Origin of the sequence: Weissella confusa (genome assembly GCF_004766315.1) — a bacterium.
GTDB lineage: Bacteria > Bacillota > Bacilli > Lactobacillales > Lactobacillaceae > Weissella > Weissella confusa_A.
Window position 1 is genome coordinate 1 of the sequence record NZ_PVSN01000008.1, and the last position, 45,164, is coordinate 45,164.

Consider the following 45,164-nt stretch of genomic DNA (forward strand, 5'->3'; position numbering starts at 1 on the left):
TAACTTGAATGAGCATTTGCAATAACAATTCTACCTTAGCATAGCGTGGATTTTTGCGATTATCGTTGAATTCAACGTTATTAAAGAGCCTGGAAACTACAGGTGAATTCAGAAACATACTAAGCAGAACGTTGCCACCATCCGAGGTAATTGGTGCCCCATTGTCTGAAACTACAACTAAAGGGTTGCTATGTAATACTTTTTGAGTCATAATTTTAGACGCTCCAATTTTTGAGTATTTGGTTTGTTTTTCACTAACAAAATATCATAAAAAAGAGCTCCTATGGTTTTCACCCAACGGGTGAAAGCGCAAAACCCGCTGAAACGGTATTAACTTGCCGTTTCAGCGGGTTTTTGTTTGTCTTGATGAATAATCCGGGATTAAAGTACTAATAAAGTAATTAATGTCCGTTGTATGTACAAGTTGACGTATAATGTATATATAAACAAGAAGCGGTGATTATTATTCTAGATAAGGTCATGAATGTTCGAATGTCGGCCAATGATGTAACTACAATCGCAATCAAAGGAACGGACACGACGTATCTAGAAGCGAATATGTGCGGAACACGGTGGTGAATGTGTTGGCCACCTTGGACCAAATACGACTAATTCAGTTGAATGCTAAGACAATGATGCAGGACGGTGACGTTGAATTTGGATTTGTTGGTATGTTCATTGCTGAAAGAGACAAATTTAAGACGTTATCCCAGTATCAAAAGTGGGTAGATAAGCGACTATCCGAAGAGTTGATGTCACAGAATATTGACGTCAGCGATCAATCTTGGATTCAGCTGAACGTTACTGGTGACCAGTTGTTTAGCTTTTCTCAGGCGTTTGGGGATTACCTGGATTCGGTGAAGTAATAAAACAATACAACGCCAAGATGAAAAATAGCGCTGATGTCAAGATTATGGACAGGTTTTTTCGGCACCGAGAGGTGCCGGACTCCGAAAATTTTTCAAAACCTGGATTTCAGCTTAAAACGGCGTGATTTCAGGGTGTTTTGTGGTTCAAAGTCAAATGGTACTGATGACCGGTAAAATTTAATATTTTGAACCTTGCTTAGGCAGCTGACTTCACATTGTTGAAATCAGCTGCCTTTTGCTTATAGTTCATTGAGTAGAAACTATTCTTGAATGAGATAAGAATACGTAGACGGAAGTTTTTGAAACTACGGAAGCCGTATGCCGTGCGCTTAATTGCTTTGATTTTATTGTTTGAACCTTCAATTGGCACATTTGAGAATTCGTAGATAAAGCTGTTTATTATTTCGTCGAAGTGCTTGCGGATAGTGCGACGAGCCTTCTTCATTGCCTTTGGCAATGAGCGGTATTGGGCATCATTTTTTGTGGGGTATAGAACAGACTTGAGTTCAGTTTCATCACGAGTTTCGATGGCGTAAAGAATCCCTTGGTAGAAAGCGTATGCGTCACGCAGTTCATCAGAGAGCGCCAGTAGACGGTCGATAACTTCTTTATCAGTTAAATAGGATGGTTAAAATTGATTCGATTTTTGCGGGTCGTGTAATCAAGTGCAGTTTCGCGCTTCATAAGTAGTTTCCAGAACCGCTTTAGTTGGCGATACTCTTTTCTATCTGATCCGAATTGCTGCATAACGCTGATTCGAACCTTGTTGAGTTCACGGTATGCTTGAGTTACAACGTGAAATCTATCAGCCACGATGTTTGCGTTTGGAAACAAATCCTTAATCATGGCTCGGTAAGGAGTAAATAAGTCTACCGTTATGGTTTTAACAGCAGCTCGAGCTGCTGGGCTGTATTTATTGAAATAGGCGCGGAGCTGACCAGCACCGCGATCCTTCATGACATCTAGAATGCGGTGGTCAACCGAATCGATTAAAATCATGCTCAGGCGCTGATGTCAAGATTATTTGATGGGACCAGTGCATTCGGAACACCAAAACCCGAACGTCTATTACAACGCATTTTGACTATTGGTTCTAACGAATCAGACATAGTACTTGATTTCTTTATGGGATCTGCGACAACTCAAGCAGTCGCCATGAAGATGAACCGTCGCTTTATTGGGATTGAACAGATGGATTATATTAAAACGGTGTCTGTTGAACGCCTCAAAAAAGGTGATTGCGGGCGAACAAGGTGGGATTTCTAAAGATGTTAATTGGCAAGGTGGCGGATCATTTGTCTATGCTGAATTGATGGAAAAGAATCAAGGTTATCTCAAAGATGTCCAACAGGCCGAAACAACGAAGCAATTAGAAGATGTTGTTCATCGCATGATTGAAGGCGGCGCTGATTTTGATTTCCGAGTTGATGTTGAAAAAGTCCTGCAAGATCTTGAATACCAAGCCATGGCATTGGCTGATAAAAAGCAGCTGATAGTCAAGGTCATTGATAAGAATCAGTTGTATTATGCGTACAGTGATATGGACGATCATAATGTACAAGAGCTGATGTCTGATAGTGATATTGCGTTCAATAAGAGCTTTTATGGGGAGCGTGATCTGTAATGGCCAAAAAGAAAGCACGAGAACTTGTCTTACCAATTATTCATGAGATTAATGACTATACGAGTGACTTTTTGAAAAACGACGAACCCAGACACGCTTTTGTTTATCCAGACTACATTAAGCACAATCTCAAACACCAGTTACGTGATTATCAAAAGCAATCACTATACAACTTGAATTACACGCAAAAGGATGCCAATGTTGCCAGTCGCTTTAATCAGTTGTTATTCCATATGGCCACTGGTTCAGGAAAGACTGATGTGATGGCAGCTGATATGCTGTATTTTTACCATGAATTTGGCTATCAAAATTTTCTATTTGTCGTTAATACAAACGCGGTGATTGCTAAAACCCGTGAAAACATGCTGAATGTTCAGTCACCAAAGTACCTCTTTTCACAACTACTCAATATTGATGGTACTCCGATTGAATTGCGAGAAGTCACCCGCTTTCCAACAAACAGTGAACCAGGCGTGATTTACTTGCGGCTAACAACAATCCAAACTTTAGCAAATGAATTAAATACACCACGCGAAAATGGTTTAACTTATGGTGATTTAGAGAAACAGAAGTTGATTATTCTAGCTGATGAAGCGCATCATTTTTCTGCCGGCACAAAGAGCAAAGCAGATCAAAAAAATAAAGCGTGGGAATATGTCTTAGATCGTATTCGACAAGCTAATAAAGATAATCGACAGTTAGAATTCACGGCTACGATTGATTTAAATAATGAGTCTATTTACGAAAAATATCGGGATAAGGTCATTTTTCAATATGATTTAAAAGAGTTTCAAAATGCCGGGTATTAAAAGAAAATCGCTCGGTTGCAAGCCAATGCTGATGATAACGAGAAGATGCTGAATGCGGTGTTGTTATCACAATATCGTAAGCGCATGGCGATCCAGGTGGGTGTACGAGATTTTAAGCCAGTTATTTTATTTAAATCAAATAAAATTGACGTTTCAAAAGCGGCGCGTTATCAATTTTTGACGTTGCTGGATCAATTAACGACTGAAGATCTGGCGCAATTTATTGCAAAGCAACGCCAAACCACGCAATCATCTACTTTGCGCCAAGCCTATACTTATTATCAAACAATTGATATGGGTATCTTGGTCCGTGAATTGCAACGTGATTTTCAACCAATGAATACTATTAATGTTAATGATACGAGTAGCAATGGGATTTTAGGTGACTTAAATGATTTACGTAATTTAAATACTTTAGAGGAACCAAGTAATCCCTTTAGAGCTATTTTCGCCGTTGCTAAGCTTTCTGAAGGTTGGGATGTCTTAAATTTATATGATATTGTCCGAATTGGGGAGCAACCCATTACGTCAACACAAACCAATAGTGAGGCGCAATTAATTGGTCGTGGTGCGCGCTACAATCCCTTTGTCTATGAGGGGGCAACATCGTTTACGCGACGGTTTGACCATAGCACGCCAGAATTACAGATATTAGAGTCCTTACACTATCACACGATTAACGATAAAAAATATATTGATAATTTAACGAAATCATTTGAAGCAATGCAGCTTCAAGTTGAAGATGATAAAGACTTTGATATTTTAACCACGACAGTTAAAGCGTCATTTAAGCGGTCTGATGTCTATCAATATGGCAAGCTGTATTACAATGACGTCGAAGATGTCCCTGAGAGTGAATACAATGGGTTGGCAAAATACGGTGTTCCCGTTGCGGAACTGCTTACCGTCAATATTGAGACGGCAGCCCTAGAAGCAACTGCCTTTGATACACAAAATGTTGCTGGTATGAATGAGACACGACTGGTGAAGATTGATGATGCCCTCGTCAAAAAAGCAATGGCACGGAATCCTTTCTTCAGATTCAACACCATGAAAAAATATATGCCGACTCTAAATTCTATCTCGGAGTTTATGTATGAGGCACAGTGGTTGGGGCAAATAAAAGAAATCCAAGCAACGGTATCGATGGGTTCAGATGCAGTGCTTAGTCGAGAAACACAGCTATTAGTCGTTGAAAAATATCTAGCCTATATTCAGCGCATGTTAATCATGAACTATAAGCGCCAACGCGGAACCAATAAGTTTATTGGGTTGCCAATTAAAGATGCCGTTCAGGATTATCAGAAGCGTGTCCCCGTTAACTATTCTGATGCTGGGGGTTCATGAGTTAATTCAAATCTATGACTATAAAAAGGCACCTTGGTTTGTCTATAACGAGGCTATTGTTGATAAATTGGAACGCAGTTTAATCGAACTGGTTCAAGGATATGTTGAAGAGCTACAAAACAAGTACAAAGACGTTTATCTCATCCGGAGTGATGAGCGTAATACTAAGCTAAAATTGCATGAATTTGCTGGAGATGTCTCTCACTATGCTGGTTTCTTACCTGACTTTGTCTTGTATTTGGCCAATGAGTCGTACATTTATCAGATTTATATTGAACCCAAGGGTACCCAATTGCTGGCTCAAGACCAATGGAAAGAGGACTTGTTAACGAGTATTTCGCCTGAAAGTGTCGATGTGATTGGCGAAAATGATTAAGTTAAGTTGTATGGTGTTAAATTTTATGTTGCAGGTGATGAACGTCAAGTTCGAAAAGACATAGCGGGTATGCTTAGTGAATCAATATAAACGGAAGTCTATATAAATGTGACTACACGCTTTAGAAGTAGTTTGAATAAGTGGAAATAATCTTTTGAGTATACAAATCCAAATCGGCGATTAGTAATCAATATTAAAAATCCGTCAGAAAGGCATATGTTGCATCTGACCGACTTTTTGTATAGGCAACGAATTTCATCCCCATAACAAAACAAAAAGCCCCTGCTACAATGGGTATGTAGAGGGGCTGATAGAGTTGGCTGCTCGTATTAAATTTTACTTCCCCTTTTACTCCCCCAGTTTGATGCCAATTGGTGCCAATCGGTGCCAAGAAAAAGGGGGGAGTAAGTGGGGGAGTTGGTGCTAAAAACCCCATCACACAGGCGTTAAGCCTTGGTGTGACAGGGTTTCAGGTTTTCTATGACTGCTCTGGCTGGGATCGAACCAGCGACCTCCTCATTAACAGTGAGTTATTCTACCGCTGAACTACAGAGCATTTATTCCTTTTGCTAAGGTATGTTTATAATATACTGGATGGTTTATGAGAAGTCAACAAGTTAAATGAGAATAATTTAATATTCGTTTATGAACAATTTTGACACCTAAACAAAACGTTAAGCAAGGACAGTCATGTAGGCGGTTACATGGTTTTCCTGTTAGAATAGACATAAGAAACTACAACTAGGAGGCAGCAAAGATGGCTGACTTTGAATTACAAGGCATGCCCGTTTGGGTATACAGCAAGGATGCTGATTCAAAAGCATCTATTGCGCCATCTCGCTTGATTGAGGGGACGGTTGGGGAGCATTTCTCACTTGATCCAGCGGATGTTGCAGGATATCGCTTTGTTTCATCAGAAGGAACTCTAACGGGAACGTTTGATGAGAAGACGATGCACACGGTAACGTTCTATTACCGCCGTGATGCTATTGCAGAAACTGAAAAAATCCATGATAAGTACTTGCACATGCTAGATAGCGTGCAACCGGTTGATGAAATTGAATCAACGACGCCGCTTGGCCAAAAGCTTTGGGCGGATTCATACATGAAGGTCGTGGAACGTGTTGCGACACGCGATGGTAAGTTCTGGTATCAACTAGCCGATTCACGTTGGGTGGCTTATGACATGCAAACGATGAAGCTAACGGATACCGACGGTCGCGTGACGAAGCCGGTTTCTGAATGGAACCGACCAACAACGTGGGCACCTAAGCCATTTGTTGCCCGTGCGACGATTGATTACCTGCCAGGTGGGGATGTGGCAGTGTATGCACAACCATACGGACGTGAAATCGGTCGTGTGATTCACGGCGCTGTGGTGGATATCACAGAGCGCGTGGATGATCCATCTGGTGTCGTTTGGTACCACGTGGCACAACACGGTTGGTTGTCAGGTATTTACCTACACTTCAACAACTAAATAGATAGTTTCATGTACATTTCGGGGGAGATTTATTATGACTGAACCATTGATTTTGCAACCAGCATTGCACGAAAAGATGTGGGGTGGCACTGCGCTACGTGACGTTTTTGGCTTTGATATTCCATCAGAGACCACGGGTGAAGCTTGGTTAATTTCGGGACACAAGAATGGGAATGTGTTCTGTGAAAATGGTCGATTCGCTGGGAAGACGGTGGCTGAATTGTGGCGTGAGGAACCACAACTGTTCGGTAACACGAATCCTGACAAGCCGTTTCCACTGCTAGTGAAGTTGTTGGATGCGCACCAGGATTTGTCAGTACAGGTGCACCCAGATGATAGCTACGCTGGGGAGCATGCTGGCGAATTGGGGAAAACGGAATCTTGGTACATTGTGGCTGCGGAGCCGGGTGCTGAGATTTACTACGGACACAACGCGCAGACGAAGGCAGAATTTGATGCTGCCGTTGATGCGGGTGACTGGGATAACTTGTTGCGCAAGGTACCAGTAAAGGCGGGCGACTTCTTTTACGTGCCAGCTGGCACACTCCACGCTTTGGGGGCTGGTGTGCTAGCGCTTGAAACGCAACAATCATCAGACGTAACGTATCGTGTGTACGATTTTGACCGTGTTGATGCCAAGACGGGCGAATTGCGTGAGCTACATTTAGAAGACGCAAAGAATGTGACGACGGTACCGTTTGTACCTGAGCAGCCAGAACGCAAGTCAGCCCAATACGCTGGCTTGAATGTGACGACGTTGGTCGAAGCGCCATACTTCAATGTTTACAAGTGGACGTTGGACGGACGCGCAACGTTGGATGCACGTGATCCATATTTATTGGGAACGGTTATTGACGGTGAACTCGACATGACTGTTTTCGGGGTGACCTATCACCTTGAAAAGGGTAAGAGTTTCATCTTGCCAAACGACATTGAGGCTTGGACATTGCAAGGAAATGCGACTTTGATTACGTCTACGCCAGGACCGCTATCTAAATAAATTTTCGAGACCGGAATAATCCGGTCTTTTTTGTTATTTGCGTCACCTATTGAAACCAAGTCCAAAATTGCGTACTATTAAGTTTCGTTTGTTTACCTATTACCCTAACTTTTTATGCGGGACAATGGTAAACTGTAAGTTAGTTAATTTGACAGATAAACATCGTTTAACGATGCAGTAGGAGGACGACATGAGCTTTAAGAGTGCATTGGCAACTTTTGTTGGTAAAAGTTCATACGTGGTATTGCACGACATTTTGCGTCGTGGCGGTACATCATTGCCAGGAAAGTTGGCAACGAAGATTGATCCTGAAGTGATGACGACGTTGGCAGAACACTACGACGTTATTTTGATCACAGGAACTAACGGAAAGACGTTGACGACAACTTTGACGACCCGCGTTTTGCGTGAAAAGTACCCTGACGTTATCACGAACCCATCAGGTTCAAACATGATGCAAGGAATCACGGGAACGATGTTGACGGCCAAGGTGACCGATAAGTCACAACGCCCAATCGCACTTTTGGAAGTTGATGAAGCTAACGTGGAAGCCGTTGCACGTCAATTGAAGCCTAAGGCGTTTGTTTTGACAAACATCTTCCGTGACCAATTGGACCGATTCGGTGAAATTTACACGACCTACGACAAGATTTTGAAGGGAATCCGTTTGTTCCCTGAGGCAACGGTTATCGCCAACGCAGATTCACCAATCTTTATGCGTGGTAACTTGCCAAATCCAAAGGTTTACTTCGGTTTCAACCACTTGCCAGCTGATGGTGACATGAAGGCACCGCACAATACTGACGGTATTTTGTCACCAACTGACGATACGGTGCTACACTATCACTTTATGACGTTCGGAAACCAAGGTGACTACTTCTCAGTCACCGACGATTTCAAGCGTCCAGAGTTGGATTATGCTGTAACAAAGGTTAACGAGATGACGCCACGTTTCTCAAACTTTGATATCGATGGTGAGACGTACCAAATCGAAATTGGTGGAATGTACAACATCTACAACGCCTTGGCTGCTTATGCTGTTGGTCGTTACCTAGGTGTTTCTACGGAACAAATTCACCACGCCTTCGAATCAAATGCCCAAATCTTTGGTCGCCAAGAAGCGGTTAAGGTGAACGGCAAGGAAGTAACGATTGTCTTGATTAAGAACCCAGTCGGTGCGAACCAAGTTATCGACATGATGAAGACGGATGATCAACCATTCTCATTGATTGCTTTGTTGAACGCCAACTATGCTGACGGTATCGACACAAGCTGGATTTGGGACACTGATTTCGAGTCTTTGCAAGATTCTGGTATGCAAAAGATTGTCACTGGTGGTGAACGTTATAAGGACTTGTATGTCCGTTTGAAGATGGCTGGTTACGGTGATCTTCCGGTCTACCAAGACCTCAAGCAAATTGTTAAAGCAATCGACAGCATGCCTACTGAGCGTGTTTACATTGCGGCAACCTACACTGCGATGTTGCAATTGCGTGCTCAATTGGCACAAGAAGGTTTCATCAAGACTGGTATGGGAGAATAAGGAACATGGCAGCAGAATACGTTTTGCACACCGCACACTTGTACGGTGATTTGATGAACACTTACGGTGACTATGGAAACATCGTGGCGATGCGTTATTACGCTTCACAAATCGGTGTCGACGTAGATGTTCAATTGATTTCATTGGGCGATGAGTTTGATGATAAGAAGTACGACTTCGTTTTGTTCGGTGGTGGTCAAGACTACGAAGAGCAAATCGTTGCGGAAGACTTGAAGTTTAAGGCAGATGCCATCAAGCGTTACATCGAATCTGATGGACCTTTGTTGGGCGTTTGCGGTGGCTTCCAATTGTTGGGTCACTACTTCTTGATGGCTGATGGTACGCGTGTTGAGGGTATCTCAGTTATGGATCACTACACGTTGAACCAACAACACAGCCGTTTCATCGGTAACGTGTTGATCAAGGACGAAGTTAACGGTAACGAATACCGCGGTTTCGAAAACCACCAAGGACGTACGTTCCTAGGCGAAGGAGAGCGTCCTTTGGGTATGGTTCTTCAAGGTAAGGGAAACAACGGTGAAGACGGCGGTGAAGGTTTGGTTTACCGCAATGTTTACGGTACGTACTTCCACGGACCTATCTTCACGCGTAACGGAAACTTGGCTTTGCACGTTTTGCAAACGGCATTGGAGCGCAAGTACCCTGAAGTGAACTGGGCAGAAAAGATGGCCAACATTGAGCCTGAATCATTCTAAATATAAGAATTCTAAACACTCATCTTGTGATGGGTGTTTTTTCTTATGAGAATGTACTTGTTTATTTTTGGTGAATAAGGCCTTTTGTTAGTTTGGTTGTGGGCAACGCAAGCTCATGTAAACAGCGTACTGTAACGTTGACTTTTAATTGGTCTCTAAAAAATATGGACGTGCGATATAATTTTACTGTTTAGTAAAATAAGGAGTAGTGGGTTGTGTATCTGAAATGAAATACATAGCTTATATTTTGTTGAATGGATGTAGGGAAGGTGGAATGTATGCAGGTGGACACTTCAAATCCGCAGTTGCTTATTTTGGGAAATGGGTTTGACATGGCGGCGGGATTGGCTTCAGGATTTAAAGATTTTTTTGATTCTCGCCAGGGGATGATTAATGCGGGCGAGTATTCAAATACTGTTTGGGATGAGGTTTTTTCACATTGGCGCAGAAATCATACGTTTTCATCGGATGATGCGTCATGGCGAGACGTTGAAAATGTGATGTATGCTTTTCTGACGACACATGAGAAGATTGTAACTTCAATTATGATGTACATTCGTTTGCGTCAAATTGGGGTGGACAGATCGAGTGAGACAGCTTTGAATGCAGAGAAAATTTCTTCCGCATACAATTTAACTGAAAAAGAAGCTGAAGAAATATGGAGACTGTCTAGTCGTATTTATAATATTGTCGGTTCACGATATTCTAATGTGTTTTCTGACGCGTTTGAACGGGCGGGCTTTGATTTTTTCTTGTCGGGTACAAGCCGTATGCCTTTGAATGAATTTAAGCAGTACGATTTTGGACATGTGACCACAATTTATCTAGATGAGTTGCATTTGTTCGAAGCTGATTTCAAAAAGTACTTGGATGGCGCAGTTGAAGACAAACAAGAGACATATGTTAAAGCTGCTCAGGCACAGTTTAATGAATTGCTTGTGGATCTCTCACCACGTGCTGACAAGCAGTCGACGTACGTTATGAATTTTAACTACACAATGAAAGCGTGGAAAATTGGTTCGTATGATACGCCACGTAGTCATGCGCTCTCGGTGCACGGCAACTTAGATGCAGGGGACATTGTATTTGGTATTGATTCTTTCCATATTCACAAGGGTGAGACTGATGAAATGTTAGATACTAAATTATTGCCGTTTAGCAAGACTTATCGTACTTTGATGTTTGCTACACCAAACCGTGTGAAACTCGACGCTCAGAACTTTAAAGTGTTTAAATTCTACGGACAGTCATTAGGTGTTCAGGACTATTCATACTTCATGTCGCTTTTTGATGAGGCTAATCTGTACGGTGGCGATGTTACGTTGATTTTCTATTACTCACTTTATCCTGGCGTCACTAAGAAAGAGGTGCAGATGGAGACATTCAATCGAGTAAGTGTGTTAATTAACCGCTATGGGCAGACCTTGGATAATGAGGCGCATGGTCGAAATTTGTTACATAAGTTACAACTTGAAGGACGAATCATTGTTAGAGATATTGAATTTACGGATAATGCAGAAATTTCTAAGTGAGCTACTAGTTGAAAACTAGGCCTGCTTTTTTATTCCTCCTAGTGAATAAGTAGATTAATATAAATAACAAATGGTGAGCAAACGACGATGCACCAAAACAAAAGGAAAAACATGGCACAACGCGAAAAATATATTGCTCGCTTTATGGCGGAACTAGCATTACGAGAAAAAGAAAATAATGGCAAGCCAACGTACACGACTGCTCAGATTAAAGAGCGATTTGGCATTAAGCAGACTTATTAAAAGACAATTCTGCAAACTTTTTGTAAACTAATCGTATTAATCAAAAACAAAAAGTTGAAGGTGGGACTGTACGATGGAGTTCAAGAAATCAGCAATCGTTTTGGGAGCAATTGCAGCGGTTGCTGGCTTGGGGCTAATGACCTCACATGCGCATGCAGCTGGCACTGAGTTTGGGATTACGAATGCGCGTGCTGATAAGGACGTCGACACATATGTTCACAAGACGTTTGCCAATCAAGTGAAGACATACCACAAGATTGCGCCATCACTTTGGCCAAAGAATAAGAATGTTAATCAATATGCCATCGTTAATGGTGTGGACGATAAGAAGTTTTGGATGGTCACGCCGACTGGTAAGGTGTCAGACATGACTAAAAAGGAAGCGCTTAGCTATGACATTGACCCACAACCAATATCAGGTTGGTTCATGGCATTTAATGCACACGGTAAGTCAGGTGCGTTCATGGCCGTAACGAATGAGGAGTTGCACGACACGAAGCGTTTGGTACGTTACCCACACTTGGGAACGTACGATTTGTTTATCACATACGCGCACGAAATGTTCCACGCAACGGAGCAAGAAGGTTGGGCGTCACCAAAGAAGCACTACAATGCAGAGCAAAATGAATTCATGAAGCACACTGATGCGCGTCGTATTCGTTTGCAATTGCAAGAGCAATTGATGGCAGCTTATACGAATAAGTCTGAAAAGTCATTGGCGCAAGCATTGGCAACGTACCGTTACTACCAGGAAAACTATGAGAAGGACTACAAGGCAACCTTTGAGGACGATCGTATGGAAGGAACGGCGTACTACTACGAGATTCGTTCATCACTATTTGCTGGTTATCCAGATAAGGTGAAGACAATGAAGCAAAACGATGCCGCTGTGCGCATGCTGTTTAAGCAAAATCGTTTGGCTTACCTAGATAGTGGTGCATATGCCGAGACATACAATGTCGGAGCATTGGCGTCATTTGTGCTCGACTGGCAAGCCGACAAGCAAGGTGTGTCACGTGATACGTGGAAGAAGGCCATGGATTCTGCTAAGACGAACCCAATGGACTACCTTGATAAGCACGCCAAGATTTTCTACATCCCACCATACAAGGCCACGATGACGAACGATGAGTATAAGACGATGTACAAGAAGATTTTGAACTATAAGAATCTAGCTGACTAAAATTTCAAGAAGGGAACTGTTGCGAGTTCTCTTCTTTTTTTATAGGCGAAATTTCGTTATACTGTTAAATGAGTGTTAAACTAACTAATTTTAAATTTGGCAGAAGGAAGGTGGCAACACATGGCGCAACTGTTTTTTAGATATGGTGCAATGGCGAGTGGAAAAAGTATTGAGATTTTGAAGGTCGCTCACAACTATGAAACGCAACAACGTCACGTGTTGCTACTAACGAGTGCCTTAGACAACCGTTCAGGGGTTGGTGAAATTGCGTCACGTATCGGGATGCAACGTTCAGCGTTGGCGATTAGCGATGCAGATGACTTGTTCAAGTTGATTCAAGATCAACAAGACGATGTCGCAGCGGTCTTGATTGACGAGGCGCAATTTATGACTAAGGAGCAAGTACTTGAGTTGACGCAAGTTGTTGATGACTTGAACATTCCGGTGCTGGCGTTTGGTTTGAAGAACGATGCCTTCAATAACTTGTTCCCAGGTTCAGAAGCGCTATTGATTTATGCTGACAAGATCGAGGAAATGAAGACGCTTTGTTCATTCTGCGGTCGCAAGGCAACGATGAATTTGCGTATTTCTGATGGGCAACCGGTTTATGAAGGTGCTCAAGTCCAAATTGGTGGGGATGAAGCTTACATGCCTGTATGCCGTTACCACTATAACCACCCTGATATGGCTGCTATTGCACGTCGTATGGCAAAGAACTAATACATATTTAAGAAAAGGAATTTGAATCAACATGGATGAGATTTTTGAGAAGGTCCAAGCGGTTGTTGACCGTTATGATGAAATCAGCGAATTGATTTCTGACCCTGATGTCATTTCAGATACACAACGTTTCATGGCGCTTTCTAAGGAAGAAGGTAGCTTGCGTGAAACGGTTGAGACGTTCAAGCGTTACAAGGAAGTCGTAGAAGGCATCGAAGGTAACGAAGAGATGTTGAACGAAGGTCTTGGCGACGCTGAATTGGAAGAGATGGCCAAGGAAGAGTTGAAGGAGTTGAAGGGCGAGAAGGAAGAGATCGAAGAGAAGTTGAAGATCTTGCTTTTGCCTAAGGACCCTAACGACGACAAGAACATCATCATGGAAATCCACGGTGCTGCTGGTGGTGACGAAGCTGCTTTGTTCGCTGGTGACTTGTACGACATGTACTCACGCTACGCTGAAAAGCAAGGCTGGAACGTTGAAGTCATCGACGAGAACAAGACTGAAATCGGTGGTTACAAGGAAATCGTTTTGATGATTACTGGTGACAACGTTTACTCAAAGTTGAAGTTCGAAAACGGCGCGCACCGTGTGCAACGTGTGCCTGATACGGAATCAGCTGGTCGTGTTCACACGTCAACGGCGACAGTTGGTGTCATGCCTGAATACGAAGATGTCGACATTGAAATCGAAGACAAGGATTTGCGTGTCGATGTTTACCGTTCATCAGGTGCCGGTGGACAGCACGTTAACAAGACGTCATCAGCCGTTCGTATGACCCACTTGCCTACGGGTATCGTGGTTGCCATGCAAGACCAACGTTCACAACAACAAAACCGTGCGAAGGCCATGGAAATTTTGAAGGCCCGTGTCTACGACTACTACGCTTCACAAAACGAAGCTGAGTATGCTGAGCAACGTAAGACGGCCGTTGGTACTGGTGATCGTTCAGAGCGTATCCGTACGTACAACTACCCACAAAACCGTGTGACGGACCACCGTATTGGTTTGTCATTGAACAAGTTGGACCGTATCATGAACGGCGAATTGGGCGACATTATCGACGCCTTGATTATCGCTGATCAAACGGCCAAGTTGGAAGAATTGAAGCAAGGATAAGACACAATGTTTGATGAACAATGGACAATTCAAGCAGTTCGCGATTGGGGTGATTGGCAACTTGAGCCATACATTCACGATGAAGAAGAGCGACTAGCACAAATCGATTATCTACTAACTGGGATGATGGATTGGAATTATGCGCAATTGGCGAATAACTTGAATACCGTCTTGGAAGATGAGAAGCGCTTGCGTTTCATGGTGGCCGTGCGTGCCATCAAGGGTGGTCAACCGGTGCAATACGCATTGGGCCACGCTGCTTTCTATGGGCGCGAGTTCAACGTTGATCGACGTGTATTGATTCCCCGTCAAGAAACTGAAGAGTTGGTGGAATGGGTCCTCAATGATTACAAAGCCAGTGGTGAGCCTAAGCGCGTCCTTGATATTGGGACGGGTTCAGGTACCATTGCGGTAACCATCGGGGCTGAACGCCCAACTTGGGATGTGACGGGCGCTGATATTTCAGTTGACGCCCTTGAAGTTGCCAAGTCAAATGCTGAGCAATTTGCCAAGCAAGTGCAATTGATTGAGAGTGACTTGTTTAGTGCGGCTTCAGGCCAATACGACATCATCATTTCAAACCCGCCTTACATTAGTGAGCAAGAGCGCGACGTGATGGATGAATCAGTCATTATGTACGAACCAGATTTGGCGTTGTTTGCGGACGACGAAGGATTGGCGTTGTACAAGAAGATGGCTGCTGAACTACTAGATTATCTAAGTCCACAAGGAGCAGCGTACTTTGAAATCGGCTATCAACAAGGACCAGCTTTGCTGGCGGTCTTTGGTGAGTTGCCAGGTGTCTCAGTATCATTGCGCCAAGACATGAGTGGACATGATCGCATGATTAAAGTGTCACGGGAGGCATAACATGGCAGAGACAAAAATTTGGTCAGCTGATGAATTGCCCGCAGCGGTCCGCGCGATTAAGCGTGGGTCACTCGTTGCATTCCCAACTGAAACAGTGTATGGCTTGGGCGCGGATGCGTTTAACGATACGGCTGTTGGTAAGGTGTACGCTGCAAAGGGTCGTCCATCTGACAACCCGTTGATTGTGCACGTTTCTGACCCAGAACAAGTTGACCGCTTTGCTGAGGTGAACGACTGGGCGAAGAAGTTGATGGACGCCTTTTGGCCTGGTCCATTGACGATGATTTTGCCAGTTAAGCCAGGCACGGTGTCAACGACGGTGACGGGTGGTTTGGACACAGTGGCAGCGCGCATGCCAGATAACGATTTAACGCGTGCGTTGATTCGTGAGGCTGATGCGCCATTGGTTGGGCCATCTGCTAACACATCAGGTAAGCCATCACCAACCACGGCACAACACGTTTACCATGATTTGCATGGTAAGATTGCCGGCATCTTGGATGATGGGGCAACAAAGATTGGGGTTGAATCAACGGTCATTGACCTATCAACTGATCAACCAGCCGTTTTGCGTCCAGGTAAGATTACGCCTGGTCAAATTGAAGCCGTGTTGGGTGTGGCGGTTGATTCTGAGATTCGTCACGTGGATGCTGATGAAGCACCCAAGGCACCAGGTATGAAGTACCGCCACTACGCACCTGACAAGGATGTGTACATGGTGGCACCAGAAGACTGGACGCAAGCCATCATTTGGGCCCAAGGACAATTGGAACCGGTTGGCTTGATGTTGACGAATGATTTAATTATTCAACACCAGTTGGCTGGCATGGACTTTGTGTGGTCTCTCGGGGATAATGGAGATACCGCAGCAGCTAAATTGTTTGCCGGTTTGCGTTACTTTGATGATCGCAAGGATGTGCGGACGGTTTTGGTTGCTGCCATGCCATCGACACCAGAAAACAGTGCCTACAATAACCGTCTTGGAAAGTCTTCCGGCGGACATTGGGTAACGGAACTGTTAGCTGATTAATTTTGGGGATATCGTTTATATTTGGGGATTTAATAGGAGGTCATGTGAATGACAAATTATCGTGAGTTTGATCCAGAGTTGTGGGCTGCCGTTGACCGCGAGGCTGACCGTCAAGAGCACAACATCGAGTTGATTGCATCTGAAAACATTGCATCAGCAGGGGTGCGTGCTGCGCAAGGTAGCATTTTGACGAACAAGTACGCTGAAGGTTATCCTGGCAAGCGTTACTACGGTGGAACTGAGTTTATCGACCAAATCGAGCAATTGGCGATCGATCGTACCAAGGAATTGTTTGGTGCGGACTACGCCAACGTGCAACCACACTCAGGTTCACAAGCCAACGCAGCTGTTTATGCAGCTTTGCTTGAGCATGGTGACCACGTGTTGGGGATGGACCTCGACGCTGGTGGTCACTTGACGCACGGTTCTCCTGTTAATTTCTCAGGTAAGACGTACCAATTCCACGCCTATGGTTTGGATGAGAACGAGTTGATTGATTACGACCAAGTCCAAGCTTTGGCTGAAGAATTTAAGCCTAAGTTGATTGTGACGGGTGCATCAGCCTACTCACGTTTCATTGACTTTGACCGTTTCCGTCAAATCGCTGATTCTGTTGGCGCATACTTGATGGTTGATATGGCACACATCGCCGGCTTGATTGCTGCTGGGGTTCACCCATCACCAGTTGGTATCGCTGATGTGGTCACGACGACGACGCACAAGACATTGCGCGGACCTCGTGGTGGTATGATTTTGGCCAAGGAAGAGTTGGGCAAGAAGTTGAACTCAGCCATCTTCCCTGGTACGCAAGGTGGACCTTTGGAACACGTGATTGCTGGTAAGGCCGTTGCGTTCTACGAAGCGATGCAACCAAGCTTCAAGGAATACGGTAAGCAAATCGTTGCGAATGCTAAGGCTATGGCTGAAGTGTTTAGCCAATCAGATTTGGTTCGCGTCATTTCTGGCGGTACGGACAACCACTTGTTCAACCTTGATTTGACGGCCACTGGTTTGACGGGTAAGGAAGCCCAAAACTTGTTGGACAGCATTCACATTACGACCAACAAGGAAGCCATTCCAAATGAGCCTCGTAGCCCATTCATCACATCAGGTATCCGTATTGGAACGCCAGCAATTACGACGCGTGGATTCAAGGAGCATGAAGCACGCGAAGTCGCACACATGATTTTGCGTGCCTTTGAGAACCACGATAACCAAGAAGTTCTTGATATGATTGCCAAGGAAGTTATTGCGTTGACGGATAAGTTCCCATTGAGTGGAATTGAGCACGCTGAATAACATTTACCTGTATAATAGTAGAAAATGAATTGGAGTACATGACATGAGCAAGCTAACTGTTTTTGATCACCCACTAATCCAACACAAGTTGACGATTATCCGTGATAAGAATGTTGGAACGAAGGAATTCCGTGAGATCGTTGATGAAATTGCTTCATTGATGGCCTATGAAGTCACACGTGATTTGCCAGTTGAAGATGTTGAAATCGAGACACCAGTTGCCAAGACGACACAAAAGCAATTGGCTGGTAAGAAGTTGGCCATCGTGCCAATCTTGCGTGCTGGTTTGGGGATGGTCGACGGAATCATGAAGTTGATCCCAGCTGCACGTATCGGTCACATTGGTATGTACCGTGATGAAGAGTCATTGGAGCCAGTTGAATACTTCGTTAAGTTGCCAGAAGACATCGACCAACGTGAAGTTTTGGTTGTTGATCCAATGTTGGCTACTGGTGGTTCAGCTGTTATGGCCATTGACGCTTTGAAGAAGCGCGGTGCAACTAAGATTAAGTTGATCACGTTGGTTTCTGCACCAATCGGTGTTGAGACTGTACAAAAGGCCCACCCTGATGTTGATATCTACACGGCTGGTTTGGACGAAGGTTTGAACGAGCACGGATACATCATCCCAGGTTTGGGTGACGCGGGTGACCGTTTGTTCGGTACTCACTAATTAGTTAAAGAAAATTTGGAGACTGCAAGAATTAATTCATGCGGTCTCCATTTTTGTCTTTGATAATAGTAGTAAAGATGAAAATAGAAATTGAGGAGATACGCGATGAAGGTATTAGTAGTAGGCGCTAGTGGGCGCGTCGGCGAAGAGTTGGTTAAGAATCTTGTGGCGGATGGCCGTCAAGTGATTGCGGGAACGCGTCACACGGACCAAGACTTTGGTGAAGGTGTTGAAGTAAAGAACATTGATTTGCTGGCAGATGAAGCGACGTTGGTTGGCGAATTGCGTCCATTGGAATTGGATTCCATTTACTTCGTGGCCGGATCACGTGGTAAGAACTTGTTGCAAATCGATGCTTTTGGTGCTGTGAAGCTTGAAAATGCTGCGGACAAGTTGGGCATCAAGCGCTTTATCATGTTGTCATCATGGCACTCACTATCACCTGCTGAGTGGCAAGACGAGAGCATGATGAATTACAACATCGCGAAGTTCTTTGGTGATCACTGGTTGATGCACCACACGGAATTGAACTACACGATTTTGCAACCGGTTGGATTGACGGAAGAACCTGCCACGGGCAAGGTTGACTTGAATCCAAAGAACGCCGGTACGGGCAAGAACACGATTGTCGATGTGGCTAAGGTGTTGTCAGAAATGTTGAAGTGTGAGAACACATTCCACCGCGTTATTTCAATGCGCCAAGGTGAAACTGACATCAAATTGGCACTAGATACACTTAAGTCAATTTAATTTAGAAGGTTAAACGTTTAACGTGGCGCTGACTTGTTTACTAACTTTGTTAACTAGTTTATACTGAGTGAAGTTAAGAAAAGACGTCTTTAAGTCAGCCCAGCGAGACTGACAAGTTCGGGTCAACGTGCAACCGTACGTTAGAAGATTTTTTACTGCTGGGATGACATGGTCGTCCTGGCTGTTTTTTGTATAAAGACGGGAATTATAGAGGAGTTTGCTCATGGATATGAAGCGTGACGTCGTACTTGACGTTAATGAGAAACCTGGGTTCTTGCAATGGATTGGGTTGTCATTGCAACACATGTTCTCAATGTTTGGGTCAACGGTCTTGGTACCGTTGTTGGTTGGTTTGAATCCTGGAATTGCCTTGTTCAGTTCTGGTGTGGGAACTTTGCTCCACATCTTGATTACGAAGAAGCAAATTCCAGCGTACATGGGTTCTAGTTTTGCCTTCATCATTCCGATGGTGGCCTTGATGAAGACCACAGGATACCCTGGTGTTGCCACTGGTGTTATCTCAGTTGGTATTGTCTACTTGATTGTGGCGGCAATCGTTGCCGTAATCGGTACGAACTGGATTGAAAAGTTGTTGCCACCAATCGTGGTCGGCCCAATCATCATGGTTATCGGTTTGTCATTGTCATCATCAGCTGCACAATCAGCAACGTTGTTGAACGGCAAGTACGACATCCGCGTCTTCGCGGTTGCGATGATCACGTTGGGATTGACGATTGTCTTCAACATGTTCTTGAAGGGCTTCCTTGGTTTGATTCCAATCTTGTTGGGAATTGTTGGTGGATACATCTTCGCTATCTTGTTCGGGTTGGTTGATTTGGCACCAGTTGCACACGCTGCTTGGTTCGCTTTGCCAGACTTCGACATTCCATTCGTTGATTACAAGCCAGTCATGCACTGGGGCGCAATCATCGTTATGGCGCCATTGGCTTTGGTAACGATCACGGAGCACTTGGGTCACTTGATGGTCTTGGATGACTTGACGGGACGGGACTTCATGCGTAACCCAGGTTTGCACCGTACGTTGGCTGGTGACGGTACTGCCTCAATCTTTGCCGGATTGGTCGGTGGACCTTCAACGACATCATATGGTGAAAACATCGGTGTTATGGCCATTACGAAGGTGCACTCAGTTTACGTTTTGATTGGTGCCGCCGTATTCGCCATCTTGTTCTCATTCGTTGGTAAGTTGTCAGCGTTGATCCAATCAATTCCTGGCGCCGTTACGGGTGGTGTGTCATTCTTGCTATTCGGTGTTATCGCAGCGTCAGGTTTGCGTATCATCGTTGAAAACAAGATCGACTTCAACTTGAAGCGTAACTTGATGATTGCCTCATCAGTTTTGGTTATCGGTATCGGTAACGCTTACCTACAAGTGGGTGAGGGTAACGACATCATCCAATTCTCTGGTGTTGCCATCGCCACTGTCTTGGGGATTTTCTTGAATTTGGTCTTGCCAGAAAAGGCTGCTTCAGAGAAATAGTTAATAATTATACAAACTCAAACCGCGGTTTCCGATATGGAATACCGCGGTTTTTTCTTGTAAAAAGTGGGAATAGGCGTTGGCATGACTAGGATTATGCTATTTTTTAGAATATCTAAAATATCAAATTATGGATATAAATATGAAACTATTCCGAAGTGGAATGTTTAAAACCGCGGTTTTACGGCGTTTCTAAATCTGATTGCACATTTGGGACAAAAGTGTTGAAGCTTAAAACGTTGAATTCACATATAAAAGGCGTAATATTAGGGGGTAAAAGTTTTAAACGGTCTGTGTTCTGCGCATCACCGCGATTATTTAGAAAGGAAAGAGGTGGATTTCTGTGGGTGAGAAGACCGCAACCTTTAGCATTGCGGGGCTAACGTTCGACTGGAGCATCATTATTTCAACGACTGTTACATTCGCTATTGTTTTCTTCTTGGCGTTTTGGATGTCTCGCAAGCTGGTTATGAAGCCAGCTGGTGCGTCAAAGCAAAACTTCCTTGAGTGGATTATCGATTTTACCAACGGTATCGTTGATGGATCGCTTCCAAATCGAACTGGAACTAATTTGAAGTTCTTCGCATTCTCAATGTTCATGTTCATCTTTGTTGCCAACCAACTAGGTGTTGCCTTCGTGGTTGACTTCAATGACGTAACGTTCTTGCGTTCTCCAACGGCTAATCCGTTGGTCACGATGACCTTGGCATTGATTGCAATCGGAATGTCCCACTACTTGGGTGTTCAAAAGCTCGGATTCAAAAACTACTTCAAGTCAGTTTACTTGAGTCCATTCAGCGCATTGCTGCCAATTAACATTATTGAACAATTCACGAGTTTCTTGACATTGGGACTTCGTTTGTTCGGTAATATTTTTGCCGGTGAAATGGTCTTGTCTCTTCTTTGGGAATTGGCAAAATCAGCCGGTGTCGTATCATTCGTTCCAGCATTCTTGCTAACGATGATTTGGCAAGCATTCTCTTTGTTTGTCGGAAGTATTCAAGCTTATGTCTTTGTGACGTTGACGACAGTTTACGTTTCAGAAAAGACTGAGATTGAAGAGTAATTTTTTCTTAATTAATCGGAGGATTAAAAAAATGGACGTTGCAACCATTGGTGTTGGTGTTGCCGCAGCGGGTGCCGCAATTGGTGCCGGAATTGGTAACGGTATTGTTATTTCAAGCATGATCTCAGGTATGGCCCGCCAACCTGAATTGGAAGGTAAGTTGCGTTCTAACATGTTCATCGGTGTTGGATTGGTCGAGGCCGTGCCTATCATTGCCATCGCCATTGCCTTCATGTTGTTGAGCAAGTAATAGTAACGCGGAGGCCAACTAATTATGATTAATCAAATTGTTCTAGCAGGTGCTAGCGAAGGGTTGGCTTTGGGTAACATGTTGTTTGTACTAGTGGCATTCCTTGTGTTGATGCTTCTTTTGAAGCACTTCGCTTGGGGTCCAGTAGTAAAGATGATGGAAAAGCGTGCGGAAAAGGTTTCTAACGATTTGGACTTTGCTGAAGAGGCCCGTAAGCAAGCCGAAGCTGATGCAGCTGAGCGTTCAGCTCAATTGCAATCAGCTCGCACTGAAGCAAACGGCATCATCGCTGACGCTAAGACTGCTGCAGGAAACCAACGTGATCAAATCGTTGCGGACGCGCACGCAGCTGCCCAAGCTACTAAGGATCAAGCTTCAGCTCAAATCGAGCAAGAGTGTGCCGAAGCAATGGCTGGCGTTAAGAACGATGTTGCTGAATTGTCAGTGACGATCGCACAAAAGATTATCCAAAAGGAACTAAAGTTAGATGATCAAAAGGCGTTGATTGACGCCTACATCGAAGGGTTAGGTAACAAGTAATGGCATTGGATCAAGCAACGATTGCTAAGCGATATGCCGTTGCTTTGTTCGAATTAACCCATGACCAAAACACGGATGCTGCTACTTTGGCCGAATTGGTTGAAGTACGTACAGTATTGGTGGAAAACCCAGAATTGACGAAGGCTATCGAATCAATGCGTGTGCCTGAGTCAGCTAAGCAACAAATGGTAGCAACGCTATCTGATGGAGCTAGCCAAGTGGTTAAGAACTTGTTGCAAATGGCGTATGATTATCGCCGTTTCAGCGACCTACCTGCAATTATCACAGCTTATGAAGACTTGGTTAACAAGTCTGAAGGTGTGGTATATGCCGAGGTTAAGACTGCTGTTGCTTTGAGCGACGAACAAGCTGCCCGTATGACGGAACAACTTGCAAAGCGCTTTGAAGCTAAGGAGATTAAGTTGACACAAGTTGTCGACGAAGCCTTGCTTGGTGGTGTTGTTGTACAAGCGAACAACCAGATTTTGGATGGGTCATTAGCAACTAAGTTAGCTGCTATTCGTCAGAGTATCATCCGCTAGTAATCTGAAAATCTAGTAGAAATTGATGTTGTGTGTGATGAATAGACACACTTTAAAGAAAGAGGAACTGCTGAAATGAGCATCAAAGCTGAAGAAATCAGTTCACTCATCAAGAGCCAATTGGCCAACTATCAAGACGAATTGACTGTTCAAGAAACGGGAACTGTTACCTACGTTGGTGACGGTATTGCCCGTGTAACCGGTTTGGAGAACGCTCTTGCCGGTGAATTGGTCGAGTTTGAGAACGGCGTATTTGGTATGGCACAAAACCTTGAGTCTAATGATGTTGGTATCATTATCTTGGGTAAGTACGACGAGATTCGCGAAGGCGATACTGTTAAGCGCACTGGTCGTATCATGGAAGTGCCTGTTGGTGAGGGATTGATCGGACGTGTTGTTAACGCATTGGGTCAACCAATCGACGGAATGGGACCAATTAACACGACGAGCACTCGTCCTGTTGAAGTAAAGGCCCCAGGTGTTATGGAGCGTAAGTCTGTTTTCGAGCCACTACAAACTGGTTTGAAGGCCGTCGACGCTTTGGTTCCAATTGGACGTGGACAACGTGAATTGATCATCGGTGACCGTAAGACTGGTAAGACGTCTGTAGCCATCGATACAATCTTGAACCAAAAGGATCAAGACATGATCGTTATCTACGTGGCTATTGGTCAAAAGGATTCAACTGTGCGTACGCAAGTTGAAACTTTGCGTCAAATGGGCGCTTTGGATTACACGATTGTTGTGTCAGCCGGTCCTTCAGAACCAGCTCCTATGTTGTACTTGGCTCCTTATGCCGGTGCAGCTATGGGTGAAGAGTTCATGTACAACGGCAAGCACGTCTTGATTGTGTACGATGATTTGTCAAAGCAAGCTACGGCTTACCGTGAGCTGTCATTGATTCTTCGTCGTCCTCCTGGACGTGAAGCCTACCCTGGTGACGTCTTCTACTTGCACTCACGTTTGCTAGAACGTGCTGCTAAGTTGTCAGACGAATTGGGTGGCGGTTCAATGACTGCTTTGCCAGTTATCGAAACGCAAGCGGGTGACGTTTCTGCGTACATCCCAACTAACGTTATCTCAATCACTGACGGACAAATCTTCTTGGATGCCGACCAATTCTACGCCGGTGTTCGTCCTGCCATCGATGCCGGAACTTCTGTTTCACGTGTTGGTGGTGACGCCCAAATCAAGGCGATGAAGAAGGTTGCCGGAACGTTGCGTTTGGACTTGGCTTCATTTAAGGAGTTGGAGTCATTCGCACAATTCGGTTCTGACTTGGATGCGGCAACGCAAGCTAAGTTGGCCCGTGGTCGTCGTACGGTTGAGTTGTTGAAGCAACCTTTGCACCAACCATTGCCAGTTGAAGAGCAAGTTTTGTCATTGTACGCCTTGACTCGTGGCTTTATGGACGATGTTGCTGTTGAAGATATCCAACGCTTCGAATCAGAAATGATCGCAGCTGTTCGTGCTTCACACAACGACTTGTTGCAAACGATTGTTGACACAAAGGACTTGCCTGATGCAGATGCTATGAACGCCGCCATTACGGAGTTCAAGGCAACCTTTGCGCCAAGTGCCCAATAATTAGGGAGGGGCGATAAATGGCAGCTTCTTTGCAAGATATTCAACGCCGAATTGCCTCAACAAAAAAGACGCGACAAATCACGAGTGCCATGCAAATGGTCTCAACGGCTAAGTTGAGCCAAATTCAACGTCACGGTGGATCATACACAACGTATGCTAACGCCTTGCACGACGTTGTGGCTCACTTATCTAATGCGCACATCAACAATGTTTCTGGTACTTTGCTAGAACAACGTGATGTGAAGAAGGTTGGCTTCTTGGTCATCTCTTCTGATCGTGGTTTGGTTGGTGGTTATAACTCAACGCTATTGAAGGGTATGATGGCGATTATCGAAGAGCGTCAATTGACGCCTGACCAAGTGGTTATTTTGGCCGTTGGTGGTAATGCCTCAGACTTCTTCAAGAAGCGTGGCTACAACGTTGCGTACGAGTACCGTGGTGTGTCTGACGTGCCTACCTTTAACGAGGTTCGCGAAATCGTTAAGACCGTTACGACGATGTACGATAACGAAGTCTTTGATGAGTTGACTGTTGCATACCAACACTTCGTATCACGTATTCAAAATGAATTGCGTTTGGAGAAGATGTTGCCAGTTTCTACTGACGACATGGAACCAACGTCTGAAGATTCAGTGAAGGCGGATTACGAAATGGATCCTTCTCCAGAACAAATTCTTGGTGTGGTTTTGCCACAATATGCTGAGAGTTTGGTCTACGGTGCTATCTTGGATGCCAAGACGGCTGAGCACGCGGCTTCTGCCAACGCAATGTCATCTGCAACTGATAACGCTAAGGAAATCATCCGTACGTTGGAATTGCAATTTAACCGTGCGCGTCAAAGTGCGATTACGACGGAAATTACAGAAATTACAGGTGGTATGGCTGCTTTGGATTAATCCAAGCGTCATAGCAACCTTTTGAAATGAAGGAAGGAAACGACAATGAGTACCGGACGTGTTGTTCAAGTCATTGGTCCAGTCGTCGACGTTGCCTTTCCATCAGGAACTCAAGTACCTGACATCAACAACGCTTTGATCATCGATAAGGGTGAGCAAGGTGCGTTGACGGTCGAAGTATCTTTGGCTTTGGGTGATGGTGTCGTACGTACGATCGCCATGGACTCAACTGATGGTTTGCAACGTGGAATGGCCGTAGAAGACACTAATGCACCAATTAGTGTGCCTGTCGGTGAAGCTACGTTGGGACGTGTGTTCAACGTTTTGGGTAACCCCGTTGATGGTGGTGAAGAGTTGGGTGAGGATGTTCCTCGTGACCCTATCCACCGTGAGGCCCCAGCTTACGACCAATTGGCCACATCTACTGAAATCCTTGAAACTGGTATCAAGGTTATCGATTTGTTGGCACCTTACATCCGTGGTGGAAAGATCGGATTGTTTGGTGGTGCCGGAGTTGGTAAGACAGTTTTGATTCAAGAGTTGATTCACAATATCGCTCAAGGTCACAACGGAATCTCTGTATTTACTGGTGTTGGTGAGCGTACCCGTGAAGGTAACGACATGTACCACGAAATGCAAGATTCAGGCGTTTTGAAGCAAACGGCCATGGTTTATGGTCAAATGAACGAGCCTCCTGGAGCACGTATGCGTGTTGCGTTGACTGGTTTGACAATCGCTGAGCACTTCCGTGATGTTAACGGACAAGACGTGTTGTTGTTTATCGACAACATCTTCCGTTTCACGCAAGCTGGTTCAGAGGTTTCAGCCTTGTTGGGACGTATCCCATCAGCCGTTGGTTACCAACCTACGTTGGCAACTGAAATGGGTCAATTGCAAGAGCGTATTACGTCAACGCAAAAGGGTTCAGTTACGTCAATCCAAGCCGTTTACGTGCCTGCCGATGACTATACTGACCCTGCTCCTGCGACGACATTTGCCCACTTGGATGCCACGACTAACTTGGAGCGTGCTTTGACGCAACAAGGTATCTACCCAGCCGTGGATCCATTGGCATCAACGTCAACTGCTTTGACGCCTGAGATTGTTGGTCAAGAACACTACGAAGTAGCTACGGAAGTACAACGTACTTTGCAACGCTACCGTGAGTTGCAAGACATCATCTCAATCTTGGGTATGGATGAGTTGTCAGATGAAGAGAAGACGATCGTTAACCGCGCTCGTCGTATTCAATTCTTCCTGTCACAACCATTCTCAGTCGCTGAGACGTTTACTGGTTTGAAGGGTGAGTACGTACCAGTTGCTGAAACTGTACGTAGCTTCAAGGAGATCTTGGAAGGTAAGTACGACCAATACCCTGAAGATGCCTTCCGTAACGTTGGTGTCATCGAACAAGTAGCTGAAAAGGCTGCTACGATGGCTCAATAGTGAGGGCGCGCCATGAATGAACACAGCCTACATGTTAAGGTGGTAACGCCGAACGGTGTCGTGTTCGATTATGAGACTGCTACGTTGGTTGTGCTTAGCACGACTGGCGGTGAAGTAGGTGTCATGGCGAACCACGCACCAATTATCGCTGCTTTGAAGGTTAGCGAAGTTAAGATTGTCGATGACGTCAACGGTGTTGAAGAACGCCTTGCCGTTAGTGGCGGTTTTGCCGAGTTTTCTTCAAACGAGTTGACGGTTGTCGCTGACGCTGCAGAGCGTGCTGCTGACATCGACATTACTCGTGCGGAGTCAGCCAAGGAACGCGCTGAGCGCCGTTTGGCTGATGATAACTCAACTCGTGATGTGGAACGTGCACAGGTCGCTTTGTTGCGTGCCGTAAACCGTATCCACGTTGCTTCTGGAAAGAAGTAATAGATTGCGAATTTAAGGGTCTTGAACATTTTGTTCAAGGCCCTTTTTGTATACAAAATGGTACACTAGAAGCAATGATATTGTGAGGGGAATGCGAGAATGAAATTTGGAAAACTTGTTGGTGGCGGTTTGGTTGTCGTAGCGTTGGCCGGTGGTGGTTATTGGCTAATGCATCAACAGCAACCAGCCGAGAAGACACAAACAACGACGAAGCAACCAGCTAAGCAACAACAATCCAGCAGTGAGAAGAAGGCGTATCCGGTGACGATTAAGCCAGGTAGCGAAGAAGCGACGCTATTGATGGTTGTGAATAAAAAGCACCCATTACCAGCTGACTACAACCCTTATAACGGTGGTTTGAGTCCACGTACGGAAACGGCTAAGGATGAACTGATTGCGGCGATGAAGCAAGCTGGCTTTGACGTTGGTGACACAGTTTCAGGTTACCGTGGCTATGATTATCAAAAGACGTTGTACGATGGTTATGTCGCTTCTGAAGGGCAAGCTGAAGCTGATGCGGTATCAGCCCGTCCAGGTTACTCAGAGCACCAATCTGGTTTGGCGTTCGATTTGCGTAACGGTAGCGGTGGCTTGTTTGCGGAAGGTGGTTCTGATCCAGCTGCCGCAAAGTGGTTGCGCGACAATGCCTACAAGTATGGCTTGATTGTCCGTTACCCAGCTGACCTAACGAGTTCAACCGGATATTCCCACGAGGAATGGCACATGCGCTATGTTGGCATGACCGCTGCCAAGGTGATTAAGGAACAAAATATCTCCCTTGAGCAATACACTGGTAATGCCGGTGGCGATTACAACAAGACAAAGAGCGATGATATTCCAGCGCTCGAAGAATATACGGCAAAATACAGCGACCGCTTAACCAAATAAGGGAGTTTTAAGCACGCGGAAAATTTGCTAAAATAGAATTAATTATGATTTGAGAAAGCAGGACGACACGATGATTGTATTATCGGGAACTATTGGAGCTGGGAAGACCAGTTTGACGACGGTGCTCGCTGAGCACTTGGGAAGTGAAGCATTTTATGAGTCCGTAGATGATAACCCAATTTTGCCTTTGTTCTACGAGAATCCAAAGAAGTACGCGTTCTTGCTACAAAATTATTTCTTGAACAAGCGTATGGATAACATCAAGGACGCACAAGGAAGCAAGTTGAACGTTATTGACCGTTCAATCTTTGAGGACTTGTTGTTGTTCCAATTGAACGCTGACTTGGAGCGTGCAACGCAAACTGAAGTTGCCATTTACGGTGACTTGTTGAACAACATGATGGAACAAGTTGATTTTTCTGACGATGCTATCGTGAAGACGCCAGATTTGTTGATTTACATCCACGTTAGCTTCGACACGATGTTGGCTCGCATTCAAAAGCGTGGTCGTGACTTCGAGCAAATCGACCACGATCCATCATTGTACGATTACTACAAGAAGTTGAACGAACGCTACATTGCTTGGTTCGAAAGTTATGATCGTTCACCAAAGCTAAGTATCGATGGTGACAAGCACGACTTTGTGAATGACCCAGAAGCTGCTAAGGCAGTATTGGCATTGATCGACGAAAAGATTGATGAATTGGGTTTGCGTGATTAATTAGGAGAATAAGAATATGTTAGATATGAAGTTGATCCGTAACGAAACGGAAAGTGTCAAGGAACGTTTGGCAACGCGTGGTGTTGACCCATCAGAAATTGATGCGTTGATTGCTGACGATGCTAAGCGTCGCGAGTTGTTGGTACAAACTGAAGAGTTGAAGGCTCGTCGTAACACGGTTTCAGACGAAATTGGTTTGAAGAAGCGCAACAAGGAAGATGCTTCAGAGACTATCGCCGAGATGCAAGCAGTATCTGCTAAGATCAAGGAATTGGACGAAGAAGTTGCTAAGGTTGACGAGGCTATCCAAGACCGCATGTTGCACTTCCCTAACTTGCCAAACCCAACGATTCCAGTTGGTGCTGACGAAGAAGCTAACCGCGAAGAGCGTACTTGGGGAGAAATTCCTTCATTCGACTTCAAGCCAAAGGCTCACTACAAAATTGGTGAAGACCTTGGTATCTTGGACTGGGAGCGCGGTGCTAAGGTTGCCGGTGCTCGCTTTGTCTACTACGTTGGTCAAGGTGCCCGCCTAGAACGTGCCGTTTACAACTTCATGTTGGACGAGCACCAAAAGGAAGGCTACAAGGAAATGATCACGCCATACATGGTTAAGGATGCTGCCATGTTTGGTACGGGACAATACCCTAAGTTCATGGAAGACGCTTACCGTGTTGGAACTAACGAAGATATGACGTTGATTCCAACGGCCGAAGTGCCTTTGACGAACTACTTCCGCGAAGAAGTGATTGATGCTGACAAGTTGCCATACTCAGTTACGGCTGTTTCACCATCATTCCGTCAAGAAGCTGGTTCAGCTGGACGCGACACGCGTGGATTGATCCGTATGCACCAATTCAACAAGGTTGAAATGGTTAAGTTTACGAAGCCTGAGCAATCATACCAAGCTTTGGAAGACATGACGGCTAACGCTGAAAACATCTTGCAAAAGTTGAATTTACCATACCACGTCATCACGTTGTCAACGGGAGACATGGGATTCTCAGCTGCCAAGACTTATGACTTGGAAGTTTGGATGCCTGAGCAAGACATCTACCGTGAGATTTCATCAGTTTCAAACACGGAAGCCTTCCAAGCACGTCGCGCACGTATCCAATACCGTGACGAAGAGGGTAAGTTGCAATTTGTACACACGTTGAACGGTTCAGGTTTGGCTGTTGGACGTACGGTTGCTGCTATCTTGGAGAACTACCAAAACGAAGACGGAACGGTTACGATTCCTGAAGTTTTGCGTCCATACTTCGGTGCCGACAAGATCGTGCCAGAAGACACGTTGTAAAATTAAACATTAATTTAGCTCAACAATCGGATTTCGGTTGTTGGGCTTTTTTGTTGTTGGTTTTTATGTAGTGGTGTGTGTCGACGCGTTGCGTCGAGGCATGGGTGCGCGGGACTATCTCCGGCAAAGTTCAAATTGGGGCAACCGAATGGCGCGGACGCCATTCAGCGAGGCAAATAATGCATAAGTTATTTGTAAATAATAAGTATATTAAGTAATGCGTTACGGAATGATGACTGTGGCGCGATAAGAGTGAGGAAAAGATATGCGTAAGGTTACGAAGCAAATGATGGCAGGTTTGATGGCAGCAGGTGTGTTGGCATCAGTTGGGACGAGCGCGAGTGCCGCTTTGGTTGACCCAGGCCTACAATCAACAAAGGCGGGTGTTGTGGTTGACGCCCAAACTGGTCAAGTTATCGCTGATCAAAACGGAACGGAGCGTTTGCCAATCGCTTCAACGACTAAGTTGATTACGATGTACATGGTTAAGGAAGCTATCAAGTCAGGCAAGATTTCATTGTCACAAAAGGTGAAGGTGCCTGAGGACATTGCGGCCTTCAGTCAAGACTTGTCAGTGGCAAACACGCCAATGACGGCTGAGAAGACGTACACGGTGCAACAATTGATCGACGCGATGATGGTGCCATCTTCAAACGGTGCTGCTTTGTTGTTGGCGAACTTGTTGGGTGGTAGCCAAGCTAAGTTCAAAAAGATGATGGAAGCTAAGTTGGAGAGCTGGGGAATTGCTGGCGTGAAGATTTACTCACCCTCAGGTTTGACGAACGGTGACATGAAGAAGTTCAAGGATTCATCAGCTGACGAAGATGTTGAAAACGAAATGTCAGCCCGCGAATTGGCTGTGGTGGCCCGTCGCTTGGTATTGGACTTCCCTGACGTGTTGAAGACAGCACAACAAAAGACGGTTGAGTTCCCTGCTGTTTCAGGTGGTACTGAAACGATGAACAACACGAACGAATTGTTGGGTAACGAAACGTTTGATTTGAACTGGCTTGGTTTGAAGACGGGAACGACGCCTAACGCCGGTGGAAACTTTGTTGGTGTAACGAAGATTCAAGGCCGTCCAGTTGTCTCAGTTGTTTTGAACTCAGGCGACAATGCTGATGCCGCTGCTAAGTTTAACGCAACGTTGACGATGGTTAAGAAGGCTGACGATGCAGTTAAGGTGCAAAAGGTTGCCTCAGGTTTGAAGCCAGCCAAGAATACGGTCTCAGTTTTGACGGCCAAGGATGGTAAGATCTCATACAAGACTAAGGGAACGGCTACTTTCTTCGTGCCAGCTGGTGAGTCAGCAACGACGAAGGCTGTGAACGCAAAGTTGAGCAAGAAGATCACAGCACCATTGAAGCAAAACGAGAAGTTGGGAACGGCGCAATTGGAATCATCATTTGCAGCAGCCAACGACTGGTTGACGGGTGCTCCTGAAGTTGAGTTGGTTTCAGTTTCAGAAGAGCCACGTGCAAACTGGTTCGCAACGACTTGGCGTGGTATGTTCGGTAAGAGCAACTACGACATTACGGCAACTAAATAATTAGATAGAAGGGTGATCACAACAGGTGGTCACCTTTTTTGTATGAAATGCGTTTTTTCTATGAAAAAAGTATTGCCAAATGGCATTGAGGCGAGTATTATATATCAAGTGGTTAGGCGACATGCCTACCGGGGCCGCTGCCGAGCGTTCCAAAATAACAAAGTTTGAAAAAAGTGTTGACACTTGCTTCTGTACTTGTTATTATATAAAAGTTGTTTCAAGCGAATAACTTGAAAAGACGTCTGTTGCGGATGTGGCGGAACTGGCAGACGCGCTGGATTTAGGTTCCAGTGCCTTCGGGCGTGCAGGTTCGATTCCTGTCATCCGTATTATCGGTTATCCGATAGACATGCCGACTTAGCTCAGCTGGCAGAGCACTTCACTAGTAATGAAGGGGTCGCTGGTTCGAATCCAGTAGTCGGCATTTGATGCGAATATAGTTCAGTTGGTAGAACGCTACCTTGCCATGGTAGAGGTCGCGGGTTCGAATCCCGTTGTTCGCTTCTGATTCTTTATAGGATCAAATAATTAAATAATGGGCTTATATGCTAATTGGATAAACACCCCGGCTACGAACCGGGTATTGCAGGTTCGAGTCCTGCTAGGCCCATCGATTGGAAAAACCATCAAGTAATAACTTGGTGGTTTTTCTGTCGTGTTTTACCACAAGATTTCGAACTGAATAGGCAAACTTGTTTGGTACGATTTACATAATCGATTAAGTGTGAAATTTTTTGTTTGGTTTTTGTGTTTAATGGTAAACTTACCTTAAGTCAGAACGACGTGACGAATTATTGGCATTAGTGAACCGCACGTTCTATAATAATGTCAACATTGGTCAAGGAGGCGCAAAGATGGCTGAACAAAATATGTCAGACTATATCGAAGCATATCTCAAACAGATTTTGCAGCAATCAGAACAGATTGAAATTCGGCGCGCAGAGCTTGCGGAACGATTCAACGTTGTGCCTTCGCAGATCAACTATGTCATTAAGACGCGGTTTTCAATTCAACAAGGTTATCGCGTGATTTCAAAACGTGGTGGCGGTGGCTTTATCCGCATTGAGCGGGTGCCGCTGAGGGCTGATCCTCATTATATTGAAGAGTTGTTATCAAGTCTTTCTGACCAGGTGAGTGTTCGTGAGGTTCGCGATATCTTATCTAGTCTAGTACGCGATGAGATATTAACGGAACGGGAGCAGGAGCTGTTGCTGACAATGTTGTCGAAGGAAGCGTTGGACGTTGGGGATGTTCAAGTTTAAGGACGTCTACGCGGACGATTGCTACGTCAATTATTAAACCGAATGCGGTTTGAAAGTGAGCGTAATTAATATGGATAATCAATACACACCAAGCGCCAAGAACGTACTTGTTTTGGCGCAAGAACAAGCAAAGTATTTTAAGCACCAAGCAGTTGGTACTGAGCACCTTTTGTTGGCTTTGGCCATCGAGAAGGAAGGTATCGCTAGCAAGGTAATGCAACAATTTAACATCTCTGACGATGATATTCGTGAGGAGATTGAGCGATTCACTGGTTACGGTACGTTGTCACGTGCTGAAAAGGAAGCTTACTTGCCATACTCACCAAAGGCTGGCGAAGTGTTGCAAATGGCTGGTGAAGAAGCACGCAACATGCAACAAAGCCGTGTTGGAACGGAACACATCTTGTTGGCATTGTTGGCTGATGATTCAATTTTGTCATCACGTATCTTGATTTCATTGGATGCAAATCCAGGTGAGATGCGTCGTGTCATTTTGCGTAAGCTTGGTATCAATGATACGGCACGCAAGAAGGATGCTCGTGGTGGCCGTCGCGGTAACCAACAAGCACAGGAAGGAACGCCAACCCTTGATTCATTGGCGCGTGATTTGACGCAACAAGCGCGTGATCACCGCATGGATCCAGTTGTCGGCCGTTCTGCTGAAGTTAAGCGTGTCATCCAAATTTTGTCACGTCGTACGAAGAACAACCCAGTCTTGATTGGTGAGCCTGGGGTTGGTAAGACGGCGATTGCTGAGGGTTTGGCCCAAAAGATTGTCGCTGGGGATGTACCAGCTGACATGGCTAAGAAGCGTTTGATGATGCTTGATATGGGTTCTTTGGTTGCCGGCACGAAGTATCGTGGTGAGTTCGAAGACCGTTTGAAGAAGGTTATCGACGAAATCCAACGTGACGGAAACGTCATCTTGTTCATCGATGAGTTGCACACGTTGATTGGTGCTGGTGGTGCAGAAGGTGCCATTGACGCCTCAAACATCTTGAAGCCAGCTTTGGCTCGTGGTGAGTTGCAAACGATTGGTGCGACAACGTTGGATGAGTACCAAAAGTACATTGAAGCTGATGCTGCTTTGGAGCGTCGTTTTGCCCAAGTGCAAGTTGACGAACCAACGGAAGCTGATGCCATTGAAATCTTGAAGGGCTTGAAGTCACGTTATGAGCAACACCACCAAGTTGCCATTTCAGATGATGCCGTAGTTGACGCTGTTAAGTTGTCAGTGCGTTACATCACGGATCGCTTCTTGCCAGACAAGGCCATCGATATCATGGACGAAGCTGCGGCTAAGGTTCGTATCGATCGTTCAGGTCACAAGACGCCATTGGCTAAGTTGGAAGAGAAGTTGCAAGCTATCCGCGCTGAAAAGGATGCCGCTATCGAGTCTTTGGACTTCGAATTGGCAGCGCAACTTCGTAAGAAGGAAATGACGCAAAAGAAGAAGGTTGATAAGTACATCGCCGAACGTGATGCTGAGCAACCTGAAGGAACGTCAAACTACGACTTGGAAGTTACGACGCACGATGTTGCTGAAGTGGTTTCAGAGCAAACTGGTATTCCACTAACGCAAATGGAAAAGTCAGAACAAGAGCGTTTGTTGAACTTGGAGAAGGTTTTGCACGACCGTGTTATCGGTCAAGACGAAGCCGTTTCAGCAACTGCGCGTGCCATCCGTCGTGCCCGTTCAGGTTTGAAGGATCCACAACGTCCAATTGGAACATTTATGTTCTTGGGACCTACTGGAACTGGTAAGACTGAATTGGCTAAGGCATTGGCTGAAGCAATGTTTGGTTCAGAAGACAACATGATTCGTGTTGATATGTCTGAATACCGTGAAGCATACTCAGCAAGCCGTTTGGTTGGTTCAGCACCTGGTTACGTCGGTTATGACGAAGGTGGTCAATTGACTGAAAAGGTTCGTCGTAACCCATACTCAGTTGTGTTGTTGGACGAGGCTGAAAAGGCTCACCCAGACATCTACAACTTGATGTTGCAAGTGTTCGACGACGGTTACCTAACGGACGCTAAGGGACGTAAGGTTGATTTCCGTAACACGATTATCATCATGACGTCTAACTTGGGTGCAACGCGTTTGCGTGATGAGAAGTCAGTTGGATTCGGTGCGGTCGACAAGTCTAAGGACTACGACGCAATGAATGCAACTGTTCGTCAAACATTGCGTGAGACGTTCCGTCCAGAATTCATTAACCGTATTGACGAAGTCGTGGTCTTCCATGCTTTGACGAAGCCAGAACTACACCAAATCGTGAAGTTGATGGCCAAGTCAGTGTTGAAGCGTATTTCAGAACAAGGATTCGATGTTAAGATGACGCCAGCTGCTATTGATGCAGTGGCCGAAGCTGGCTTCGATCCTGAATACGGTGCCCGTCCAATTCGTCGTGCGCTACAAACGAAGGTTGAAGATCGTTTGTCAGAGGAATTGTTGAGTGGCAAGATTACAACGAATGATGTTGTGACAATCGGTGCGAAGGCCGGCGAAATCACGATTAACGTGAAGGCAAAGGCTGAGCCAAAAGAGACGGTCACAGAATAACCATAATTTATTTGAAAAAGCGAGTATTGACAAAGGACGCAAACCTTGATAATGCTTGCTTTTTCTTGTATACTATAAGGTAGTTTAATTGTGCATAGACAACGGCTGACAGGAAATATTGTCCCTGAAAGCCTTTATAGCAGGGGCAGTGGCGTTTTCGAAGTCGGAAATGTCGTTGTCTTTTTTGCACTCAAAAACCGGTAAAAAACAGATTTTGTAATCAAACTGTAAAGAAACTGGTGTGCGCAGTTGGCCAAATCAAAGCGAGGTGGAAAACTTGGTAGGAACGCTTGTAAAGTACGGTAAGCACCGTGTTCGTCGCAGTTACGCACGAATCAAGGAAGTCCTTGATTTGCCTAACTTGATTGAGATCCAAACGGACTCATACAACTGGTTCTTGGATGAAGGATTGCGTGAAATGTTCACTGACATTTTGCCAATCGAAGATTTCCAAGGAAAGTTGTCATTGGAATTTGTGGACTATAAGCTCATGGAGCCTAAGTACACAGTAGAAGAAGCTCGTAACCACGATGCAAATTACTCAGCACCATTGCACGTAACGTTGCGCTTGACGAACCAAGAAACTGGTGAAATCAAGTCACAAGACGTGTTCTTCGGTGACTTCCCATTGATGACGCCATCAGGTACGTTCATCATTAACGGAGCTGAGCGTGTTATCGTTTCACAACTTGTTCGCTCTCCTGGTGTTTACTACAACGAGGAATTGGACAAGAACGGTCGTCCTAACTACGGTACGACGTTCATCCCAAGCCGTGGTGCTTGGTTGGAATTTGAAACAGACGCAAAGGGATTGAGCTACGTACGTATCGATCGTACGCGTAAGTTGCCTGTTACTGAATTGGTTCGTGCCTTAGGTTACGGATCAGATTCAGAGGTTTTGCAAATCTTGGGTGACCAATACGATTCAATCTCATTGACGTTGGATAAGGACGTTCACAAGGACATCAACGACTCACGTGTCGAAGAGGCCTTGAAGGACATCTACGAACGCCTACGTCCAGGTGAGCCAAAGACGGCCGATTCATCTCGTGCCTTGTTGACGGCTCGCTTCTTTGACCCAAAGCGTTACGATTTGGCACCTGTTGGTCGTTACAAGATCAACAAGAAGTTGTCATTGAAGACGCGTTTGATGGGCTTGACGTTGGGTGAGACGTTGGCCGACCCTGATACTGGTGAAGTTATCGCCGAAAAGGGAACGGTTGTCGACAAGAAGGTTATGGCTGCTTTGGCACCATTCCTTGACCGCGACGACTTTAAGACGACGACATTTACGCCTTCAGACGAAGGTGTTGTGACGACGCCTATGACGTTGCAAACTGTCTTGGTTGAAAACCCAGAGGATCCTGAAAAGGTTTTGCCAGTGATCGGTAACGGCCAATTTGACGAATCTGTTCGTACGATCCAACCAGCTGATATTATCGCTGGTATGAACTACTTCTTGAACTTGCCATTGGGCATCGGCGCAACGGACGACATTGACCACTTGGGTAACCGTCGTATCCGTCGTGTGGGTGAATTGTTGCAAAACACATTCCGTATCGGTTTGAGCCGTATGGAGCGTGTGGTTCGTGAGCGTATGTCTATCCAAGACCCAGATACGGTTACACCACAACAATTGATTAACATCCGCCCTGTTGTGGCAGCTGTTAAGGAGTTCTTCGGTTCATCACAATTGTCACAATTCATGGACCAAACTAACCCTCTTGGAGAATTGACGAACAAGCGTCGTCTATCTGCCTTGGGACCTGGTGGTTTGACTCGTGACCGTGCCGGTTATGAAGTCCGAGACGTGCACTACACGCACTACGGACGTATGGACCCTATCGAAACGCCTGAAGGTCCTAACATCGGTTTGATCAACTCATTGGCTACGTACGGTCGTGTTAACCGTTACGGATTCATTGAGACGCCATACCGTCGTGTTGACTGGACGACTCACAAGGTTACGGACAAGATTGACTACTTGACGGCCGACGAAGAAGATAACTTCATCGTTGCCCAAGGTAACTCAGTTTTGAACGAAGATGGATCATTTGCTTCTGACGTTGTTTTGGCTCGTAAGAGTGAGGAAAACGTCGAAGTTTCTATCGACCAAGTTGACTACATGGACGTTTCTCCTAAGCAAATTGTTGCCGTTGCCACGGCCGCAATTCCTTTCTTGGAAAACGATGACTCTAACCGTGCCTTGATGGGTGCCAACATGCAACGTCAAGCGGTTCCTTTGATCAACCCACACGCACCATTGATTGGTACGGGTATCGAATACAAGGCTGCCCACGACGCCGGTGTTGCCATTATTGCTAAGTACCCTGGTACGGTTGAGTACGTTGACGGTCGCGAAATCCGCGTTCGTCGCGAAGATGGCTCACTTGATAAGTACGAATTGATGAAGTTCCGTCGTTCAAACGCTGGTAAGAACTACAGCCAACGTCCAATCGTTAAGGTTGGGGATGCAGTTGATGCCGACGAAGTTTTGGCCGATGGTCCATCAATGGAGCAAGGTGAATTGGCTTTGGGACAAAACCCATTGATCGCCTTCATGACTTGGCAAGGATATAACTTTGAAGATGCCATCATCATCAACGAACGTTTGATCCGCGATGATGTTTACACGTCAATCCACATTGAAGAATACGAATCAGAGGCTCGTGATACGAAGCTTGGCCCTGAAGAGTTCACTCGCGAAATCCCTAACACTGGTGAAGAGCAATTGAAGAACTTGGACGAGCGCGGAATTATCCGTATCGGTGCTGAAGTTGAAGACGGTGATCTTTTGGTTGGTAAGGTTACGCCTAAGGGTGTTACTGAATTGTCAGCTGAAGAGCGTTTGCTACACGCCATCTTCGGTGAGAAGGCCCGTGAAGTTCGTGATACGTCATTGCGTGTTCCTCACGGTGGTGGCGGTGTCGTTCAAGACGTTCGTATCTTTACGCGTGAGAACGGTGACGAATTGGCACCAGGTGTTAACATGATGGTTCGTGTTTACATCGCACAACGTCGTAAGATTCAAGTTGGTGACAAGATGGCCGGTCGTCACGGTAACAAGGGAACTGTTTCAGTTATCGTGCCTTCAGAAGACATGCCATTCATGCCAGACGGAACGCCTATCGACATTATGTTGTCACCAATGGGTGTGCCATCTCGTATGAATATCGGACAAGTGCTTGAATTGCACTTGGGTATGGCTGCTCGCGAATTGGGTATCCACATCGCATCACCTGTCTTTGACGGTGCCCGTGACGCGGATATCTGGGACGCTTTGAAGGAAGCTGGTTTGCCATCAGACGGTAAGACTGTCTTGTACGATGGTCGTACTGGTGAAGCCTTCGACAAGCGTGTTTCTGTCGGAATCATGCACTACATGAAGTTGGCCCACATGGTCGACGACAAGATGCACGCCCGTTCAATCGGACCTTACTCACTTGTTACGCAACAACCACTTGGTGGTAAGGCGCAATTCGGTGGACAGCGTTTCGGTGAAATGGAAGTTTGGGCCCTTGAGGCCTATGGTGCTGCGCACACTTTGCAAGAAATCTTGACGTACAAGTCAGATGACGTTGTTGGTCGTGTTAAGACTTACGAGGCCATCGTTAAGGGTGACCAAATCCCTAAGCCAGGTGTACCGGAGTCATTCCGTGTCTTGGTTAAGGAATTGCAAGCTCTTGGTTTGGACATGAAGGTCTTGGACGCAGATGATCGTGAGATCGAATTGCGTGACATGGATGATGACGATTCAATCGTTAACATCGAAGCCGCTAATGCAGAAGCACAACGTTTGGCACAAGAATTTGCTGCCGACGGTGCCGAAGCATCAGCTCCAAAGGCTGACGGTGTCGTTAACTTGAACGACGCTGAATAAGAGATTATTCTTAGCCCTGCGCTACTTTTAAGAGATTGTTAGCCAACCTAGCACATTGCTAGGTTCGTGCTTACTGCGTTTGATCATTCGAGCATGGTAAGCACGGACTTAGTGAAGTGCTGGATTGGATTGTATATAGGAACCTACGAAAGGGGTCAAACCATTGATTGATGTCAATAAGTTTGAAAGCATGCAAATCGGACTGGCTAGCCCAGACAAGATTCGCAGCTGGTCTTATGGTGAAGTTAAGAAGCCTGAGACAATCAACTATCGTACGCTCAAGCCTGAAAAGGATGGACTTTTCGACGAGCGTATCTTTGGACCTACCAAGGATTACGAATGTGCGTGTGGAAAGTACAAGCGTATTCGTTACAAGGGAATCGTTTGTGATCGTTGCGGCGTTGAAGTAACGTCTTCAAAGGTCCGCCGTGAGCGCATGGGTCACATCGAGTTGGCCGCTCCTGTATCACACATCTGGTACTTCAAGGGAATCCCTTCACGTATGGGATTGGTCTTGGACATGTCACCACGTTCATTGGAAGAGATTATTTACTTCGCTTCTTACGTGGTTACAAAGGCCGGTGATACACCTTTGACTGAAAAGCAATTGTTGTCAGAACGCGAGTACCGCGAGTTGAAGGCAGAATATGGTAGCGCATTTGAAGCTGGCATGGGTGCTGAAGCTGTACAAACGTTGTTGTCAAACGTTGACTTGGAAGCCGAAGTTGAGACGTTGAAGGCAGAATTGCGTGAGGCCACTGGTCAAAAGCGTGTTCGCGCCGTTCGTCGTTTGGACATTATCGAAGCTTTCGTTAAGTCAGGTAACAAGCCAGAGTGGATGGTTATGGATGTTATTCCAGTTATCCCACCTGACTTGCGTCCAATGGTGCAATTGGAAGGTGGACGTTTTGCAACGTCTGACTTGAACGATTTGTACCGTCGTGTTATCAACCGTAACAACCGTTTGAAGCGTTTGTTGGAGTTGAACGCACCTGGAATCATCGTGCAAAACGAAAAGCGTATGTTGCAAGAAGCCGTCGACGCGTTGGTTGACAACGGTCGTCGCGGACGTCCTGTAACTGGTCCTGGTAACCGTCCATTGAAGTCATTGTCACACATGCTTAAGGGTAAGCAAGGACGTTTCCGTCAAAACTTGCTTGGTAAGCGTGTTGACTACTCAGGACGTTCAGTTATCGACGTTGGTCCTTTCTTGAAGATGAACCAAATGGGATTGCCACGTCCAATGGCTATGGAATTGTTCCGCCCATTCATCATGAAGGAATTGGTTGCGCGTGACTTGGTTGGAAACATCCGTGCCGCAAAGCGTATGATCGACCGTCGTGATGACGCTGTTATGGACGTCTTGGATGACGTTATCAAGGAGCACCCAGTTCTTTTGAACCGTGCACCAACGCTTCACCGTTTGGGTATTCAAGCGTTCGAACCTGTCCTAGTGCCAGGTAAGGCTATGCGTTTGCACCCATTGGTTACTGAAGCTTATAACGCCGACTTTGACGGTGACCAAATGGCCATCCACGTTCCTTTGTCAGATGAAGCTCAAGCAGAAGCTCGTTTGTTGATGCTTGCCGCTGGACACATCTTGGCACCTAAGGATGGTAAGCCTATCGTGGCCCCATCACAGGACATGGTTATCGGTAACTACTACTTGACGACTGAAGAAGCTGGTCGTGAAGGTGAAGGTATGGTCTTCAAGGATATCAACGAAGCTCGTACTGCATTCCAAAACAAGTATGTGCACTTGCACACTCGTATTGGAGTTCAAACGTCTTCATTCCCTGCAGAAAAGCCATTCACTGACGAGCAACGTTCACGTATCATGACGACGACTGTTGGTAAGTTGTTCTTTAACGACATCTTGCCAGTCAACTTCCCATACTTGAACGAGCCAACTGAGGCTAACTTGCACGCCATTGACGACCGCTTCTTCTTGGAGCCAGGAACTGACATCAAGGCACACTTTGCTGAGACGCCAATCTTGCCTCCATTCAAGAAGGGATTCTTGTCAGACATCGTTGCCGAAGTCTACAAGATCTACAAGGTTACTGAAACGTCATTGCTATTGGACCGCATGAAGGACTTGGGTTACGATGAGTCAACTAAGTCTGGTTTGACGGTTGGTGTGGCCGACGTTACTGACTTGAAGGAAAAGCCAGGAATCATCGAAGAAGCTCACAAGCAAGTCGCTACTGTTTCTAAGCAATTCCGTCGTGGATTGATTACTGACGATGAGCGTTATGAGCGTGTTATTGCCATCTGGAACCAAGCGAAGGATGACATTACTGCTAAGCTTATTGAGCACTTCGAGCCTGATAACAACATCTTCATGATGTCAGATTCAGGAGCTCGTGGTAACATTTCTAACTTTACGCAATTGGCCGGTATGCGTGGTTTGATGGCTGCGCCTAACGGACGTATCATGGAGTTGCCTATCATTGCCAACTTCCGTGAGGGATTGTCAGTTTTGGAAATGTTCTTCTCAACTCACGGTGCTCGTAAGGGTATGACTGATACGGCCTTGAAGACGGCCGACTCAGGTTACATGACTCGTCGTTTGGTTGACGTTGCGCAAGACGTTATCATTCGTGAGATCGACTGTGGTACTGATCGTGGTTTGGATGTTTCTGCAATCATGAACGGTAACGAAGTCATCGAGTCATTGTACGAGCGTATTTTGGGACGTTACGCACAAAAGGCTGTTATCGACCCTAAGACTGGTGAAGTCATCGTTGCTCACAACCAAATGATCGACGAAGACAAGGCTAAGGCCATTGTCAACGCCGGCGTAACGACTGTTAACATTCGTTCAGCCTTTACTTGCAACACGGAACACGGTGTCTGCGTATACGACTACGGTCGCAACATGGCTACTGGTGACGTTGTTGAAGTTGGTGAAGCTGTTGGTACTGTTGCCGCACAATCAATCGGTGAGCCTGGTACGCAATTGACTATGCGTACTTTCCACACTGGTGGTGTTGCCGGAAACGATATCACGCAAGGACTTCCTCGTGTGCAAGAAATCTTTGAAGCACGTAACCCTAAGGGCCGTGCTATGATTACTGAAGTTACTGGTGAGGTTACTTCTATTGAAGAAAACCCAGCAGAACGTACTAAGGAAGTTACTGTTCAAGGTGAGACGGATACGCGTACTTACACGTTGCCAATGACTGCACGCATGCGTGTGGCCGAAGGTGATCAAATCCACCGTGGTGAGACGTTGAACGAAGGTTCAGCTGACCCTAAGGAAATCATCCAAGTACGTGACACGTTGGCTACGGAAAACTACATTGTGCGTGAAGTGCAAAGGGTTTACCGTATGCAAGGTGTTGAGATCTCTGACAAGCACATCGAAGTTATGGCTCGCCAAATGCTTCGTAAGGTGCGTGTCATGGATCCGGGTGAGACGGACTTGTTGCCAGGTACGTTGATGGATATCGCGCAATTCCGTGATGCTAACGAAGAGACGTTGTTGAAGGGTGGCTTGCCAGCCACAGCACGTCCAGTTTTGCTTGGTATTACCAAGGCATCATTGGAGACGAACTCATTCTTGTCAGCCGCATCATTCCAGGAGACGACTCGTGTCTTGACTGATGCTGCTATCCGTGGAAAGAACGATCCATTGATTGGTTTGAAGGAGAACGTTATCATCGGTAAGTTGATCCCAGCTGGTACTGGTATGAAGCAATACCAAGCTGTTGAAGACAAGGTCGTTGCAGATCCTGTTGTTGTATCAACTGAAGAGGGTACGAAGATTCCTTCAATCGCTGATATTGAAAACTCAATGAACTTGCACAACGACTAATCTCGGTTAATCGCTGTTAGTTCATAACAAAAAGCACTTCAACTTAGATGTGAATCTAGTTGAAGTGCTTTTTTGTATACATATGAAAAAAGAGCAACTGATACTTTTCTGCGATATAAGTACCAGTTGCTCTTTTCTTTTCAATGCTAAGCTCGTGGGTTGAGCCAGCACATCTAGCGAAATTTGGGGTAGTCAGCTAGATAAAACGTCTTAGTTGAGAATTAGTAAGAGAATCTCACGACGTATTAACTATAAACCCAAGACGACCGATTGCAGATGCATTCCCATTTTCTTCTGGAATACAGTACACAAGGCACTTGTCCCACCCCAGAAACTAAAATTAGCGGGCAAAACGCTTGAAATTCCCATTTTCTTCATAATTCGACCTTACAATAAATGCTTATAAAGAGTAAGAGAGAAGTAAGAAGGACGTTGTGTCATGCGACAAATGAATATTAATAAGGGTAACTATGAGGTAAAGTCTCACTACAAGATGTACAAGGCCGGTAAGCGTTGGGTAGTCGCTGGAATGGCCACGGTATCATTGTTAGGGGGGCTTTTAATGTTGTCAGCGGACGCATCTGCTGATAGCGTCGATGCTGTGGTTCCAGCATCAGAAAGTTCAGTAACAGCTGAGGTTAGCGCCCCAACTGACTCAGTTGTATTAGATAGCGCGAGTGCATCAGTCGCACCCGCTTCTTCAGTGAGCGCTGAAGTTTCAGCCTCATCAGCAAGCTCAGTTGCACCAGTATCAGTTTCAACATCAGTGTCTGTTGTTTCAGCAGACGCTTCTTTGAGTGCGTCACAATCACTAGCAAGTAGTGTTGTTGTGCCAGCTGATGCTGTGAAGGTGCAAGATGATGTAGACGCAGATGGTAACGCGCGTAAGGCGTATGCTTTGGGCGCGTCAACTGATGTTAATCAAGATGTGCAAACGCCAGCGCCAGCTAAGATCAACATGGATAGTTTGGCAAATGCTGTGGCATCAGCCGCTCAAAAGGCGCAAACACCAACGCAATCAACGACAGTCAGCTCTTTGTCTATGCAGTCTGAAGGGACTGTTGCAACTACAACGATTACTAATTCAGCCGAGACGAGTGCATCATTTGAGTACAAGGGTAGTGCACAAGTTACGCCACAATTTACTCACACGGGTGACATTACAAGTTTGGCAGGTAAGTCTGCAGATGAAATTGCTAGTTCTGCGTATGCAATGAACGGCAAGAAAGGTACAGACGCCGATAGAAGTAGTTTTATCAAGGCTAACAGCACGTATGAGTCATACCTCACTAATTACTTTATGAAGTCTTATGATAGCTACATTGCCAAAGCTGCAACTCAAACTGGAACTGATCGTACGACCACGATGTCTTTGGCAAATTCAGTTTACACAGCTGCTAAAAATTACTTCCCATATACATCTTCATATTATGATGCGCCACAGTCCGTTTCTAATGCGATTAGTTATGCCAATTCGGCGGCTGGTCAAACGTTGATTGAAGCTGGTACCGGAGACCAAATTGAATGGCGTGCACTTACACCTGAAATCAGTAATGAAGCAGGGACATTATCATATTGGAAGCAACTTGATACAACACGTAACTTTAACCCGGATTATTCATCAAGACAAACAAAAACCCGCTGAAACGACAAGTTAATACCGTTTCAGCGGGTTTTGCGCTTTCACCCGTTGGGTGAAAACCATAGGAGCTCTTTTTTATGATATTTTGTTAG

At 45.5% G+C, this 45,164-nt stretch carries 34 protein-coding genes, 5 tRNA genes and 3 pseudogenes; 39 read left to right on the forward strand and 3 right to left on the reverse strand.

Annotated elements, in window-relative coordinates:
- A partial coding sequence (locus C6P11_RS01200; RefSeq protein WP_135518056.1) for a hypothetical protein occupies nt 1-211 on the reverse strand: 211 nt, incomplete at its 3' end.
- Between the two features lie 349 nt (nt 212-560).
- Here C6P11_RS01200 and C6P11_RS01205 point away from each other — a divergent pair.
- Nucleotides 561-866 carry a hypothetical protein gene (locus tag C6P11_RS01205; RefSeq protein WP_135518057.1) on the forward strand — a complete coding sequence of 102 codons (306 nt, stop codon included), beginning with the start codon at nt 561-563 and terminating at the stop codon, nt 864-866.
- 199 nt (nt 867-1,065) lie between these two features.
- Here C6P11_RS01205 and C6P11_RS11470 read toward each other — a convergent pair.
- Nucleotides 1,066-1,874, reverse strand: a pseudogene (locus tag C6P11_RS11470) (ISL3 family transposase); the annotation flags it as partial.
- On the opposite strand from C6P11_RS11470, the pseudogene C6P11_RS01220 reads away from it, so the two are divergent.
- Both C6P11_RS01220 and C6P11_RS11475 read left to right on the forward strand, forming a co-directional pair.
- Nucleotides 1,869-2,493, forward strand: a pseudogene (locus C6P11_RS01220) (DNA methyltransferase); the annotation flags it as partial. The pseudogenes C6P11_RS11470 and C6P11_RS01220 overlap by 6 nt on opposite strands.
- Nucleotides 2,493-5,115 (forward strand): annotated as a pseudogene (locus C6P11_RS11475) (DEAD/DEAH box helicase family protein). The pseudogenes C6P11_RS01220 and C6P11_RS11475, both read left to right, overlap by 1 nt.
- A 394-nt stretch (nt 5,116-5,509) precedes the next feature.
- Here the strand turns inward: C6P11_RS11475 and C6P11_RS01230 are convergent.
- A tRNA-Asn gene (locus C6P11_RS01230) sits at nt 5,510-5,581 on the reverse strand.
- Between the two features lie 201 nt (nt 5,582-5,782).
- Between C6P11_RS01230 and C6P11_RS01235 the strand changes: the two genes are divergently transcribed.
- From C6P11_RS01235 to C6P11_RS01405, 36 genes are all read left to right on the forward strand, one after another.
- Nucleotides 5,783-6,505 carry a MucBP domain-containing protein gene (locus C6P11_RS01235; RefSeq protein ID WP_135518060.1) on the forward strand — a complete coding sequence of 241 codons (723 nt, stop codon included), beginning with the start codon at nt 5,783-5,785 and terminating at the stop codon, nt 6,503-6,505.
- A gap of 37 nt (nt 6,506-6,542) precedes the next feature.
- The gene (gene manA / locus C6P11_RS01240) at nt 6,543-7,508 is read left to right on the forward strand and encodes a mannose-6-phosphate isomerase, class I (protein ID WP_135518061.1); all 966 of its coding nucleotides are present in this window, start codon (nt 6,543-6,545) and stop codon (nt 7,506-7,508) included.
- A 190-nt stretch (nt 7,509-7,698) separates the two neighbouring features.
- Nucleotides 7,699-9,051 (forward strand): Mur ligase family protein, encoded by a 1,353-nt coding sequence (locus C6P11_RS01245; protein WP_004560344.1) that lies wholly within the window; start codon nt 7,699-7,701, stop codon nt 9,049-9,051.
- Between the two features lie 5 nt (nt 9,052-9,056).
- Nucleotides 9,057-9,767 (forward strand): type 1 glutamine amidotransferase, encoded by a 711-nt coding sequence (locus tag C6P11_RS01250; RefSeq protein WP_004560343.1) that lies wholly within the window; start codon nt 9,057-9,059, stop codon nt 9,765-9,767.
- Between the two features lie 278 nt (nt 9,768-10,045).
- Nucleotides 10,046-11,299, forward strand: a complete 1,254-nt coding sequence (locus C6P11_RS01255; RefSeq protein ID WP_167849505.1) for an AbiH family protein — start codon at nt 10,046-10,048, stop codon at nt 11,297-11,299.
- Nucleotides 11,300-11,410: 111 nt separating this feature from the next.
- A complete protein-coding gene (locus tag C6P11_RS11360; protein WP_280950174.1) occupies nt 11,411-11,542 on the forward strand; it encodes a hypothetical protein in 132 nt (43 codons plus the stop codon).
- Nucleotides 11,543-11,615: 73 nt separating this feature from the next.
- Complete coding sequence (locus C6P11_RS01260; RefSeq protein WP_135518063.1) at nt 11,616-12,725, forward strand: hypothetical protein; 1,110 nt, start codon at nt 11,616-11,618, stop codon at nt 12,723-12,725.
- Nucleotides 12,726-12,845: 120 nt separating this feature from the next.
- Nucleotides 12,846-13,445 (forward strand): thymidine kinase, encoded by a 600-nt coding sequence (locus C6P11_RS01265; protein WP_004560341.1) that lies wholly within the window; start codon nt 12,846-12,848, stop codon nt 13,443-13,445.
- A gap of 31 nt (nt 13,446-13,476) precedes the next feature.
- Nucleotides 13,477-14,562: a peptide chain release factor 1 gene (gene prfA / locus C6P11_RS01270; RefSeq protein WP_135518064.1), complete on the forward strand. Its 1,086-nt coding sequence runs from the start codon at nt 13,477-13,479 to the stop codon at nt 14,560-14,562.
- A gap of 6 nt (nt 14,563-14,568) precedes the next feature.
- Nucleotides 14,569-15,432 carry a peptide chain release factor N(5)-glutamine methyltransferase gene (gene prmC / locus C6P11_RS01275; RefSeq protein WP_135518065.1) on the forward strand — a complete coding sequence of 288 codons (864 nt, stop codon included), beginning with the start codon at nt 14,569-14,571 and terminating at the stop codon, nt 15,430-15,432.
- A gap of 1 nt (nt 15,433) precedes the next feature.
- Nucleotides 15,434-16,462 carry an L-threonylcarbamoyladenylate synthase gene (locus C6P11_RS01280; protein WP_135518066.1) on the forward strand — a complete coding sequence of 343 codons (1,029 nt, stop codon included), beginning with the start codon at nt 15,434-15,436 and terminating at the stop codon, nt 16,460-16,462.
- Nucleotides 16,463-16,510: 48 nt separating this feature from the next.
- A complete protein-coding gene (gene glyA / locus C6P11_RS01285; protein WP_135518067.1) occupies nt 16,511-17,761 on the forward strand; it encodes a serine hydroxymethyltransferase in 1,251 nt (416 codons plus the stop codon).
- 43 nt (nt 17,762-17,804) lie between these two features.
- Nucleotides 17,805-18,434, forward strand: coding sequence for a uracil phosphoribosyltransferase (upp, locus tag C6P11_RS01290; RefSeq protein WP_135518068.1), 630 nt, complete (start codon nt 17,805-17,807; stop codon nt 18,432-18,434).
- A gap of 105 nt (nt 18,435-18,539) precedes the next feature.
- A complete protein-coding gene (locus tag C6P11_RS01295) occupies nt 18,540-19,184 on the forward strand; it encodes an NAD(P)H-binding protein (protein WP_135518069.1) in 645 nt (214 codons plus the stop codon).
- A 223-nt stretch (nt 19,185-19,407) separates the two neighbouring features.
- On the forward strand, nt 19,408-20,685 hold the full coding sequence (locus C6P11_RS01300) for a solute carrier family 23 protein (RefSeq protein ID WP_135518070.1): 1,278 nt from the start codon (nt 19,408-19,410) through the stop codon (nt 20,683-20,685).
- A gap of 343 nt (nt 20,686-21,028) precedes the next feature.
- Nucleotides 21,029-21,751 carry a F0F1 ATP synthase subunit A gene (gene atpB, locus C6P11_RS01305; protein ID WP_004560333.1) on the forward strand — a complete coding sequence of 241 codons (723 nt, stop codon included), beginning with the start codon at nt 21,029-21,031 and terminating at the stop codon, nt 21,749-21,751.
- A 31-nt stretch (nt 21,752-21,782) separates the two neighbouring features.
- Nucleotides 21,783-22,001 carry a F0F1 ATP synthase subunit C gene (gene atpE / locus C6P11_RS01310; protein ID WP_004560332.1) on the forward strand — a complete coding sequence of 73 codons (219 nt, stop codon included), beginning with the start codon at nt 21,783-21,785 and terminating at the stop codon, nt 21,999-22,001.
- Between the two features lie 24 nt (nt 22,002-22,025).
- Complete coding sequence (gene atpF, locus C6P11_RS01315; RefSeq protein ID WP_135518071.1) at nt 22,026-22,541, forward strand: F0F1 ATP synthase subunit B; 516 nt, start codon at nt 22,026-22,028, stop codon at nt 22,539-22,541.
- A complete protein-coding gene (gene atpH, locus C6P11_RS01320; protein WP_004560330.1) occupies nt 22,541-23,083 on the forward strand; it encodes an ATP synthase F1 subunit delta in 543 nt (180 codons plus the stop codon). The genes atpF and atpH overlap by 1 nt, the downstream gene beginning before the upstream one ends.
- Nucleotides 23,084-23,158: 75 nt before the next feature.
- A complete protein-coding gene (gene atpA / locus C6P11_RS01325; RefSeq protein ID WP_135518072.1) occupies nt 23,159-24,670 on the forward strand; it encodes a F0F1 ATP synthase subunit alpha in 1,512 nt (503 codons plus the stop codon).
- 17 nt (nt 24,671-24,687) lie between these two features.
- Entirely contained in the window at nt 24,688-25,566 is an 879-nt protein-coding gene (locus C6P11_RS01330) for a F0F1 ATP synthase subunit gamma (protein WP_004560325.1), read from the forward strand.
- Between the two features lie 45 nt (nt 25,567-25,611).
- The gene (atpD, locus tag C6P11_RS01335) at nt 25,612-27,012 is read left to right on the forward strand and encodes a F0F1 ATP synthase subunit beta (RefSeq protein WP_135518073.1); all 1,401 of its coding nucleotides are present in this window, start codon (nt 25,612-25,614) and stop codon (nt 27,010-27,012) included.
- A gap of 12 nt (nt 27,013-27,024) precedes the next feature.
- Nucleotides 27,025-27,444, forward strand: coding sequence for a F0F1 ATP synthase subunit epsilon (locus C6P11_RS01340; RefSeq protein WP_004560322.1), 420 nt, complete (start codon nt 27,025-27,027; stop codon nt 27,442-27,444).
- A 99-nt stretch (nt 27,445-27,543) separates the two neighbouring features.
- Complete coding sequence (locus tag C6P11_RS01345; RefSeq protein ID WP_135518074.1) at nt 27,544-28,332, forward strand: M15 family metallopeptidase; 789 nt, start codon at nt 27,544-27,546, stop codon at nt 28,330-28,332.
- A gap of 70 nt (nt 28,333-28,402) precedes the next feature.
- Nucleotides 28,403-29,053, forward strand: a complete 651-nt coding sequence (locus C6P11_RS01350) for a deoxynucleoside kinase (protein WP_135518075.1) — start codon at nt 28,403-28,405, stop codon at nt 29,051-29,053.
- A 16-nt stretch (nt 29,054-29,069) separates the two neighbouring features.
- A complete protein-coding gene (gene serS, locus C6P11_RS01355; protein WP_135518076.1) occupies nt 29,070-30,353 on the forward strand; it encodes a serine--tRNA ligase in 1,284 nt (427 codons plus the stop codon).
- A gap of 265 nt (nt 30,354-30,618) precedes the next feature.
- Entirely contained in the window at nt 30,619-31,902 is a 1,284-nt protein-coding gene (locus C6P11_RS01360; RefSeq protein WP_135518077.1) for a serine hydrolase, read from the forward strand.
- A gap of 247 nt (nt 31,903-32,149) precedes the next feature.
- Nucleotides 32,150-32,231: transfer RNA gene (locus C6P11_RS01365), tRNA-Leu, on the forward strand.
- Between the two features lie 22 nt (nt 32,232-32,253).
- Nucleotides 32,254-32,326 (forward strand) — tRNA-Thr (locus tag C6P11_RS01370).
- Between the two features lie 6 nt (nt 32,327-32,332).
- Nucleotides 32,333-32,405, forward strand: a tRNA-Gly gene (locus C6P11_RS01375).
- A 34-nt stretch (nt 32,406-32,439) separates the two neighbouring features.
- Nucleotides 32,440-32,512: transfer RNA gene (locus tag C6P11_RS01380), tRNA-Arg, on the forward strand.
- Nucleotides 32,513-32,756: 244 nt separating this feature from the next.
- On the forward strand, nt 32,757-33,164 hold the full coding sequence (locus C6P11_RS01385; protein ID WP_135518078.1) for a CtsR family transcriptional regulator: 408 nt from the start codon (nt 32,757-32,759) through the stop codon (nt 33,162-33,164).
- A 70-nt stretch (nt 33,165-33,234) separates the two neighbouring features.
- On the forward strand, nt 33,235-35,730 hold the full coding sequence (locus C6P11_RS01390; protein WP_135518079.1) for an ATP-dependent Clp protease ATP-binding subunit: 2,496 nt from the start codon (nt 33,235-33,237) through the stop codon (nt 35,728-35,730).
- A gap of 268 nt (nt 35,731-35,998) precedes the next feature.
- Nucleotides 35,999-39,610, forward strand: coding sequence for a DNA-directed RNA polymerase subunit beta (gene rpoB, locus C6P11_RS01395; protein WP_135518082.1), 3,612 nt, complete (start codon nt 35,999-36,001; stop codon nt 39,608-39,610).
- 163 nt (nt 39,611-39,773) lie between these two features.
- Complete coding sequence (gene rpoC / locus C6P11_RS01400; RefSeq protein ID WP_135518080.1) at nt 39,774-43,430, forward strand: DNA-directed RNA polymerase subunit beta'; 3,657 nt, start codon at nt 39,774-39,776, stop codon at nt 43,428-43,430.
- Nucleotides 43,431-43,869: 439 nt separating this feature from the next.
- Complete coding sequence (locus C6P11_RS01405) at nt 43,870-45,075, forward strand: KxYKxGKxW signal peptide domain-containing protein (protein WP_135518081.1); 1,206 nt, start codon at nt 43,870-43,872, stop codon at nt 45,073-45,075.
- Nucleotides 45,076-45,164: the final 89 nt, after the last annotated feature.

Bases quoted from the DNA above. Each gene is read 5' to 3' on its own strand.
- C6P11_RS01235 (WP_135518060.1), top strand. From the start codon at position 5,783: ATGGCTGACTTTGAATTACAAGGCATGCCCGTTTGGGTATACAGCAAG.
- manA (WP_135518061.1), top strand. From the start codon at position 6,543: ATGACTGAACCATTGATTTTGCAACCAGCATTGCACGAAAAGATGTGG.
- C6P11_RS01245 (WP_004560344.1), top strand. From the start codon at position 7,699: ATGAGCTTTAAGAGTGCATTGGCAACTTTTGTTGGTAAAAGTTCATAC.
- C6P11_RS01250 (WP_004560343.1), top strand. From the start codon at position 9,057: ATGGCAGCAGAATACGTTTTGCACACCGCACACTTGTACGGTGATTTG.
- C6P11_RS01255 (WP_167849505.1), top strand. From the start codon at position 10,046: ATGCAGGTGGACACTTCAAATCCGCAGTTGCTTATTTTGGGAAATGGG.
- C6P11_RS11360 (WP_280950174.1), top strand. From the start codon at position 11,411: ATGGCACAACGCGAAAAATATATTGCTCGCTTTATGGCGGAACTAGCA.
- C6P11_RS01260 (WP_135518063.1), top strand. From the start codon at position 11,616: ATGGAGTTCAAGAAATCAGCAATCGTTTTGGGAGCAATTGCAGCGGTT.
- C6P11_RS01265 (WP_004560341.1), top strand. From the start codon at position 12,846: ATGGCGCAACTGTTTTTTAGATATGGTGCAATGGCGAGTGGAAAAAGT.
- prfA (WP_135518064.1), top strand. From the start codon at position 13,477: ATGGATGAGATTTTTGAGAAGGTCCAAGCGGTTGTTGACCGTTATGAT.
- prmC (WP_135518065.1), top strand. From the start codon at position 14,569: ATGTTTGATGAACAATGGACAATTCAAGCAGTTCGCGATTGGGGTGAT.
- C6P11_RS01280 (WP_135518066.1), top strand. From the start codon at position 15,434: ATGGCAGAGACAAAAATTTGGTCAGCTGATGAATTGCCCGCAGCGGTC.
- glyA (WP_135518067.1), top strand. From the start codon at position 16,511: ATGACAAATTATCGTGAGTTTGATCCAGAGTTGTGGGCTGCCGTTGAC.
- upp (WP_135518068.1), top strand. From the start codon at position 17,805: ATGAGCAAGCTAACTGTTTTTGATCACCCACTAATCCAACACAAGTTG.
- C6P11_RS01295 (WP_135518069.1), top strand. From the start codon at position 18,540: ATGAAGGTATTAGTAGTAGGCGCTAGTGGGCGCGTCGGCGAAGAGTTG.
- C6P11_RS01300 (WP_135518070.1), top strand. From the start codon at position 19,408: ATGGATATGAAGCGTGACGTCGTACTTGACGTTAATGAGAAACCTGGG.
- atpE (WP_004560332.1), top strand. From the start codon at position 21,783: ATGGACGTTGCAACCATTGGTGTTGGTGTTGCCGCAGCGGGTGCCGCA.
- atpF (WP_135518071.1), top strand. From the start codon at position 22,026: ATGATTAATCAAATTGTTCTAGCAGGTGCTAGCGAAGGGTTGGCTTTG.
- atpH (WP_004560330.1), top strand. From the start codon at position 22,541: ATGGCATTGGATCAAGCAACGATTGCTAAGCGATATGCCGTTGCTTTG.
- atpA (WP_135518072.1), top strand. From the start codon at position 23,159: ATGAGCATCAAAGCTGAAGAAATCAGTTCACTCATCAAGAGCCAATTG.
- C6P11_RS01330 (WP_004560325.1), top strand. From the start codon at position 24,688: ATGGCAGCTTCTTTGCAAGATATTCAACGCCGAATTGCCTCAACAAAA.
- atpD (WP_135518073.1), top strand. From the start codon at position 25,612: ATGAGTACCGGACGTGTTGTTCAAGTCATTGGTCCAGTCGTCGACGTT.
- C6P11_RS01340 (WP_004560322.1), top strand. From the start codon at position 27,025: ATGAATGAACACAGCCTACATGTTAAGGTGGTAACGCCGAACGGTGTC.
- C6P11_RS01345 (WP_135518074.1), top strand. From the start codon at position 27,544: ATGAAATTTGGAAAACTTGTTGGTGGCGGTTTGGTTGTCGTAGCGTTG.
- C6P11_RS01350 (WP_135518075.1), top strand. From the start codon at position 28,403: ATGATTGTATTATCGGGAACTATTGGAGCTGGGAAGACCAGTTTGACG.
- serS (WP_135518076.1), top strand. From the start codon at position 29,070: ATGTTAGATATGAAGTTGATCCGTAACGAAACGGAAAGTGTCAAGGAA.
- C6P11_RS01360 (WP_135518077.1), top strand. From the start codon at position 30,619: ATGCGTAAGGTTACGAAGCAAATGATGGCAGGTTTGATGGCAGCAGGT.
- C6P11_RS01385 (WP_135518078.1), top strand. From the start codon at position 32,757: ATGGCTGAACAAAATATGTCAGACTATATCGAAGCATATCTCAAACAG.
- C6P11_RS01390 (WP_135518079.1), top strand. From the start codon at position 33,235: ATGGATAATCAATACACACCAAGCGCCAAGAACGTACTTGTTTTGGCG.
- C6P11_RS01405 (WP_135518081.1), top strand. From the start codon at position 43,870: ATGCGACAAATGAATATTAATAAGGGTAACTATGAGGTAAAGTCTCAC.